A 53,651-nucleotide genomic window follows, 5' to 3' on the forward strand; every position below is an offset into this window, starting at 1 on the left:
TCTATTCCCGCGCGTTCCTTGAGGGCCGCATCTCCGAAGACCAGATGCTGAACTTCCGCCAGGAAGTAGACGGCAAGGGCCTGTCTTCGTACCCCCACCCGCACCTGATGCCCGACTTCTGGCAGTTCCCGACCGTGTCCATGGGCTTGGGCCCGATCACGGCGATCTACCAGGCGCGCTTCATGAAGTACCTGGAAAACCGCGGTTTCATCAAAGGCGGTCAAAAGGTCTGGTGCTTCATCGGCGACGGCGAGTGCGACGAGCCGGAAACCCTGGGCGCAATCTCACTGGCTGGCCGTGAGAACCTGGACAACCTGATCTTCGTCATCAACTGCAACCTGCAGCGCCTCGACGGCCCGGTTCGCGGCAACGGCAAGATCATCCAGGAGCTCGAAGGCGTCTTCGGTGGTGCCAACTGGAATGTCACCAAGGTCCTCTGGGGCCGCATGTGGGATCCGCTGTTCGCAGAAGACGAAGACGGTCGCATGCAGCGTCGCATGGACGAAGTCATCGACGGTGAATACCAGAACTACAAGGCCAAGAACGGCGCGTACGTCCGTAAGCACTTCTTCGGCGCCGACCCTGAGCTGCTCAAGCGTGTCGAGAAGCTGTCCGACGACGAGATCTTCAATCTCAACCGCGGCGGCCACGATCCGTACAAGGTCTATGCCGCGTACCACCAGGCGGTCAACCACAAGGGCCAGCCCACCGTCATCCTCGCCAAGACCATCAAGGGTTACGGCACGGGTGCGGGCGAAGCCAAGAACACCGCGCACAACACCAAGAAGGTCGATGTCGAGTCGCTGAAGAAATTCCGCGATCGTTTCGACATTCCGTTGAACGACTCGCAGCTCAGCGAACTGCCGTTCTACCGCCCTGCCGAAGACAGCGCGGAAATGAAGTACCTGAACAAGTGCCGCGATGCACTCGGCGGTCACCTGCCACAGCGCCGCGCCACCAGTGTCAGCATTCCGACCCCACCGCTGGAAACCCTCAAAGCCGTTCTGGATGGTTCGGGTGATCGCGAGATCTCCACGACCATGGCGTTCGGCCGCATCCTGTCCCAGATGGTCAAGGACAAGGAACTGGGCAAGCGCATCGTCCCGATCCTCGCCGACGAAGCCCGTACCTTCGGTATGGAAGGCATGTTCCGCCAGCTCGGTATCTACTCCCCGCACGGCCAGCTCTACGAGCCGGTCGACCGTGATCAGGTGATGTACTACCGCGAAGAGAAAGACGGCCAGATCCTGCAGGAAGGCCTGAACGAAGCGGGCGCGTTCTCCTCGTTCATCGCCGCCGGTACCGCTTACAGCCAGTACAACCAGCCCATGCTGCCGGTCTACATCTTCTATTCGATGTTCGGCTTCCAGCGTATTGGCGACTTGGCCTGGGCGGCGGGCGATGCCCAGACCCGTGGCTTCCTGCTGGGCGGCACCTCCGGCCGCACCACACTGAACGGCGAAGGCTTGCAGCACGAGGACGGCCATAGCCACATCCTCGCCAGCACCATCCCGAACTGCCGCAGCTACGATCCGACCTACGCGTACGAGCTGGCTGTGATCATGGACCACGGCACCCGTCAGATGATGGAGAAGCAGGAAAGCGTCTACTACTACATCACCGTGATGAACGAGAACTACCAGCAGCCGGCCATGCCGGAAGGCGTGGAAGACGGCATCATTAAGGGCATGTACCTGCTGGAAGAAGCCAAGGGCGACTTCAAGCACAAGGTCCAGCTGATGGGTTGCGGCACCATCCTGCGTGAAGTCCGCGCTGCGGTCGAACTGCTGGCAGAGTTTGGCGTTGGTGCGGACATCTGGAGCGTCACCAGCTTCAACGAACTGCGCCGCGAAGGTCTGGCCGTAGATCGCTGGAACCGCTTGCACCCCGCAGACGAGCCGCGCAAGACGTACGTCCAGCAGTGCCTGGAAGGTCGCGACGGTCCGGTCATCGCCTCTACCGACTACATGAAGCTGTTCGCGGATCAGATTCGTCAGTGGGTTCCAACCGAGTACCAGGTTCTGGGCACCGACGGCTTCGGCCGCAGCGACAGCCGCAAGAAACTGCGTGACTTCTTCGAAGTCGATCGTCGCTGGGTCGCCCTGGCCGCGCTGCAAGCTCTGGCCAACCAGGGCAAGCTCGAGCGCAAGGTGCTGGCCGAGGCTATCGCCAAGTTCGGTATCGACCCTGAGAAACGCAATCCGCTGGATTGCTGAGCGCGGACTGCGAAGGAGAATTTATTGTGAGTGAGACCATTCACGTACCGGACATTGGCAGCGAAGGCGAAGTCATCGAAGTCCTGGTCAAGGTCGGTGACACCATCGAAGCCGAGCAGAGCCTGGTAACGCTGGAATCCGACAAGGCGAGCATGGAGATCCCTGCGCCGAAGGCCGGCAAGATCACCAAGCTCCACGTCAAGATCGGCGATACGCTGAAAACCGGCGATCTGCTGCTCGACCTCGAAGTCGAGGGCGGTGCGGACGAAGGTGATGCCAAGGCGGAAAAAACCGAGGCGTCGGACAGCAAAGCCTCCGAAGCGCCGGAAGAAGCCGAGGCGCCTAGCGCTGATGGCGGAGACTCCGACAGCGATGCGTCCGACGGTGATGACGCCAGCGGCGAGCCGCAGGAAGTCAAAGTCCCGGACATCGGCACTAGCGGCAAGGCCAGCATTATCGAGATCGCGGTGAAAGCCGGCGACACGATCGAAGCCGAGCAGACGCTGATCACGCTTGAGTCCGACAAGGCCAGCATGGAGATTCCTTCACCTGCTGCTGGCGTAGTCGAGAGCGTGTCGGTGAACATCGGTGACGAAGTCGGCACCGGCGACCTGATTCTTGTGCTCAAGGGCGCAGGCGCGGGCAAATCCAAGCCGAAGCAGTCCGCCAGTGCGCCTGCCAAGCAGGAGCAGCCCAAGGAACGCCTGGAAGAAACCGCTGCTGAAGAGCCGGCAGGCGAATCCAGCGAAGAGGTGAAGGTCCCGGACATCGGCACCACTGGCGGCGCCAACGTCATCGAGGTTTCGGTGAAAGTCGGCGATACCGTCGAGGCGGAACAGTCGCTGATCACGCTGGAGTCGGATAAAGCCAGCATGGAAATCCCGTCGCCAAAAGCCGGCGTTGTGGAAAGCATTTCCATCAAAGTTGGCGACGAAGCCAAGACGGGCGACCTGATCCTCGTGCTCAAGGTTGCCGGCAGCAAGCCTGCGGCGAAGCAAGCCGCTTCCAAGCCTGCTGAATCGTCGTCGAAAGCCGATACCGCGACGCCTGAGCAGAACAAAGCCGCGAATGTCCAGGGCACCGGCCAAGCGTCGGCCAAGGAAGCACCTGCCGCTGGCGCTCCGAGCCGTGATGGCAAGAAGGTCCATGCCGGCCCAGCCGTGCGCATGACCGCGCGTGAGTTTGGCGTCGACCTGGCAGATATCGCTGGCACGGGCCCGAAAGGACGGATTCTCAAGGAAGACGTGCAGGCCTATGTGAAGTCGATGATGCAGAAGGCCAAGCAGGCTCCGGCCGGCGCAGCTGGCGCGACGGGTGGCGCGGGCATTCCGCCGATCCCAACGATCGACTTCAGCAAGTTCGGTGAAGTCGAAGAAGTGCCGATGACGCGCCTCATGCAGGTCGGCGCTGCCAACTTGCATCGCAGCTGGCTGAACGTGCCTCACGTGACCCAGTTCGAATCGGCGGACATCACCGACCTCGAAGCCTTCCGCGTTGCGCAGAAAGCCGTTGCCGAGAAGGCGGGCGTCAAGCTGACCGTGCTGCCGCTGCTGCTCAAAGCGTCGGCGCACATGCTCAAAGAGCTGCCGGACTTCAACAGTTCGCTGGCGCCGAGCGGCAAGGCGATCATCCGCAAGAAGTACGTGAACATCGGCTTCGCCGTGGACACGCCGGATGGCCTGCTGGTCCCTGTGATCAAGAACGTCGACCAGAAGAACTTGCTTCAACTTGCAGCCGAAGCGGCGGAACTCGCCGACAAGGCGCGCAAGAAGAAGCTGTCTTCAGACGACATGCAGGGTGCCTGCTTCACGATCTCCAGCCTCGGTCACATTGGCGGCACCGGCTTCACGCCGATCGTCAACGCGCCGGAAGTGGCGATCCTGGGTGTATCCAAGGCCAGCATGCAGCCGGTGTGGGATGGCAAGGCCTTCCAGCCGCGCCTGATGCTGCCGCTGTCGCTGTCCTACGATCACCGAGTGATCAACGGCGCCGCCGCCGCGCGCTTCACCAAGCGCCTGTCGGAGCTGCTAGCGGACATCCGCACGATCCTGCTGTAAGGCAACGAGCGATGAGAAATGCCCGCTTCGGCGGGCATTTTTTATGGGCGGGATTTATCGGAAAAATTAGCTCCCTGTCGGAGCCCACCGGGCTGCGGTCAGCTTGTGGGCGATCGTGTCCGCTCAGTCTAAACCGTGCTTTCGGTTAGATCTGGATCGCCCACAAGTGGGCTCCTACAGCTATCCGCCGGACCTGCGAGCATCGCCTCCAATGTTGTAGGAGCCAGCCGCCGTCACGATCACAACCTGACCTAGCCCCGCTGAACATTGCGTATCAGCAGGCTCAATGCCTTGGCGAGCTGATCAGCGCCGTCCTGGTCGCGGAGAATGACGAGGATCGGCTCGCGGCCGCCGGGCTCGGAGAAGGTGCAGGATATCCCGGACGACGGGCATTCATAGTGAACGAAAGGATCGACGCCAAATAGCGAGATACGGCGGTTACGGACGGAAAGATCCACGCCACCCTCGGAGCGCGTCTCCTCACGCACGAGCAATTCGCCAGGAGCGCCTAGTGTCACCTCGTAACGAAAGTCGCGCGGCGTTGGCTGGCCGACCTGATACCCCGCCTTGAGCATGTACGCCGCGAGTAGCGCATTGGTATGCGCCAGCAGCGCCGCACGCTCATCGTTTACCAGGTACAGCGTTTTCAATCCGTCTAGGTACCGCGCTTGCTCAGGGCTACTCAACGCTTGTTCTTGCGCGCGGCAAAGCCCGCTTAGTGCCATGGCCGCAACGCATGCTAGGGGCATTGCAAGACGATTCCGATCACTGAATTTCAACATGCGCCATCTCCATAAGCGGCCAGTGGAAAGCGCGAGCATACGTCAGGCCACGCGCAGATCAGCGAGACCGTACTACTCTTTTTGTGATGCAGCGCTCAGCGTTCGAATGGCTCTTCACGCATTTTCGGTTTTTGCACCACACAGAGCTCGGACCTGCAAATGCACCAGCCAAACGCACGGCGCCGGGACGAAAATAGGCGTGCGTTTCCGATTAGTGGAAACATTTGTAAGGCAAACTGCCATCCTTCTGCTTGTCAGTGTCTATCGCAATGATGCAACCTGCGGTGGAAGGCTTGGCGAACCGCCGTAATTGGCTTTGAACAATGGTGCAATGTGTCCGATGAAAACCCATCTTGATACCGCGCAACGCGCGGCAGCCGAGGTGCTGCAGCTTCCTGTGCCCTCGCGGCTCGGGATGCTGCGTTTCGAACGCATTAACGAGCCGGCTTGGGCACTGCTGTTCATCGATCCCGCGAGCGAGCGCCTTCTAGGCGTTCCGGCCGCCGATCTTTGCTCTTTGTTGGACGCGCCCTTCGCCAGCTTGATGGCGCCGCAGACGCGCTATCGACTGCACGACGAAATTCAACAGCAGTTGGCCGAACACAACCGCTACACCGTTCAGTACCTTTGCCACACCCCCTGTGGGACGCGCCGCTTGATCGAAACGGGCGAAGTGACTCAACAGCATGGCCGCGCCCTGCTGCACGGCTACATGGTGGTATCGCCCGAGCCTGACGTGAGTCGGGATAGCGTCGACCTGCACAGCTGTACATCGCCGCCGCCGAGCCAGCGGACCGAAACGCATCAAAAGCTCATCCTCACCCTGGCGCGACAGCGCTACGAATCCGAAGACCCGTCGCTGGAAGCGGCCGAGCTAATCGCTCGCTCCGCAGCCGATATCTATGAGACGAGCCGCTCCAGCATCTGGCGCCTCGTGGGCGATACGCTCGTACCGGTCTACTGCTACAACCGCGAGCAAAATGCGGCAGAGCAGCTCGACCCGATCGACCTGAAGCATTTTCCAGCCTATCTCCAGACGCTCAACAGCGACCGCGCCATCGCTGCTTCGGCGGCGCACCTCGACGCGCGCACCGCGGAGCTCGTGAAGCTTTGGGCACCCGAGGGCACGCCCTCCGCCCTACTCGACGCGGGCATCCGAATCGATGGGCAGATCGTCGGGGTACTGTGCCTTGAGGAGTCCAACCGAACCCGCGATTGGCAGCCAGACGAAATCGCGTTCGCAGGCGAACTTGCAGACCAATACGCCCAGGTGATGGCGAACCAGGAACGGCGCAGTGCCACGAATGCGCTCTTTCTATTCCAGCGCGCGGTAGAACAGAGCGTCAGCGCCTTCCTGCTGGTGGATCGCGACGGGTACATCGAGTACGTCAACCCCAGCTTCATGCACATCACGCAATATGCAGCAGAGGATGTGAAGGGCCGCCGCCTGTCCGAATTGCCGGCCCTAGAAAACCTCAGCGAACTCATCAGCGACGCGCAATCGGTACTGGTGGACCATAACGGGTGGCAAGGGGAATTTCGCAGCCGCCGCAAGAATCTGGAGCCTTATTGGGGGCAGCTGTCGCTGTCGAAGGTCTTCGGCGAAAGCGGTGAGCTGACGCATTACATCGGCATCTACGAAGACATCACCGAAGCCAAACTGGCCCAACAGCGGATCGAAAAGCTGGCCTATACGGACAACCTCACAGGTATCGGCAACCGACCCTTTTTCATCCGTAGCCTCGAAGAGCGATTCGAGCAGGGCGATAGCCAACCGCGAAGCCTGCTGCTCGTGGATATCGATAACTTCAAACGCATCAACGACAGTCTCGGGCACCAGACTGGCGACAAGCTGCTGTTCAGCCTCGCGCGGCGTCTGCGCGACGTCTTGAACACCGGCGACATCTTGGCGCGCTTCGCCAGTAACGAGTTCGCCCTGCTAATCGACAACGCCGACCTCGAAAGCGGTCGCCTGCTCGCGCAAAAGGTCCTGTACACGCTCGACAAGCCATTGTTCGTTGACGGCCAGCTCATCAACATCACGGGGTCGGTGGGCGTTGCCTGTACCCCCGACCACGGAACCGACCCGCAAACCGTGTTGAAACACGCGGGTCTTGCGCTGCACAAAGCCAAAGCCAATGGCAAACATCAGTTGCAGGTCTTCACCGAAGCATTGAATGCCGAAGCGAGTTACAAGCTGTTCCTGGAGAACAATCTGCGGCGTGCGCTGGACCAGAACGAGCTCGAAGTGTTCTACCAACCCAAGCTTTGCCTACGCAGCGGCCGTTTGTTGGGACTGGAGGCCCTGCTACGGTGGAATCACCCAGAGCGCGGCATGATCCGTCCGGACCAGTTCATCAGCGTCGCCGAAGAGACCGGCTTGATCGTCCCTATCGGCAAATGGGTCATCCGTGAGGCCTGCCGCATGAGCCGCCAAATGCAGGCAGCCGGCCTTGGGCGTATTCAGGTCGCGATCAACCTGTCACCGAAGCAATTTTCCGACGCGGATTTGGTGGATTCGATTTCCAGCATCCTCGACGAGGAGCAGCACGAAGCCGAGCTGCTGGAACTGGAGCTGACCGAAAGCCTGCTGCTCGATGCCACCGATGACACCCGCCAACAGCTCAACCGCTTGAAGAGTCTCGGCTTGACCCTGGCCATGGATGACTTCGGCACGGGTTACTCGTCGCTGAGCTATTTGAAGAAATTTCCCATCGACGTGATCAAGATCGATCGCACCTTCGTCAAGGACATCCCTGACAACCAGGACGACATGGAGATCACCTCCGCTGTGATTGCCATGGCCCACAATCTCAAGCTGCGCGTCGTGGCCGAAGGCATCGAGACCAGCGAACAGCTCGCCTTCCTACGGCGGCAACATTGCGACATCGGCCAGGGTTACCTGTTCGACAAACCGATTTCGCCGCTCGAGCTGCTCACCAGCCTGCGCCGCTACCCCCGCCGCGGTTGAGGCAAGCCTTTCTCACCGCATGACCGTACACCGCCTGCGGTGTACCCTCTGCCCTGGAGGGTGTCTTACCTGTTAGGGTCGGCTACATGCACCCGCAACGTTGCACACCTGCGCGTCTTCGCGCCCTTATCGACGGAGCTCCTATGGTCTTGCGCTCGCAAATTCTCGCTCACAAGCTCGAACTGCCTACAGCTGAACAGGCCCTACCGGGACGCGCTATCCCACTCGCGATACCGGATGCCCATTACGTCAACGGCAACCCGCTCAAGCCGCCGTTTCCGGAGCACTTGCAGGTCGCAATCTTCGCGATGGGCTGTTTCTGGGGCGCCGAGCGCCGCTTCTGGCAGCAGCTCGGTGTGTGGACGACCGCAGTGGGCTATGCAGGTGGCTTCACGCCGAATCCGACCTACGAAGAAACCTGCTCCGGCCTGACCGGGCACACCGAAGCGGTGCTCGTGGTGTTCGATCCACAGGTCACGTCCTACGAGGCGTTGTTGAAGGTGTTCTGGGAAGCGCATAACCCGACCCAAGGTATGCGCCAGGGCAATGACACCGGCACCCAATACCGGTCGGCAATCTACTGGCTGGATGAGAGCCAGCGCGATGCGGTCATTGCTAGCCAGCAAGCGTTTCAGTCCGAGCTGAACAGGGCCGGGCTTGGCGAGATCACGACCGAGATTGCCGAAGCGCCGACGTTTTATTACGCCGAGGCTTATCACCAGCAGTATTTGGCGAAGAATCCCAATGGGTATTGTGGGCTGGGTGGAACGGGAGTTTGTTTACCGGGGTGAATTCCCCTTACCTATTTCAGCGCGCCAAACAACAAACTGTGTGGAAGAGACAACGGTCTTGTAGGAGCGGGCTTGCCCGCGAAAGCGATGAAGAATTCAGCAGAAATTTTCGGAAGAACCCTGTTCTCCCGCGTGTCGTAGGCGGTGTGATAACTCCGCATTGGAGGGGCGTGATCTCGAGACCACCTCCAAAGAATTAACGAGTCGCCTATTCGCTGAGGTTTCGCCCCTCACGGGCGACTCACTTTTGCCAGTCGCGGCTACGCGCCCCGGACAAAAGTAAGCAAAAACGCTTGCCCCCTCATCCGGCCCTGCGCTGCGCTACGGGTTCGTTCATTCCATCGTCGTTTCAGAGGCACGTCGCGAAGGGCCATCCATGGCCCATCGCGCCTCTCGCTGCATCCATGCCGCTCAACCTCTGAAACGACGATTCCATTCACCCTTCTCAAGGGGCAGGCAGCGTCACCTCTAGACCGCGAGCATTCTGTAGCTACTGCTGTTCCCACCCTCCTCCTAACGCCAAAAACAAATTCACCTGACTCACCGCCACCTGCGTTTCCGCCGCAGCCAGCTGCGCATGAATATCCGTCAACGCGCGCGTCGCTTCCAAATCCGCGACGAACGATTCACGCCCAGCCTGATAAAACTCCCGAGTTTGCTGAGCAGCCTTTTCCGCTGACTGAGCCGCATCCGCCAGCGCATCACGGCGCTGCAGGGAGGCGTCGTATTGCGACAAACTCGTTTGCGCTTCGCGTACGGCATTGAGCACAACACCGTCGAAGTGAGCGAGGGCCGCCTGGCTCGACGCCTCGGCTTGGGCGATTCGTGCACGAGCGCCGTTGGCGGGTACGGTCCAGCTGATAAGTGGGCCAAATCCCCAGCGCCGAGTGGCTGGCTTGCCGATGTTGTCGACGATACCCACCGCGCCCACGGTCGCGCCGATACTGATGTCCGGATACAACTCACCCGTGGCAACACCGATCCGGGCGGTCGCGGCCGCGAGCTGGCGCTCAGCCTGGCGAATATCGGGCCGACGCTTGAGTAGTTCGGCTCCGTCACCCACCGGCAGCGGTTGTGTGATTTTTGGCAGCGTCGAGCATTGGTCGATGCCCGCAGGCAACTGATCGACAGGGACCGCCAACAGCATCGCCAGGCGATAAAGGCCGGTCTGACGCTCGGCCTCGTAACGCGGAAGGTCGGCGCGCAGCGATTTGAATTGCGTCTGTGAGCGGATGACCGCCGTCTCATTGCCCCGCCCGGCTTCCCGTAATCGACGAGTCAGATCAAGACTCTGCTGCTGAAGGTCCAGCGCATTCTCAGCGATGTGTAGCTCCTCGTTCGCCGCACACACCTGCACGTAAGACCGCGCAACGTCAGCCGCGATGGTAATGCGTGAGAGATCTGCCGCCGCCTGGGCCGCATCAGCCGTCGCCTCGGCCGACTCAACACCCCGTTCCAGTACGCCGAACAGATCGAACTGATACGAAGTGCTGACGCTGAGATCCGCAACATTCGCCACTGGCACCTTGTCAGTCAGCAAGAAGGCTTCCCCGGACTCCTGGAGACGCTGCCCCCCGGCCTTCGCACTATGAGTGAAGCCACCGGCATCGCGCGCTTCGTCGACTCCAGCGCGAGATCTAGCGAGATTCGCTGCCGCCACCCGCAGATCGGCGTTGGAAGCCAAAGCACGTGCGATCAGGTCATCCAGCTGAGGATCGCGGTACAGCTGCCACCAATTGGACGGCATAGGCGCAGAGACCACATTTCCGCTCCCACCCGAAAGATTGCCCTGCAAATCGGCACGCTGCACGGCCGCCCCTTCAGGCAGATGGTAATCAGGACCGACCGTCTGGCAGGCCGTGAGGAATAACGACAGGGATACCGCCAACAAGCCTTGGCTGCGACGACTCAAATGCGATCGTCGCGTCATTGCGCGTCCTCATGCTGCGCGTCGATTAGCGAAACCGTCGCCGTACGACCGGCGATCATGCGGAAGTCCTCGGGAACCTCGTCGAAGGCGATACGTACCGGGATCCGCTGCGCCAGACGCACCCAGCTGAAAGCGGGGTTCACGTTCGGTAGCAGGTTCGAGCTGCTGCTGCGATCCCGATCTTCGATGGCAGCGACGATGCTTTCGACATGACCGCGCAATTGCGCGTCGTCCCCCATCACGCGGATATCGACGGCTTGGCCCAGGCTGATGCCTGGTAACCGGGTCTCCTCGAAATAGCCATCGATGTGAAATGACTCGCCATCCACCACCGACAAGATAGGTCGCCCAGCCGTTACGAACTCGCCGGCTCGCGGCGCCCTATCGTTCACATAACCGTCTACCGGACTACGCACGACCGAACGTTCCAGGTTCAATTTCGCCGTATCGACCGCCACCTTCGCTTCGGCCAATGCCGATTGCGCACGTGCCTCGCGAGACACGCTTTCCTCGAGGATTTCCGCTGCCACCAGATTGCCGAGCTTGCGATTCCGCTGCGCTTCACGATGTGCCTGGGCATAGGTTTCCTGACGATCCGCCTGGCTTGCTTCCGCCTGGCGCAAGGCAAGCGCGAAACGCGCCTGGTCGATGGTGAACAGCACATCGCCACGGTGGACGGTCGCGTTGTCGTGAACATCGACTTTCTCGATCAGGCCGGACACATCCGGTGCGATCTGGATCACGTCCGCCCGGATATGCCCGTCCCGCGTCCAGGGCGCGAACATGTAGTAGACGACCATCCGCCAGATGAATACGACAGCGAATGCCACCATCAAGCACGTCAGGATGACGCGCCCCAGGGTCAGTACAGGTTTTTTCATTGCATCAGACTTCGGCAGAGAAAATCGACAGCGCAGAGCAGTACGGCATACAGCGCCACATTGAACAGCGCCCGGTGCCACACCAGGCGGTAAAAATGCAGATGGATCAGCAAACGGTTGAGTGGCAGGTAAAGCACGTACGTCGCGATCATCAGCACCAACAGCATCGGGAGGTAAACGCCCGCAATATCCACATCACCCATCACAACGGTGCTCCATCGATACCATAGGGGACCTCTTCAGCGTCTTCGCGGGGCGAGACCGCCTCGGTGCCAGGCATCAAGGCCAGGCGCAAGCCACTCAGCGCATGCAGGACATGCAGCGCGGCGTCTTCACCGGGCTCGCCCTGCTCCACAGCAAGACCGCGCCCGGCGCGACCCAGCGTGTTCAACAACGCGTCGGGCGGTACCAATCGCTCACCTGCGGCAACGCAACGGCGGAAATGCGCGCCGACCGCTTCGATCACCTCACGGATCTCATGCTGTGTGCCCGGCGAAAGCCGTGGCAGATAGGCCAAAAGATCGAGTAGGTTCAGCGCCACCCGCAGCTCGCGTAACGCCACGCTGCCGTCTTGCCCGGTCTGCGCAAGGCGCGGCAAGAGCTGCATTAGGCGATCGAGCATGCGGACCCCCATGCGGCGGTGCGCTGCCAACGTCGAGCGCTCACCCAAACTGGCAATGTCGCGCCAGGTCGAATGGGTCAAGCGCTTGGCGGCGAGCTCAGCGCCAAAGGGTCGCGCGATGAGCGTCCAGATGAACGCGAAGAGCAGGCCGACAGGCCCGGCCAGGTTGGCATTCGCAAAGCCTATGAAGTCGGCGTCATACGTCTGCTGGACACTGATGAATGAGGCCGTATTCACCAAGGTGAGCAATGTCGGAAGAAAGAACTTGGGCTGAGCGGTGAGCGTGCCGATGCAGATCCAAGGGACAGCGAACGCTAGCACCAGCATCGGGAAGTCGCTCAGCATCGGCAGCACCCAGAACAGGTAGACGCCCGCCAGAATCACCGACACCGCGGTCCAGAAAAAGAACCGGTAGATCTGCGGCGCGGGGTCATCCATGGCGGCGAAGAAGCTGCAGGCAACGGCCGCGAGAATCACTGCACTGGCGCCATCCGTCCACCCCAGCAGGATCCAGCCCGCGGAAGCGATGCATATCGCAACGCTCGTGGACGCGGCGGAATACAGCATCAGCCCACGGTCGAAATACGGCGACAAGCGCCGCAGTCGCCAATGCCGATACACCGCTCTCCACGGCAACGTACCACCGGCTAATAGGGAAGCGCGCAGACTCAAGCAGTCCTGCCAGAGATCGATCCATTCGCCCAGGCGATAAAGCGCATTGGCCCGTAACGCCAAGCGTGAATCCGACAGCGCGGCTGGACCTGGTTCGACACGTTTTACCGCCAGCCATAACGCATCCCACGAACCATCCGCCTCATCGAGCGGCGCATTCACCCACGCGCGGGCCTGATCCAATACGGGCTGAATGAGACGGAGCTGTTCCGGCGCCCGGCGTTCGAGCGCGGTCAATGCATCATCCAGAGCGTCAGCCGTTGGCATCAGGTGGATCATCCGCCCACGTAATTCCTGCGCGTAACGCACCGAGTGGGTGTGCGCGCCTTCATGAGGAAGCTGCCCGACCATCGGCTCAAGCGATGCGAACGTGCCGACCATCGATCCGCGCAGCGCGCCGATGGAGGCCGGGTCCGCTTCGCGCGCCAGACATCCATCGAGGTAACGGCTGGCGTCCTTGAACCAGGTGTCCGCCGCATTGATAAGAGCCGGCTCCAACCGACGCGGCCAGAAAAGGCTCCCGACCACGGCGGCGCAGACGATGCCCAGGAGGATTTCCAAGGTTCGCGAATACGCGACATCGAACACGGTTTCGGGGTGGTTCACCGTGGGTAGCGCGATCAGAGGCAGGGTGTATCCCGCCAGCATCAGCACATAGCTGTTCGCGGTGCGCAGTTGCAGTGACATGAACAGCATTGTGCCCGTCCAAAGCGCGACCGCGATGCTGAGCAGTTCGGGCGTCTGGCTGAACAGGGGCACGAGAAACACCGCGGCCGACGCGCCGAGCAGCGTACCGATGGCCCGATAAAGCGCCTTCGAACTGGTCGGTCCCACAAAGGGGCTGGCCACGATATAGACCGTCGCCATCGCCCAATACGGTCGTGGTAACTGCATCAGCAATGCGATGTACAGCGCGAGCATGGACGCGGCGAACGTACGCACGCCGAAGAACCAGTCACGTCCAGGCGGAAAGCCGTCGAGAAATCCTTTCAAGCCGGCTACCCCTGCGTCCCCGGCTCGAACAGCCGCAGCACACGCAGCGTGGCTTCCAGATCCGCCTTGGAGACGCCCGCCAGCACCTGGCGGCGCAATTCCACAAGACGCAGCTCAAGCGTGTCGGCCAGCGCTCGTCCGGTGTCGGTCAGGCTCAACGACTTGGCGCGTCGATCCAATGGATCTTCGCTACGACACACGTAGCCATTGGCGCAAAGCTGATCCAGCAAACGGACGAGTGACGGTCCTTCGATGCCAGCGGCTTGGGCCACGGTGACCTGACGCACACCATCGCCAAGCCGTCCAATGACCAACAAGGGAGCGGCGCAGGCTTCGGAGATGCCGTGATTCATCAAGGCGGATTGGCACAGGCGCTTCCAGTTGCGGCTCGAGGACAACAGCAAGCCGGTAATCTGAAACTGCACTTGCGCCAGCTCATCCAATTGCAAGGACATAAATAGTTCGCTAGCTATTGATTAATGCACGTTAGTTTATGTCCATATGTTTCGGCGTCAAGGTGGTTGCGACGACCGTCGTTCGGAATCGGCGCATTGGTGATCGATTTCCGGCCAGCGAGATCAGACCGTAAGGTGGGTTAGCCCGTTAAGGCGACGCAACTGCATTCGCTTACGCCTCGGCAATCAGCCAATCGAGTTGCCAGCTGCCTTCGCCCTGCGCAAAAGTCTGCGCCAACCACGGCAACAGGCGCCGCAGCTCGTCTTCCAGCCCCCACGGGGGATTACTGATTGCCAGGCCCGAGCCGTTGAGGCCTTCCGGGTTATCAGGCGAACGCACCATTAACTCGGCGCGCAGCAGCTTCGGTGCATTGCTTCGCGACAAGCCTTGGTAGAACCGCTTCAGTTGCCGTGGATTCTTGATCGGATACCACACAACCACGACCGCCTGGCGCATCCGGCCGATGCTTTCCTCGAGCGCGGTGACACACCGCTCCAGCTCATCGACCTGCTCGAAGGGCGGATCGATGAGCATCAGCAGCCGTTTCTCACGCGTCGGTAGCAGCGCCCGTGGCACCTGCCAGCCCTCGCCGAGATGAACGGCCACGCGGTCGTCGTGCCCCATGTTGTCTTTCAAGGCCGGCCCATCCGCCGGATGTTTCTCGTTCAGTTGCAACCGATCCTGAGGGCGCGTCAGGCACCTCGCGATCTCAGGCGAGCCGGGATAGAACCGCAACGCGCCGTCTGGATTCATTTCACGTACGGCCTCGAGATAGCCCGACAGCTCCGCGGGCGCCTGCTCTGCTTGCCACAGCCGCCCGATACCCTCACGCCACTCATCCGTGCGGCTGGCCTCGCTCCCTAGCAGGTCATACAGCCCAATGCCCGCATGCGTGTCGACATAGGCCAAGGGCGATTCCTTTCGCGACATCAACGCAATTAGCCGAGACAGCACCAGGTGCTTGAGCACATCGGCGTGGTTGCCTGCGTGAAAGGCGTGGCGGTAATTCATGAAGGCTCCGGAAAATCGGTGATCGGATGGATGAGGGGCGGCACATGCTCTGCCCGCGCGCGGGGGGAATGGCTTAGTACGCAGGGTGCGCAGTTTAGCGAGTTTCGCCCTCTGGACGCAGGGTGAAATGCAACCGTGCCACCGCATCATCCGCCGGTACCGCTTTTGTAGGCGCGGTCTTTTAGCCACCGCCGTCGCAACAGATGACGCACCGCTCGCAGGGATTCTGCTCTGTGGCTTTTAATCTCAAACCGGCGACCGACTGTTCCATCGCTATCGCGAGCATGGCTCGCTCCCACAGGAGAGTCGGCGAGTGGTGGTAGGTCACCGCGAGATTGCCCAGCACGCTAGAGAATCTTGTATGCATGCTCATCTTCGGACCCGGCCACGCTATGATCCTCACTCGCAACGCCTTGAAAACTCTCGGCAAGCGGTCATTCCAAGTCATGCGGAGCGATGCGTGGACGCCACGACTATCAACAGCCTGTTCCTGATTGCTGCCATTCTCGTTGGCGCGAGCATTCTGGTGAGTTCGGTCTCATCCCGGCTGGGCATTCCGATTCTGGTGATCATCTTGATGGTGGGCATGGTCGCGGGTATCGACGGGCCGGGCCATATCGCGTTCACCAACTACCCCCTCGCCTACCTGGTCGGCAACCTTGCACTCGCCATCATCCTACTCGACGGCGGGATGCGCACGCGGGTGTCGAGCTTCCGTGTCGCGCTGGGGCCGGCGCTGTCCATGGCCACGGTGGGTGTACTGATCACTACGGGGCTGACTGGCATTGCCGCCGCCTGGCTGTTCGACCTCAGCCTGATGCAGGGGCTACTGATCGGCGCGATTGTCGGCTCAACCGATGCCGCCGCGGTGTTCTCGCTGCTCGGCGGGAAAGGTTTGAACGAGCGGGTGAATGCCACGCTAGAGATCGAATCCGGCAGCAACGATCCCATGGCGGTGTTCCTGACGGTGACGCTGATCGACATGATCGCCACCGACCGCGGCGATTTCAGTCTTTCCTTCGTCTGGCACCTGCTTAGCGAATTTGGCATCGGCGCGCTCCTGGGCCTGGGCGCGGGTTACCTGATGCTGCGACTGGTGAATGGCATCAAGCTCGCGACCGGCCTTTATCCGCTGCTGGTCGTCAGCGGCGGACTGCTTACGTTCGCCCTTACCAACGCGGTCCACGGCAGCGGCATCCTCGCGGTCTATCTGTGTGGACTGGTAATGGGCAACAAGCCCATTCGATCCAAGCACGGCATTCTGCACATGCTGGACGGCATGGCGTGGCTGGCACAGATCGGCATGTTCCTCGTGCTTGGCTTGCTGGTCACCCCACACGACCTGCTGCCGATCGCGTTGCCGGCACTCGCGTTGGCCTTGTGGATGATCCTGTTCGCGCGACCGCTTTCGGTGTTCGTCGGCTTGCTGCCCTTCCGCGCGTTCCACGACCGGGAAAAAATCTTCATCGCCTGGGTCGGCCTGCGCGGGGCCGTTCCGATCATCTTGGCGGTGTTCCCGATGATGGCCGGGCTCGAACATTCACAGCTGTTCTTCAACGTCGCGTTCTTCATCGTGCTGGTGTCGCTATTGCTGCAAGGCACCAGCTTGCCGATCGCCGCGCGACTGCTGAAGGTCACAGTACCTCCCGATCCTGCGCCCTTCTCCCGAGCCGGGCTCGAAGTTCACCCGACCAGCGAGTGGGAGCTGTTCACCTACCGACTCGGCGAGGAAAAGTGGTGCATCGGTGCGCCGCTCCGCGATCTCAACATGCCCGCAGGTACGCGTATCGCGGCGATGTTCAGAGGCCACGAGCTGCTTCATCCGTCGGGCAGCACACGCCTCGCGGCGGGGGACATTCTGTGCGTCATCGGCCACGAACACGACCTTCCCGCGCTCGGCAAACTGTTTAGCCAAGCACCAAAACGGGGGCAGGATTTGCGCTTCTTCGGTGATTTCGTTCTGGAAGCGGATGCGGAACTGAGTGCGATCGCCGCACTCTATGGGCTCAAGCTTGGCGACGTCGATGGCACCCAGCAGCTCGGACGCTTCATCGTGCAGCGCGTCGGTGGCCAACCGGTTGTCGGTGATCAGGTCGAATGGAACGGCCTCACCTGGACGGTCGCCCTGATGGAAGCGGATCAGGTTCGCAAGATTGGGGTGAAATTCCCGGAAGGCGAACGCCCGCTCGGCTTTTTCCACTGACCCGTAGCCCGCTGATAGCGTCGCTGCGCCCACTCCTTAATCCAGAATCCCAACACCATGCGCTTGCTGTATGCCTTTTCTGCCATCCTGTTGCTCAACCTGCTGCCCATTGGCGGGGTGAATGCCGCCGCCTCCGATGCGCCCACCACCGAGCAGGTCCAGTCGAGCCTGGACAAAATCGCCGAGCGCAAGCTGCCGGAGGCGGAACAAGCCGCCGTGCAACAGACGCTTGAAGGCACGCTGGGCTTCCTGAAAAGCCAGGCGGATGCGCAGCAAGGCCTGGAAGCGCTAAAAACGCAGATTGACCAAGCCCCTCAGGAAACGGAACAAGCACACAAGGAGCTGCTGGCACTCAAAGATCAGCCGCCCACCGACATCCAGCAGCGCTACGCTAATGCATCGGTACAGGAGCTGGAAAAGCAATTGGCCGAACGCAATGCCAAGCTCGAGGCCTGGCAGAAAGCGCTCACCGAAGCCAACAGCCTGATCATCACCGGGCAGACCAGACCCGAACGCGCGCAAGCCGAAATCGGCTCCAGCCAGGCCCGCGCCCAGCAGATCAGCCAACAACTCAAAGGCGGCAAGGACGGCACGTCGAAGTCGCTGACGAGTGATCAGATCGATCAACTCAATGCCGAGCTGGCCGCTATCGACGCCCAAAATGCGTTGCGTCGCGCGCAATTGGCCGGCAACAGTGCCTTGCAGGACCTGGGCAATGCCCGACGAGAGCTGCTGAACGAACAGATCGCACGCGCCGAGAAGCAGGTGCTCGATCTTCAGGCGTTGATCAACGCACGGCGCCGCGCGCTCTCCGCAGAGACCTTCGCCGAACTCTCCAAGGAAGCGGACCAGACCGCGAGTGACGGCCTGCTCAGCGGCCAGCGCGCCATCAATCTGCGCTTCTCCGATTACCTACTGCGCGCCACTGACCGATTGAACGAGGTCACCCAAGAGAACCTTCAGGCGCAGCAGCAGCTCGACAATATCAAGCAAATCGACCAGACGCTGGATGAACAGATTTCGGTGCTCAGCGGCAGCCTGCTGCTGTCCAAAGTGCTCTACCAGCAGAAGCAGGCGCTTCCCAACGTCAAGTTCGATACCAATCTTGCCGAGCAGATCGCGGATATTCGTCTATATCAGTTCGAGCTGAATCAGGAGCGCGACCAACTCAGCGATCCGGTGGCCTTCGTCGACCAGTTGATAACGCAAAGCAGCGAGGAGCCCACCAGCGAATTGCGCGCCTCGCTGCTGGACCTGGTGAAACAGCGAATCGATTTGATGGAGCGCATGAATCGGGAGCTGAATACGCTGCTCAGCGAATCGATCACCCTGCAGCTCAACCAGACGCAACTGTCGCAGACGGTCCAACAGCTCAGCGCGACCCTCGAAGAGCAGATGTTCTGGATCCCCAGCAATTCGCCGCTCGACAGCAGCTGGTTCGCGGCCCTACCCGTGCGGCTATGGCAACAACTGCAATCGCTCCCTTGGACGGCTACCCTTGCGGAGTTGGGCCGGGGCCTGTCGGAGCGCCCACTGGTGTTTTTGCCGCTGCTGTTGGTGATCGGGGTGCTAACGCTGCGCCGCAAAGCAATTTCCAACCGCCTGACCGTCACTCACCGCGACATCGGCAACGTTAAGCGTGACAGCCAGTGGCACACGCCCCGCGCGCTGCTGTTCAACACCCTGCTGGCGATGCCAATGACCCTGTTCCTGGGGCTCTGCGGCTATGCGCTGCTGCTCGACGGTCGCGGCCAGAATGCCAATGTGGGCATGGCGCTCATCCAGATGGCCAAAGCCTGGCTGGTGTTCTACACCGCGTATCGCATCCTCAAGCATGAAGGTGTCGCCGAGCTCCATTTCCGCTGGGATGCGAAACAGGTGGCGTTCCTGCATCGCGAAATCCGCAAACTTGGCCTGGTCGTAATGGCGCTGGTGGCCGTCGTCGTGCTGGCCGAGCGTCAACCCTCGCTGCTGGCGAACGATGTTCTCGGGATTCTCGTCGTGGTCACCTGCTACGGCCTGATGAGCTGGCTACTGGTAAAAACGCTGGTACGTGGGCCGTCGAGCGAAAACGCGCCGCCGTTCCGCATCATGCTGGCGCTGCTCTTCAGCATGTTGCCGGTGGCGCTGATCATCGCCGTCGGCTTCGGCTACTACTACACCGCGCTGAAACTGACCGATCGCCTGATCGGTACGCTGTACCTGTTCATGCTATGGACCATTCTGGAAGCTGCCGTAGTTCGGGGTCTTGCGGTTGCCGCACGACGCCTGGCGTACAAACGTGCGTTGGCGAAGCGAGAGGCGCAACTCAACGAAGGCATCGACGACAAAGAGCCGATCGAAGAGCCCGTACTGGACATGGAGCAGATCAACCAGCAATCCCTTCGTTTGCTGCGGCTGGGCCTGTTCGGCCTGTTCATTGCGGGGCTCTATTGGGTGTGGTCCGACCTGCTTGGCGTGCTGACCTACCTGGATAACGTCACCTTGTACGAATACACCAGCGGCACCGGCACGACAGCGGTGCAGGTACCGATCACCTTGCTGAACGTGGTGGGCGCGCTCACGCTTCTAGGCATCACGGTCATGCTTGCCGGTAACTTGCCCGGCCTCTTGCAGGTGCTCGTGCTCTCGCGCATGCGGCTCGCGCAGGGCAGCGCCTATGCGACGACGACCCTGCTCTCCTACACCATCACCGGGGTGGGGTTGGTGTCAACGTTATCCACGCTGGGCGTGAGCTGGGACAAGCTCCAGTGGTTGGTCGCAGCGCTTTCGGTAGGCCTCGGCTTCGGCTTGCAGGAAATCTTCGCGAACTTCATTTCCGGCCTGATCATCCTGTTCGAACGTCCGGTGCGCATTGGCGACCTCGTCACCATTGGCAACTTGACGGGCACGGTCAGCAAGATCCGCATTCGTGCAACGACCATCACAGATCCGGACAACAAGGAAATCATCGTTCCGAACAAGACCTTCATCACCAGCCAGCTGATCAACTGGACACTGACGGATACGATGACCCGGGTCGTGGTGAAAGTCGGGGTCGCTCATGGTTCCGACCTGGACAAAGTGCACCAGCTGCTGCTGGATGCGGCGCATCAGAACCCCCGTGTGCTGAAAGACCCCGAGCCTGCGGTGTTCTTTACCCTTTTCGGGGAAAGCACGCTCGACCACGAACTCCGGGTTCACGTCCGCGAGCTCGTCGACCGGCTTACCGTGGCCGACGAGCTCGGCCGCTGGATCAGCCGGGAATTTCCCAAACACGACGTCAAGATCGCGTTCCGCCAAGTCGACGTGTACATCAAGAACTACCAGGGCGACGAGCGTCAAATACAGAAAGGCGTGGTGGAAGCTGCCGCAGCAGCTGCCTCAGATCAGCGTAATCCACCGCTGCCGCCTGCCACTTGATACGTAACCGGTCCTGGAGATGCTTTTGAAAACCTTGGACGACCTGGTGTTCGACAACCGCTTCGCGCGACTTGGCGATACGTTTTCCACCGAAGTGCTTCCCGATCCCCTCAATGCGCCGCGTCTGGTCGTTGTCAGCGAGTCGGCCATGGCGCTGCTGGATTTACCTGCGAGCGAACACGCGCGACCGGAGTTCATCGAGTTGTTCGCAGGACACACCTTATGGAACGACGCCGCCCCACGCGCGATGGTGTATTCCGGACATCAATTCGGCGGCTACAGCCCGCGCCTGGGTGACGGTCGCGGCCTGTTGCTGGGTGAGGTCGTGAATAGCCGTGGCGAACATTGGGATCTGCATCTCAAAGGCGCCGGGCTCACGCCCTACTCGCGCATGGGTGACGGACGCGCGGTCCTGCGCAGTTCCATTCGCGAATTCCTCGCTAGCGAACACCTTCACGCGCTGGGCATACCTACTTCGCGCGCGCTCTGCGTGACCGGCTCGGATACGCCGGTCTATCGGGAAACCCGCGAAACCGGCGCAATGCTGCTGCGCATGGCGCCCAGCCACGTTCGCTTCGGCCACTTCGAGTACTTCTATTACACGCGCCAGCACGACGCACTAAAGACTCTGGCCGATCACGTCATCGCCGAACATTTCCCCGCCTGCCGCGAGCAGTCAGCGCCATACGCGGCCCTCTTTCGTGAAGTGTTGGAGCGCACCGCAGAAATGATCGCGTATTGGCAGGCCTACGGCTTCTGTCACGGCGTGATGAACACGGACAACATGTCGATCCTCGGGATTACCTTCGACTTCGGGCCCTACGCGTTCCTGGACGACTTCGACGCCAACCATATCTGCAACCACTCGGACGACACGGGTCGCTATAGCTTCAGCAATCAGGTACCGATCGCCCACTGGAACCTAGCTGCGCTCGGCCAAGCCCTGACGCCATTGGCCGAAGCCGATGAGCTGCGCGCGACGCTAGAGCTCTTCTTACCGCTGTACCAAGCGCACTATCTCGCGTTGATGCGCCGTCGGCTGGGTTGGATAGGCGAAGAGGAGGACGATGCGGAACTCGTGCAGCGGCTGTTGCAGTTGATGCAGGGCAGCGCGATCGACTTCACCGCGTTCTTTCGCGAACTAGGTGAACGCGCGCCAGCGGATGCGGTTGCGCGTCTACGTGACGACTTCATCGACCTGACCGGCTTCGATGACTGGGCCGAGGCGTACCTGGCGCGATGCACCGAAGAAGCGCCGTCCACACGCCGAGCCCGCATGCACGCGGTCAATCCCAAGTACATCTTGCGTAATTATCTGGCCCAGGAAGTGATTACGGCAGCAGAGCGTGGCGATTACGAACCGGTTCGCACGCTGCAAGAGGTGCTGTCGCGGCCATTCGACGAACAGCCCGGACGCGAGCATTACGCGCAACGCCCACCGGACTGGGGCAAACACCTGGAGATCAGCTGCTCGTCGTGAGGCGTTCAGCAGCGCTCCATTGTCGCCGACTCGGATCGCCGGCTTCGATCCTGTAGGGGGGAACCCCTCGTTGCTGGCGGGTGGGGTATATGTGGGAGCGGGCCATGCCCGCGATGCGCTTTCCACCCACCAAGGCCTTCCCCGAGCGCACCCAATCGCGGGCACGGCCCGCTCCCACAATGTTCAAAGCCTGCTTGAGCAGCACCGTAGGGTGGAATCCCGAAGGGCTTCCACCGTTCACCGCGGGCACCCGACTCAGCTGTCGACCCAGTGATACACGTGCACGTCGGGCCCACTTTCCAAGCGCACATTCGGACTGTGCCGCAGCCGCACCAACAGTCGCTTGGTGGTCGTCGCACTGCCGGTGAGCGTATCGAGCAGCCCGGACAACGCCGGGCCATCGAGATGACCTGCTTGCCGCAGTAGATCTTGTGCGGCTTCCCAATGAGGATCATGCGCCTGTGCCGAGACGGTTGCGGGGGTTGCCGCGGCCGTGTGATCCACCTCGCTTGGCGCCGTATTCAGGGCCCTCAAGCGGCCCAACTCGTCATCGTCCAGATCCAGCGTAAGATCTACCGGCCATTGCCCGATCGTGCCGCGTATCCTCAATGGAAAGTCCTCTTGCCTCGAACGAAAGCTGCATCATGCCTGAACGAATGACTCGACGTACTGGCACCCCTCCAAAACTTGTTATAACGTAACCGCCCATCTCTAGATTTGGATGCCTGTCCATGCCACGCCTCTCTCGCACCCTTCCTTTCGCGGCCCTTACCTTGGTTATCTCCATGGCCCATGCGCACGACCATGATCACGATCATGAGCACGGTAGCCTGGGTAAACATGAGCATGGCGTGGCGACGCTCAACGTCGCATTGGAAGGCAGTGCACTGGAGATCGCGCTCGAGAGCCCGGCCATGAACATCGTGGGTTTCGAACACGCAGCATCCAGCGATGCGGACAAACAAACAGTTGCAGCGGCGCAAAAGCAGCTGGGTCAGTCCGCTGACCTGTTCGGATTGCCGGCCGGCGCGGGTTGCAAGGCCGGAGCGGTAAATCTCTCCAGCCCCTTGTTCGGCTCGTCCGAAGCCGCTCATTCCGAACACGATCACGATCACGATCACGATCACGATCACGATCACGATCACGATCACGATGAGCATGACCATGAGCACGAACATGTCCACAGCGACGTGGATGCTGAATACAGCTTCACCTGCGAAAACCCAGCCGAGCTGGAAGCGATCGACCTCAGCGGATTCTTCAAACAGTTTCCCGCCACTCAGAAAGTGAACGTTCAGGCCATCACCCCCAACGGCCAGAAAGGCGATACCTTGACCGCTCAACAGCCGAAGCTGACCTTCTGATACGTTCATGACTGTCTCTCTGATCAAACTGACTGCGCTGGGCTTCGCCTGGCCCGGTCAGCCGGAACTGCTCAATATCCCGACCTTCACGCTGGACCGCGGCGAACGGCTCTTTCTCAAAGGGCCCAGCGGCAGCGGAAAGACCACGCTACTGGGCTTGCTGGGTGGCGTGCAGACCGTCAAACGCGGCAACGTCCATCTCTTGGGTACCGATCTGGCGAAACTATCGGCCAGCAAGCGTGATCGTTTTCGCGTAGACCACACCGGCTATATCTTCCAGCAATTCAATCTACTGCCTTTCCTGTCCGTCGAAGAAAACGTGCAGCTGCCCTGCCGCTTTTCGAAAGAACGCGCACACCGGGCAGAAGCGCGGCATGGCAGCGTCGTCGAGGCGTCTCGGCACCTGCTCGCCCAACTAGGCCTTGCCCCCGACCTTGGCACGCGCCGGGCGGACAGCTTGTCCATTGGCCAGCAGCAACGCGTCGCCGCAGCGCGCGCACTGATCGGCAGCCCTGAACTGGTCATCGCCGATGAGCCCACCTCAGCGCTGGATGCCGACGCACGCGAAGGTTTTCTGAAACTGCTCTTCGCCGAATGCAGTGCGTCTGGCGCGGGGCTGTTGTTCGTCAGCCATGACCAAAGCCTGGCGCCGCTGTTCGACCGCACCTTGTCCTTGAGCGAGCTGAACCGGGCCGCACGACCGCTGGAGAATTGAGATGTATCTGCTGCGTCTGGCACTCGCCAGCCTGTCCAACCGCCGCTTCACGGCGCTCTTGACCGTATTCGCCATCGGCCTTTCCGTCTGCTTGCTGCTCGCGGTCGAGCGTGTCCGCACAGAGGCACGTGCAAGTTTCGCCAGCACCATCAGTGGTACGGACCTTATTGTCGGTGCCCGCTCCGGCTCGGTGAACTTGCTGCTCTATTCCGTATTCCGCATTGGCAACGCGACCAACAACATTCGTTGGGACAGCTTCGAAACCCTCGCTAATCACCCGCAGGTGGACTGGGCGATTCCGTTGTCACTGGGTGATTCGCACAAGGGATACCGAGTCCTTGGGACCAATGGCGACTACTTCGAGCATTATCACTACGGGCGCGGCCTGTCGCTGGAGCTGGCCGAAGGGAAACCCTTCCAGGACCTCTTCGACGTGGTGCTCGGCGCGGAAGTCGCCCAGGCGCTTGGCTACCACCTCGGCGATCACATCGTTCTCGCACACGGCGTGTCCACCGTCAGCCTGCAACAGCATGACGACAAACCCTTCGTCGTCACCGGCATTCTCGAGCGCACCGGCACACCGGTCGACCGTACGCTGCACATTTCCCTGGAGGGCATGGAAGCGCTGCACGTCGATTGGAAAAACGGTGTTCCTGCCCGCGGTGCCGGCAAGGTCTCGGCGGAACAGGCACGCGAGATGCACCTGCAACCCACGGCGATCACCGCCGTGATGCTCGGACTGAAGAGTAAGATCGCGACCTTCGCGCTGCAGCGGCAAATCAATGAATACCGCGGCGAACCATTGCTTGCCGTGTTGCCCGGCGTCGCCCTGCAGGAGCTGTGGAGTCTGATGAGCACGGCTGAAAAAGCCTTGCTCGTGGTGTCGGTGTTCGTCGTGCTCGTCGGGCTGATCGGTATGCTCACGGCCATCTTGGCCAGCCTTAACGAGCGACGCCGCGAAATGGCCATCCTCCGCTCCGTCGGCGCACGCCCGTGGCACGTGGCGGGATTGCTCGTCATGGAGGCGTTCGCGCTCGCCACTGCCGGCGTCGGGCTTGGCTTGGGTCTGCTGTATGTCGGCATCGCGGTGTCACGCGGTTTCCTGCAAGCGAATTACGGGCTGGACCTACCGCTAGCCTTGCCAAGCGCGTACGAATGGAGTCTGCTTGGCGGCATTCTCGGTACAGCGATACTGATGGGAAGCGTGCCAGCCTGGCGCGCGTACCGGCAATCACTGGCCGATGGTATGTCCGTCCGATTGTGAGCCCTTGAGACCCTTATGCTGCGTGCTTTGCTCTGTGCCGTTCTGATGTCTGTCAGCACCCTCGTGCTGGCAGACGTCCGTGAGCTTCAATGGGAAGAAATGATTCCAGCCGGCGCCCCACCCGCGCCGGAGCCCATTCCCCTTCATGAGCTGGCCGGGCAATTGTCCGAAGCAGGCCCCGCTGCCGCGCAGTCCGCGCCCGACGCCCCGGTGGAAAAGTCGCTCGATGGGCAGCAGATCAAGCTGCCGGGATATGTCGTGCCACTGGAGATCAGTGAAGAAGGATTCGTCAAAAGCTTCCTGTTCGTTCCGTACTACGGCGCCTGCATCCACGTACCGCCCCCGCCGTCGAATCAAATCGTTTACGTCACTTCGCAGACCGGCATCCGCCTGGACGCCCTTTACCAGCCGTTCTGGATCGAGGGACCAATGACCGTTGAGTCCACTTCCAGCGACCTGGCGTCGGCTGGCTACCGGATGGCCGCAGACAAGATCTATCCCTACGAACTGGAAAACTGACAAGATCGCGCCGCGCTTTTTCAAGCGTAAGTTGAGTTAAGTCAAAACCGTGAAGTACTTAGCTCGCTAACTTATAGGGAAGATCTTTCAACGTAGATGGAGCTTGTGATGCGCAAGTCGTTGTTTACCCTGTCCGCTCTCGTCCTCGCCGCCGTTGCCCCTCTGGCAAGCGCTCACCAAGCTGGCGACATTCTCATTCGAGCAGGTGCGGTAACGGTTGATCCACACGAAGACAGCAGTGATATCTGGGTTGGCGCACTGGGTACGGATGTCGCGGAAACGAAAGCCACATTGGACAGCGATACCCAGCTGGGCCTGAACTTCGCTTACATGCTCACCGACCACATTGGCGTGGAATTGCTGGCAGCGACGCCTTTCAATCACGACGTCGGTGTCAGTGGGATGCCGGGAGACTTTGCTGGCCTGAACGGCAAACTCGGTAGCCTCAAGCACCTGCCTCCAACCCTGAGCGTGCTTTATTACCCTATGAGCGGGGTGTCCAACTTTCAGCCCTATGTCGGTGCTGGTATCAACTACACCTGGTTTTTCGACACCAAGCTGAGCAGCGAAGCGGAAGCGAAGGGCTTCGACGGCCTGGATATGAAGGATTCTTGGGGGCTCGCCGGGCAAATTGGTTTGGATTACATGCTGAGCGATAACCTAATGCTCAATGCTCAGGTGCGCTACATCGATATCGACACCACCGGCACGACGAATTTCGGCGGCGAAAAAGTAAAAGTCGACGTAGATGTCGATCCGTTCGTCTACATGGTGGGCTTGGGTTATAAGTTTTAACCCTGTTTTAGAATGCGCGCGTGACCTGAGGCAATCAGCCCAGCCTGCCTCAGGTCATCCTCGAGTCGCGCGTAAAGGTACTCTACAGCGCCATAACGGCGCTTAGCCGTTCAGCAATCTGGCCAAGCCATCACGCAACGATGTCGGCTCAGCCATTCGGTAACGTGCCAATAGGCGCGAGTTATTCGCCCGCGAATGGCGGATATCGCCAGCGCGCGCTGCCGCATTAGAGATGGGCGGCAACCCACCGACCAAACTACCGATCGTTTCGAGCAACTGATTGAGGCTGGTCGAACGGCTCAATCCCACATTGACGGCACCCGCCTCGACGCGTGGCATTTCCAATGCCTGAATCAGCAGATCGATCAAATCACCGACATAGACGAAATCCCGGGTTTGCTCGCCATCGCCAAACAGCGTGATGGGCTTCGCGTCACGGGCATAGGTCGTGAAGATGCTGATCACGCCGGAGTAAGGCGAGGATGGGTCCTGGCGGGGGCCGAAAATGTTGAAGAATCGGAAGATCGCCGGTTCCAGGTCATGCTGATGCCGATAGAAGTCGAGGTATTGTTCCCCGGCGAGCTTATCTACGGCGTACGGCGTCATGGGTGCCTTGGGCGTGTCTTCGTCAATGGCCTGCCCTTCCCCGTTCGGCCCGTAGACAGCGGCACTGGAGGCATAGAGGACGCGCTTGATGCCCGCGCGGCGCATGGCCTCGCAGATATTCAAGGTGCCGATGAAATTGCTCCGGTGCGTGCTGACAGGGTCTTCCACCGACGCTTGTACGGAGGCGACCGCCGCCAAGTGCGCCACCGCGCTACATCCTTGCATGCTGCTCTCGACGACATCGACATCAGCGATATCGCCTTCGATCAGCTCTAGCCGGTCGCGTCCGGCAGGCAGGTTGCTCCACTTTCCAGTGGAGAGATTATCCAGTACGCGCACGGCATAGCCCTTCGCCAAGAGTCCATCGACCAGATGAGAACCGATGAATCCGGCGCCACCGGTGACGAGAATGGGTCCTGCTTTGCGCATGGGGATACGTCCTTAAAATTGCCGATAGTAGCGGTCGAGCAAATTGGGCAAACCCGCCCGCCATGCTCTGGGTTTGATGCCAAAGGCATGCAGAATTTTCTTGCAGGCAAGCACGCCGTTTTGCGGCTCGTAACGCGCGTCTGGAGTCGCGCCGTGGGGTTGCGGCGCCAGGTCGCCAACCGCGAGGTCCCGTCGCAGACGCGCTTCGGTCAACACCGCCTGCCCCAAGGCCAATGGCGTGGTCGCCTCGTGCCCACCGTAGTGGTAGACCCCCCACAATGGCGCCGAGCAATCCAGCTGTTTGAGTATCGCCAAAAGCACACGCGCCGCATCGTCGATCGGCGTCGGGTTGCCGCGGCGATCATCGGCCAGAAATAGCTGCTCTTGATGTTGCGCATGCTTGAGAAAACGATCGAGCACGCCGCCTACGCTGTCGTCGAGCAACCAGCCGAAACGGGTGATCACATGGCGCGGGCAAATTGCTTTGACGCTTTGCTCCATACGCCGCAAGGCTTGACCGCGCGCCTCCAAAGGGTTGGGCTCATCGGTTTCCCCGTAGGCCATCGCCCGCGCCCCATCGAAGACGCGGTAACTGGAGGGTTGCAACAAAATCGTGTCGTGATGCTGACAAAGCTCGGCGAGCCGTTCGACCGCACGCTCCTGCAAATCCAGATTGGCAGCGTCCACGTCAGCGTTCTGAAACCAGTCGAAGTAGTAGGACAGATTGATGACGACATCAGGACGCGTGTCGTCCAGCAGTTGCGTAAGTGTCGCTGCATCCCAACCAAACTCGGGGGGTTTGGGCGCGAGGAAGCCGATGTCCTCTTCTGCGCCCAAACGGATCAATGCCTGCCCAAGGGCGCTACCGCCACCCAGCAATATCAGGCGCATACGCATCGAATGATTATTCCCCGCTTTGATCAAGTGGCACGTGCCGTGCCGATAGTGTCGTCGAAACAAGCATTCTGAGGTTTTTGCCGGCGACAGTCACGCTGCCCTGCATATAAGACGGCCTTCGCAATACCCTGTATGAGTTCAGCCTGCGTCTCGAGACCTTTGATCGAACGGCAACGGGCGCTCATGGTTCGCGCGCTGACCGAAAGGAACGTCTAGCCAGGGAATTCTACGCCAAAGCTACCGCTCATCGGATTAATCCACAATAAACCGCCTTTACATATGAAAAGCGAAGCGAGCAGAGAACCTAATCGGGTTTTATTGATCCAGAGCTAGGTTTCGAATGGGGTATGCCAGACTTACCCTATCTCACTCGAAAGCGTGTCTGTCATGGTGGTTTCCTGACGATGTTGGGGTATCACGAACGCGCGCGCCCGTTCGCAGAAACGGCGCAATAACAAGAAAGGCTCAAGGTTGAGCGTGCTGATTAGCGTGTCCGTCGAATTTCAATCCAGGAAGCACCGTAAATGCCCGAATTTTTGAAAGCTGATACGAAGCTGGTACCTCGTATTGTCGAGGAGATGGAGAGCAAGGGGTACGCTGTCATTGAGGGTTTTCTATCCGAAGAACAGCTCCAGGCCGCCTGCCAACACGTCGATTTCGAAGTGAAGCGTCACGATCACGAGTATTTCGCCATGCAAGGCGTGGACGCCGTGAAGGACAGCATCTTCGAACGCATGACACTTTCCCCTCGTATCGGCGAGCTGATGCGAGACCTTTATAAAGCCGGCGTGGGTGCAGAGCCTCGCTCGACCGATATCTTTCCGGCGCTGCGTTGCCTGCAGGGCACCACAGGCAAACGCGAGTCCTACTACTTCCACTACGACGCTGCTGCGCTGACCGCACTTATTCCCTTGGTGACGCCCACTGAGGGCCGCTACTGCGGGGACTTCATTTTCTTCCCCAACCTGCGAAAAATTCGCGGCAACCTATACTTCAACATCATCGAAAAAGCGGTCATGCAAAACACGCTGACCCAAAAGATGGTGACATTCGCCGTGAAACGCGGCTGGCTCAAGCCCGTCACCATCAAGATCGTGCCAGGTAATGCCTATTTCTTTTGGGGCTACCGTTCGCTGCACGCCAACGAGCCCTGCGATCCGAAGCTGCTGCGCTCGACCGTGCTGTTGCACTACGGCGAACCCCACAGCCGCGAGAATCTGGTTTCACGACTATTCCTGGGCTGGAACTTCCGCCGAGCCCGCATCATCAACGAGCGCACGATGCGCAAAGACGTCGGATGAACCGCTGACGCGACGGACCACGCGCCACCCACAAAACAAGGCTGGCGCCCGTTCTCCCCAGCAGACGTTGCCTTGATCCGCTTTCTAAAACACCGCCGGGTTGCAGGCGTTGCCGTTACAATCGGGCCCCTTTGGCGAGCCTCCTCGCCCACGTCCGGAGATTGTCATGCCGAACCCGAGCGTCGACGCGGTGTACCGTAAGGTGACGTTGCGCCTCATCCCGTTTCTCTGTTTCTGCTATCTCGCGGCTTATCTCGACCGCATCAACATAGGCTTCGCCAAGCTGCAAATGCTCGACCAGCTGCAATTCAGCGAAGCAGCTTACGGCTTGGGCGCTGGGCTATTCTTCGTCGGTTACATCCTCTTCGAAGTACCGAGCAATCTCGTGCTCGAACGTGTCGGCGCACGGATCTGGATCGCTCGCATCATGATCACCTGGGGCCTGCTATCAGGGGCGACTCTTCTGGTCACGGAAGCCTGGCACTTCTATCTTCTGCGGTTCTTGCTGGGGGCGGCCGAAGCCGGCTTTTTGCCGGGCGTGCTCTATTACCTCACGCAATGGTTCCCCTCCCATCGGCGAGGTCGGATCATTGCGCTGTTCATGATTGGGCTCCCCCTTTCTAGCCTCATCGGCGGGCCGCTCTCGGGCTGGATCATGCGCACCTTCGACATGACCGCCGGCATGCATGGCTGGCAATGGTTGTTCCTGCTGGAAGCCATTCCAACCGTACTGCTCGGCATCGCCTGCCTGTGGTGCCTGCCCAACCGCCCTGGCGAAGCACGCTGGCTCTCCCCAGCCGAACAGGCCGTCCTGGCTGAAAGGCTCGACGCTGACGAGCGCGAAAATCCCAGTACCCAGCGCTCGTTCAAAGAGGGATTCTTCAATCTGAAGGTCTGGATGCTGGGCGGAATTGATTTCGCGATCCTATTGAGTGCCTACGTCATCGGCTTCTGGCTGCCGACGTTCATTCGTAACACCGGCGTAACGGATACATTCGAGATCGGCCTGCTCACGGCCATTCCCAGCCTGGCAGCCTTGATCAGCATGCTCGTGATCGGCGCCAGCTCAGACCGAATGCGCGAACGCCGCTGGCACATCATCGTGCCGTTCCTGATCGGTGCTGCTGCCATGTTCGCCAGCACGTTCGTCAGCCAAAGCCTGGTCGGCACTGTCGTCTGCTTTTCGATCGCGTTCGCCGCCGTCATTGGCGCAGTGCCCGTGTTTTTCAGCCTGCCAGCGACGTTCCTCAAGGGCACGGCTGCTGCGACAGGATTCGCCTTGGCCTGCTCGCTGGCCAACATCGCAGGGCTGGTGGGCAATTCGCTAATGGGTCTGGTGATGGACCTCTTTCACAGCGCCGAAATCGCGTTATGGATCTTCGGCGCCTGCCTATTGCTGAGCTCACTGCTGGTCATCGCGTTGCCGGCCAAAATCGTCAACCGCTGACCCAGAAATGCAAAAGGCCCCGCCAGGTTCTCTGTCGGGGCCTTTTGCAATGCAGCATTCCTTAGAACGGAATGTCGTCGTCGAAGCTGTCGTAGTCAGGCGCGGGCTGCTGAGCGGGTTGCTGCTGCGGACGCTCCTGTTGGCGCGGGGCGGCGGCAGGTTGCGGACGCTGCTGGCGGGGCGCGCTGTCGTTGCCGCCTTCGTTGCTATTACGGCCACCGAGCAACTGCATGGTGCCTTGCATGTCCACGACGATCTCGGTGCTGTAGCGCTTGACGCCGTCCTTTTCCCACTCCCGGGTTTGCAGCTTGCCTTCGATATAGACCTGCGAACCCTTGCGCAGGTATTCCCCGGCAATCTCGGCTACCTTGCCGAACAATACGACGCGGTGCCATTCGGTCTTTTCGACACGCTGCCCGGTCTGCTTGTCAGTCCATTGTTCGCTGGTCGCCAGACTCAGGTTCGTGACTGCGTTGCCACTTGGCAAATAGCGTGTTTCAGGATCCTGTCCGCAGGTCCCGACCAGAATGACTTTGTTAACCCCACGGGCCATGATGTTCTCCTAATCTCTCAACATGCCGCCTGGATAAGACGTTCCAGCGACATGCGATCCAGTTGTTTGGTGTCCATCTTGATATAGAGGGCAGCTTCTTCCGCTACCACGATGGCATCCGCCACTCCAGGCTCCGCCTTTAAACGCTCGGCCAGCCCGTTCACGGCAAGCGCCGCAGCAGATAGCGGCACGCGCAGGCTGGTCACGTACGGAGGTTCGCGCATAGTAACAGCAAAGCAGAACCATAAGAGCGCGAGCGCAGCACATCCGAGGTACACGCCCGACAGTCCGTTGTGTTGGTACAACCAGCCCCCCATGATGCCCCCGGCGGCGGAGCCGAGAAACTGGCTGGTGGAGTAGACACCCATGGCCGTGCCTTTACCGCCAGCCGGTGAGACTTTGCTGACCAGCGAGGGCAAGGACGCTTCCAGGAGGTTGAAGGCTGTGAAGAACACCAAGACCCCCAGGACCAGTGCGCGCAACGTGTTGCCGAACCAGAAGAAGTAGAGCTCGCAGAGCAACAACAGCACGATCGCTCCGAGCAGGACGTGCTTCATGCGCCGCTTCTTTTCGCCATAGATGATGAACGGCACCATCGCGAAAAAGCTCAGCAGCAGCGCGCCGAGATACACCCACCAATGCTCGTCCTTGGGCAGATGCCCCCGTTCGACGAGCGCCAACGGGAGTGCCAGGAAACTCGCCATCAGAATGCCGTGCAGGGCGAAGATGCCGACGTCCAGGCGCAGCAAGTCCGGATGGCGCAAGGTCCGACCGAGCGCCTGTTTGGCCACCCCGGATTCACGATGCTGCAGCATTCGGTCAGGACGTGGCACGATGAACAGGACAACGAGTATCCCTACGACCGCCATGCCTGCCGTGCTGAAGAACAGTCCGGAAAGACCAAAGGCGCCGGTCAACAGAGGGCCGATCACCATCGCCACGGCAAACGACAGGCCGATGCTCATGCCGATCATGGCCATGGCCTTGGTCCGGTGCTGTTCACGGGTGAGATCAGAAAGCAGCGCCATCACCGCCGCAGATATAGCACCAGCGCCTTGCAATACACGGCCAAAGATCACGCCCCAGATGGTGTCCGCTTGCGCCGCGACGATGCTGCCCAGCGCGAACACGAGCAACCCCACCAGGATGACGGGCAACCTGCCGATGCGATCGGAAACGACCCCCAGCGGAATTTGCAGGAACGCCTGCGTTAAACCATAGGCGCCGATCGCCAGTCCTATGAGAGCGGGCGTTGCACCGACAAGGTCTAGGCCGTAGGTCGACAGGACCGGCAAGACCATGAACATGCCCAGCATGCGAAAAGCGAAGACAAGGGCCAGCCCTCCGGCGGCGCGGGTTTCACGGGCGTCCATGCGCTCACCGTGTGGATCGTGCATCAATTAACCTCAGAAGACGGATGCCGCGAAAAAAGGCGTTTGAAGGCGGACGGAAAGACATGACAGACGGGCTAGAAACACGCTGTTTACCCCTGGCAAACGAACGCCTCGAAGCCCGCGCGAACACGGCATGAGCTCACGCAATCGTTCGCAGCCTTCAGAATGCGGCGCAATTCTACCAGCACAATTGGGGGCATTTGGTGATTCATCGCAGTGTTGACCCGCGCACGATTGTCGCAGCACGGACCAAAAAGCAGCTGAACGTCTCCCGCATGTCCCGCCGCGACCACATCGATCACGCCTCGTCGCTCGCCATCGCTGGACCGTGCGTCAGCTCGCCGGTCAGTCCACTTGGAAACAGCGATATCGACCCTCATCAAGAGAGCTACGGCGAAGGTTTCTTGTTGAAGGCAGGGCTGGCGACGCGTCTGTCAGTCAACAGTCCATCAGAGCCGGCACGCGCGAGTCTTCGCGCGTCGCACCCAAGAATATCGCCCCCAACATTTCATTTGCCCCCATGCTGCCTCATGAGCAGCCAATCCGTGCCGCCCTCTTCCACAGGAAAAGCAGGCACCGCTTTGCCCTGTACTTTCGCGCAACCTTATACTCGCGGGTTTCCCGCCAGCCACACGAGGCCGTTTTGGACAAGATCCTGATCCGTGGGGCACGCACCCACAACCTGAAGAATATCGACCTGACCCTGCCGCGCGACCAGCTGATCGTGATCACGGGCTTGTCAGGGTCGGGAAAGTCGTCGCTGGCTTTCGACACCCTCTATGCAGAGGGACAGCGCCGTTACGTGGAATCACTTTCGGCCTACGCCCGCCAATTCCTGTCGATGATGGAAAAGCCTGACGTCGACACGATCGAAGGGCTTTCCCCGGCAATCTCCATCGAGCAGAAATCCACGTCACACAACCCCCGCTCGACTGTCGGGACCATCACCGAGATCTACGACTATCTGCGCTTGCTCTACGCGCGGGTGGGCACGCCCCGCTGCCCGGATCACGACATTCCGCTGGAAGCCCAGACCGTTAGCCAGATGGTGGACCAGGTACTGGCCATGCCGGAAGGCAGCCGTCTCATGCTGCTCGCGCCGATTGTCCGCGAGCGCAAGGGCGAACACGTGTCGGTGTTCGAGGAAATGCGCGCGCAGGGTTATGTCCGGGCGCGCGTGAACGGCAAGCTCTATGAACTCGATGAGCTGCCCAAGCTGGATAAGCAGAAGAAGCACTCGATCGACGTCGTGGTAGACCGCTTCAAGGTACGCGCCGACCTGCAACAGCGTCTGGCAGAGTCCTTCGAAACTGCCCTGGGGCTGGCCGACGGCATCGCCATCGTCGTGCCCATGGAAGGCAATGATGCCGAGGAAACCATTTTCTCGGCGCGCTTCGCGTGCCCGATTTGCGGCCACTCGATTAGTGAGCTCGAGCCCAAACTCTTTTCCTTCAATAATCCAGCAGGCGCATGCCCCACTTGCGACGGACTGGGTGTGAAGCAGTTCTTCGACGCTCGACGCGTCGTCAATGGCGAACTCACGCTGGCGGAAGGCGCCATTCGTGGCTGGGACCGGCGCAATGTCTATTACTTCCAGATGCTCGGCTCGCTCGCGGCCCATTATGGTTTCAGCCTGGAAGAGCCGTTCAACACGTTGGCAGCCGATCACCAGAAGGTCATCCTCTCGGGCTCGGGCCGTGACAGCGTCGATTTCCGCTACCTGAACGACCGTGGCGATATCGTCAAACGCGCGCACCCGTTCGAAGGCATTCTGCCCAACCTGGAGCGCCGCTATCGGGAGACCGAATCGCAAAGCGTTCGTGAAGACCTTGCCAAACTGCTCAGCACGCAACCGTGCCCCGACTGCCGCGGCACCCGTTTGCGGCGTGAAGCGCGGCACGTCTGGGTCGGCGAGAAAACGCTGCCTGCCGTGACCGGCCTACCTGTGGGCGATGCCTGCGGCTATTTCGAGTCACTCAGCTTGACCGGTCGCCGAGGCGAGATCGCGGCGAAGATCCTCAAGGAAATCCGCGAGCGGTTGCAGTTCCTGGTGAACGTCGGCCTCGATTACCTGACCCTGGATCGCAGCGCAGACACCCTTTCCGGGGGCGAAGCACAACGTATTCGCTTAGCGAGCCAGATCGGTGCCGGCTTGGTGGGCGTCATGTACATCCTCGACGAGCCCAGTATCGGGCTTCACCAGCGGGACAACGAACGTCTGCTCGGTACGCTGACGCACCTGCGTAACCTGGGTAATACCGTGATCGTGGTGGAACACGACGAGGATGCAATCCGCCTTGCCGACTACGTGGTCGATATTGGCCCCGGCGCCGGCGTTCATGGCGGCCAGATCGTGGCGGAAGGTACGCCTGATCAAGTCATGAAGCATCCGGACTCGCTGACGGGAAAATACCTTTCAGGGCGCGAAAAGATTCGCTATCCGGCCGAGCGTACGCCGCGCGACAAGAAGCGTTTGTTGAAACTCAAAGGCGCGCGCGGCAATAACCTGCGCAAGGTCGACCTGGAGATTCCGGTTGGGCTACTGACCTGCATTACCGGCGTTTCGGGGTCGGGCAAGTCCACGCTCATCAACAACACGCTGTTCCCCATCACCGCGACCGCGTTGAACGGCGCCACGACGCTGGAGATCGCGCCACACGACAGCTTCGACGGGATGCAGCATCTCGACAAGGTCGTGGACATCGACCAAAGCCCCATTGGCCGCACGCCACGCTCGAACCCGGCCACCTACACCGGGCTGTTCACGCCGATCCGCGAGCTATTTTCCGGGGTGCCTGAAGCCCGCTCACGCGGTTACGGTCCTGGCCGTTTTTCCTTCAACGTCAAAGGCGGTCGCTGCGAGGCCTGCCAGGGCGATGGTGTCATCAAGGTGGAAATGCACTTCCTGCCTGACATCTACGTGCCCTGCGACGTGTGCAAAGGCAAACGCTACAACCGCGAAACCCTCGAGGTGAAATACAAAGGCAAGAGCATCACCGAAGTCCTGGACATGACCATCGAGGAAGCCCGCGAATTCTTCGATGCCGTGCCGGCAATCGCGCGCAAGCTGCAAACGTTGATGGACGTGGGACTCTCGTATATCAAGCTCGGCCAGAGCGCGACGACCCTCTCGGGCGGCGAAGCGCAGCGGGTCAAGCTGTCTCGCGAGCTTTCCAAACGGGATACGGGCAAGACCCTGTACATACTCGATGAGCCGACCACGGGCCTGCATTTCGCGGACATCCAACAGCTGCTCGACGTACTACACCGCTTGCGGGACCACGGTAATACCGTGGTAGTCATTGAACACAATCTGGACGTAATCAAGACCGCGGACTGGATCGTCGACCTCGGCCCGGAAGGTGGCTCCAAAGGTGGCCAGATCATTGCCAACGGTACTCCCGAAGAGGTTGCTGCCAACAAGAAATCCCATACCGGCCACTTCCTCAAACCGTTGCTAGAGCGAGATCGCGCTTAAAACGAACAGGCCCTGCACGAAGCAGGGCCTGTCTTTCTTCCAATGCGGATCAGCGAAGGTCGAAGCGGTCCAGATCCATCACCTTGCTCCAAGCGGCGACGAAATCGCTCAAGAACTTCTCGCCCGCATCTGCGCCGGCATACACCTCTGCATTAGCACGCAATATCGCGTTCGAGCCGAACACCAAATCTACCCGCGTACCCGTCCACCTCAAGTCACCGGTTTTCCTGTCACGTCCTTCGAACAGCTCACGTGTGTCCGAGGTCGCTTTCCAGACTGTCCCCATGTCCAGCAGGTTGACGAAGAAATCGTTGGTCAGTGCGCCGGGTCGGGACGTAAGTACGCCATGGGGTACGCCGTCGACATTGATATTGATTCCACGCAGCCCGCCTATCAACACAGTCAGCTCAGGCGCTGTAAGCGTGAGCAACTGCGCCTTGTCGATCAATAACGCCTCCCCCGGGACGTCGTAACGCGCCCGCGTGTAGTTACGGAAGCCATCCGCGACAGGCTCCAGTACGTCGAACGACGACACATCGGTCTGCGCCTGCGAAGCGTCCATTCGGCCTGGCGAAAAGGGGACCTCAACCGAATGCCCACCATTTCGCGCGGCCTGCTCGATCCCCGCTGCGCCCGCGAGTACGATCAGATCCGCTAGCGAAATCCGCTTCGCGCCAACCTGAGCACTGTTGAACGCTGCTTGAATGGCTTCAAGTACTTCAAGGACCCCAGCCAATTGCTGAGGCTGATTGACCGCCCACCCCTTCTGCGGCGCTAGGCGAACGCGCGCGCCGTTGGCTCCACCGCGCATGTCGGAGCCTCGAAACGTCGATGCAGACGCCCAGGCGGTACCGACCAGCGCTGAAACTGACAAGCCAGACGCCAAGATTTTTTCTTTGAGCACGGTGACGTCTTGCGAGTCGACCAGCACGTGATCCACCGCCGGGATCGGATCCTGCCAAAGCAATTCTTCAGTCGGCACCTCCGAACCTAAGTAACGTGCACGCGGCCCCATGTCCCGGTGCGTCAGCTTGAACCAGGCACGCGCGAACGCATCGGCGAATTCCTCGGGATACGCCAGGAAACGGCGTGATATCTGCTCGTATGACGGGTCGTGGCGTAGCGAAAGGTCCGTGGTCAACATCGTCGGGCGATGAGTCCTTGCGGGATCGTGCGCATCGGGGATGACCGCTTCGGCGTCTTTCGCGATCCACTGGTGCGCGCCGGCCGGGCTCTTGGTCGCCTCCCATTCGTATTTGAACAGGTTCTCGAAGAAGTAATGGCTCCACTGCGCAGGCGTCTGCGTCCAAGTGACTTCCAAACCGCTGGTGATGGTGTCGCCACCCTTGCCGCTACCGAAGGTACTGGCCCAGCCGAGACCTTGATGTTCGAGGTCGGACGCCTCGGGATCAGCGCCAACGTGCTCGGCGGCACCTGCCCCATGGGTTTTACCGAACGTATGGCCACCTGCAATTAGCGCGACCGTTTCTTCATCGTTCATGGCCATGCGGGCGAACGTCTCGCGAATATCATGCGCGGCGGCAACAGGGTCGGGGTGTCCTTCCGGGCCTTCGGGGTTCACGTAGATCAAACCCATCTGCACGGCCGCAAGGGGGCGTTCCAAGTCACGACCAGAAAGGCCGGTCCGATCGTGTTCATGACCATGCTGAGAGGCATCCGCCGTGACCGCGCCACGATCGCCAGGCGTTTTGCCGTATCGCTCATCGCCACCTAGCCAAGTTTTCTCGGCGCCCCAATAGACGTCCTGATCCGGTTCCCAGGTGTCCACGCGGCCGCCCGCAAAACCATAGGTTTTGAAGCCCATGGACTCGAGTGCAACGTTGCCGGTCAAAATCAGCAGGTCCGCCCAAGAAATGCGTTGACCGTACTTTTGCTTGATTGGCCAAAGAAGGCGGCGAGCCTTGTCGAGGCTCACGTTGTCGGGCCAGCTATTGAGCGGAGCGAAGCGTTGCTGGCCACGACCCGCGCCCCCACGGCCATCACCGGTACGGTAGGTCCCGGCGCTATGCCAGGCCATCCGGACGAACAACGGGCCATAGTGGCCAAAGTCCGCAGGCCACCATCCCTGTGAATCTGTCATCAACGCATGCAGATCACGCTTGAGCGACGCTAGGTCCAGCTCACGGAACGCCTTGGCATAGTCGAAATCAGTGCCAAGCGGGTTGGACTGAGCAGCATGTTGATGGAGCAGATCGACACGTAATTGGTTGGGCCACCAATCCTTGTTGGTCGTCCCTCCGGTAACCTGGCGCTTGATCGCACCGCTGGCAAACGGACATTTACTCGGAGCACTCTCGCTCATGTTCAAACTCCTCTTTTGACACATAACCGCCATTAACTGGCCATGTCGAGAAGTCTAAGCAGCACTACTTACTAGAGATAATTTATTAAACGAACGAAGCTAATAGTTTTTAGCATCTTTATGGCAATAAAAAACCGGGCTAATGCCCGGTTTTTTACTGCTAAGCAGGCTTATTCAGCCGCTTCAACCTGACCCGAAACAGGACGGTCGACAAGCTCGACAAACGCCATAGGCGCGTTGTCGCCGGCGCGGAAACCGCACTTCAGGATACGGAGATAACCGCCCTGACGGTTGGCGTAACGCTTACCGAGATCGTTGAACAGCTTGCCTACGGCAGACTTGGAGCGAGTGCGGTCGAACGCCAAACGACGGTTCGCAACACTATCTTCCTTGGCCAGAGTGATCAGCGGCTCAGCAACGCGACGCAGTTCCTTGGCTTTCGGCAGAGTAGTTTTGATCAACTCATGCTCGAACAGCGACACAGCCATGTTTTGGAACATGGCCTTGCGGTGAGCGCTGGTGCGGCTGAGATGACGGCCACTTTTACGATGACGCATGGTTCATTTCCTTACCAAACTTTCTCGTTCGGTGATGATGACGATTAGGCCGTGGCCTTATCGTCTTTCTTCAGACTTGCCGGAGGCCAGTTGTCCAGACGCATACCGAGGGACAGACCACGCGAGGCAAGAACGTCCTTGATTTCAGTCAGGGATTTCTTGCCCAGGTTCGGCGTTTTCAACAGTTCTACTTCGGTGCGCTGAATCAGGTCGCCGATGTAGTAAATGTTTTCTGCCTTGAGGCAGTTTGCCGAACGAACGGTCAGCTCCAGATCATCTACCGGACGGAGCAGGATCGGATCGATCTCGTCTTCCTGCTCGACGACTACTGGCTCGCTATCACCCTTGAGGTCGACGAACGCGGCCAACTGCTGCTGCAGAATGGTCGCGGCGCGGCGAATGGCCTCTTCCGGATCGAGTGTGCCGTTGGTTTCCAGGTCAATGACCAGCTTGTCCAGGTTGGTACGCTGCTCTACACGAGCATTCTCAACAACGTAGGCCACGCGGCGTACGGGGCTGAAGGATGCGTCCAATTGCAGGCGGCCAATGCTACGGCTTTCGTCTTCGTCGTTCTGGCGCGCATCAGCTGGCTCGTAACCACGACCACGGGCAACGGTAAGCTTCATGTTGAGCGAACCGTTGTCGGACAGGTTAGCGATGACGTGGTCGCCGTTGACGATCTCGACATCGTGATCCAGCTGAATGTCTGCTGCAGTGACAAGGCCCGGGCCTTTTTTGCTCAGGTTAAGTGTCACTTCATCACGGCCGTGAAGCTTGACCGCCAGACCTTTCATGTTGAGCAGGATTTCGATCACATCTTCCTGCACACCTTCGATCGCACTGTACTCATGAAGCACACCGTCGATCTCGACCTCGACTACAGCGCAGCCAGGCATGGAGGACAACAGGATGCGGCGCAGCGCGTTGCCCAGGGTATGGCCGAAACCACGCTCGAGCGGCTCGAGCGTGATCTTGGCGCGGGTTTGACTGACCGCTTGCACATCGATGTGGCGAGGGGTCAGGAACTCATTTACCGAACTCTGCATGGATTGCACCTATTTCTAGCCCTTACTTGGAGTAGAGCTCGACAATCAGGTTTTCGTTGATGTCGGCCGAAAGATCGCCACGAGCCGGCACGCTCTTGAACACACCGGACTTCTTCTCAGCGTCTACTTCGACCCACTCAACGCGACCGCGCTGGGCGCAAAGCTCAAGGGCCTGAGCGATACGCAGCTGGTTCTTCGACTTCTCACGAACGGCCACTACGTCGCCAGGCTGAACCCGGTACGAAGGAACGTTCACGGTCTTGCCGTTGACGCTGATGGTCTTGTGGGAAACGAGCTGACGGGATTCTGCGCGAGTCGCGCCAAAGCCCATGCGATAGACGACGTTGTCCAGACGCACTTCGAGCAGCTGCAGAAGGTTCTCGCCGGTAGCACCCTTACGACGGGCTGCTTCCTTGTAGTAACCGCTGAACTGACGCTCGAGCACACCGTACATACGACGTACTTTTTGCTTTTCACGCAACTGCGTGCCGTATTCGGACAGACGGCCACGGCGAGCGCCGTGTTGGCCAGGAGCCTGTTCGATGTTGCACTTCGATTCGAGCGCGCGCGCACCACTCTTCAGGAAGAGGTCGGTACCTTCACGACGAGACAGTTTGCACTTGGGACCAATGTAACGAGCCATTTCTCACTGTCTCCTATTACACGCGACGCTTCTTCGAAGGACGGCACCCGTTATGCGGGATAGGCGTCACATCGGTGATGCTGGCGATCTTGTAACCACATCCATTCAATGCACGTACTGCGGACTCACGACCTGGACCTGGACCCTTGACGTTGACGTCGAGGTTCTTGAGGCCGTATTCGAGTGCCGCCTGACCTGCACGCTCGGCTGCAACCTGGGCAGCGAACGGAGTGCTCTTACGGGAACCACGGAAACCAGAACCGCCGGAGGTAGCCCAGGAAAGCGCGTTGCCCTGACGGTCAGTGATGGTGACGATGGTGTTATTGAAAGACGCATGGATGTGGGCAATCCCATCAACCACTGTCTTTTTGACTTTCTTACGAGGACGAGCTGCTGGCTTAGCCATGACTTAATTCCTGTCGATTCGCGGGCGCAATTACTTGCGGATCGGCTTACGCGGGCCCTTACGGGTACGCGCGTTGGTCTTGGTACGCTGGCCATGAACAGGCAAGCCACGGCGATGACGCAGACCGCGGTAGCAGCCCAGGTCCATCAAACGCTTGATGTTCATGTTGATTTCACGACGCAGATCACCTTCGGTGGTCAGCTTCGCAACTTCGCCACGCAGTTGCTCGATCTGCTCGTCAGAGAGATCTTTGATTTTCGCAGCCGGGTTAACGCCGGTAGCGGCGCAAATGCTCTGCGCAGTTGTGCGACCAACACCATAGATGTAGGTCAGCGAGATAACAGTGTGTTTGTTATCCGGAATGTTTACGCCTGCAATACGGGCCATTCAGTGTAACTCCAAGTGACAGCTACCTACGCCCCGGAAGCCAAGAAAAGGGCGCGAGATTCTAGCGCTGTAATAAAAGACAATCAACCCGGTAGCACACTAGCTACCGGGCTCAAGTCGCGTTGACTCACACTCAGCCTTGGCGCTGCTTGTGACGCGGTTCCGCGCTGCAGATCACTCGTACGACACCGTCGCGACGGATGATTTTGCAGTTACGGCACAGCTTTTTAACCGATGCACGAACTTTCATCACCAACTCCTCGAACCTTACGGGCGGTCAGCGCAGCATGCCGCTGCCATAACCCTTCAGGTTTGCCTTCTTCATCAGGGAATCGTACTGATGCGATACGAGGTGAGATTGCACTTGGGACATAAAGTCCATGACAACCACAACCACGATCAACAACGAAGTCCCGCCAAGATAGAACGGCACATTGGCTGCGACCACCAGGAACTGGGGTAGCAGGCAAACGGCCGCCATGTACAGAGCACCGAACATAGTCAAGCGGGTCAGGACACCATCGATGTAGCGTGCCGACTGCTCGCCGGGACGGATACCCGGAATGAACGCACCGGACTTCTTCAAGTTTTCGGCTACATCTTTCGGATTGAACATCAATGCCGTGTAGAAGAAACAGAAGAAGATGATCCCTGCGCTGAACAACAAGATGTTCAGTGGCTGACCGGGTGCAATCGCCTGAGAAACATCCTGCAGCCACCCCATGCTTTCGGACTGACCGAACCACTGTCCGAGAGATGCGGGGAAAAGCAGAATGCTACTGGCGAAGATCGCCGGAATCACGCCCGCCATGTTCACCTTGAGCGGCAGATGGCTGGTCTGCGCGGCAAACACCTTGCGACCTTGCTGACGCTTCGCGTAGTGAACGGCGATACGACGCTGGCCACGCTCGATGAAGACAACGAATGCGATTATCGCTACAGCCAACACGCCGATGACGACAAGGGCGAAAATATTGATATCGCCCTGCCGCGCCGACTCGAATGACTGACCGATGGCAGCAGGAAGCCCTGCCACGATGCCGGCGAAGATCAGCATCGAAATGCCGTTCCCCACGCCCCGCTCGGTGATTTGCTCACCAAGCCACATCATGAACATCGCCCCTGCAACGAACGTCGTTACAGCAACAAAGTAGAAGCCGAAGTCCGACGCAAACGCCACACCCTGACTGGCAAGCCCAACGGACATGCCAATCGCTTGCACGAATGCGAGCGCGAGCGTCAGGTATCGGGTGTACTGGCTGATCTTGCGACGACCCGATTCACCCTCTTTCTTCAGCTGCTCCAATTGCGGACTGACAGCAGTCATGAGCTGCATGATGATCGATGCCGAAATGTACGGCATGATCCCCAGCGCAAAGATGCTCATGCGCTCCAACGCACCACCGGAGAACATGTTGAACAGGCTAAGGATGGTCCCTTCGTTCTGCCGGAACAGTTCAGCGAGACGATCGGGGTTGATTCCTGGCACCGGGATATGCGCACCAATTCGATAGACGATGATCGCCATGAACAGGAAACGCAATCGAGCCCAGAGCTCGGACAACCCGCCACCGCTCAATGCGGAGAGAGCACCTTGTTTAGCCATTTATTCCTCGAACTTGCCGCCGGCTGTTTCGATGGCCGCACGCGCACCTTTGGTGGCGGCGATGCCCTTCAACGTAACAGCACGTGCAACGTCGCCCGAAAGAACGACTTTGACACGTTGAACGTTACGGCCGATCACGTTTGCATCCTTGAGGGATTGCAGCGTGACGACGTCACCATCGACCTTGGCGAGCTCAGAGGTGCGAACCTCGGCACGATCCATGGCCTTCAGGGAAACGAAGCCAAACTTAGGCAGACGACGATGAAGGGGCTGTTGACCACCCTCGAAGCCTGGAGCAACCTTGCCGCCGGAACGGGAGGTCAGACCTTTGTGACCACGGCCACCGGTCTTGCCCAGACCGCTACCGATGCCACGGCCCGGACGCAGCTTTTCGCGACGGGCTCCCGGCGCGGAACGCAGATCGTTCAGTTGCATGGATTAACCCTCCACACGCAGCAGATAGTAAGCCTTGTTGATCATGCCGCGATTTTCAGGAGTGTCCTGAACTTCGACGCTATGACCAATACGACGCAGGCCGAGGCCTTTGACGCAGGCTTTGTGGTTGGCCAAGCGGCCATTCACACTCTTGATGAGCGTGACTTTGACGGTGTTAGCCATGATTAGAGAATCTCCTCGACGCTCTTGCCACGCTTGGCCGCAACAGAATCTGGAGACTGCATGTTCTTCAAACCCTTGAAAGTGGCGTAAACCACGTTCACAGGATTGGTAGACCCATAGCACTTAGCCAGAACGTTCTGTACGCCCGCAACTTCGAGAACGGCACGCATCGCGCCGCCGGCGATGATGCCGGTACCCTCGGAGGCAGGTTGCATGTATACCTTGGAGGCGCCGTGCGCAGACTTCACCGGGTACTGTAGCGTCGTGCCATTCAGGTCGACCTGGATCATGTTACGGCGAGCCGCTTCCATGGCCTTCTGAATAGCAGCAGGCACTTCGCGGGACTTGCCGCGACCGAAACCTACGCGGCCCTTGCCATCACCCACCACGGTCAACGCAGTGAAGGTAAAGATGCGACCACCCTTGACGGTCTTGGCAACACGATTAACTTGAACCAGTTTCTCGATGTAGCCTTCGTCGCGCTTCTGATCGTTGTTTGCCATAACTTAGAACTCCAGCCCGCCTTCACGAGCAGCGTCGGCCAGTGCCTTGACACGACCGTGGTACTTGAAGCCGGAACGGTCGAATGCCACTTGAGTGACGCCAGCCGCTTTCGCACGCTCAGCCACCAGCAGACCAACCTTCTTGGCGGACTCTACATTGCCGGAGGCGCCTTCGCGCAGCTCCTTGTCCAAGGTCGACGCACTGGCCAGAACCTTGCTGCCGTCGGCCGAAATGACCTGGGCATAAATGTGCTGGGAAGAGCGATACACGCAGAGGCGTACGGTTTCCAGCTCCCGCATCTTCAGACGTGCCTTGCGAGCACGACGCAGACGAGTTTCTTTCTTTGCGCTCATTTGCTATGCCCTACTTCTTCTTAGCTTCTTTACGGCGGACGACTTCGTCGGAGTACCGTACGCCTTTGCCCTTGTAAGGCTCCGGACGACGGAAATCACGAATTTCCGCTGCAACCTGGCCAACCAACTGCTTGTCGATACCCTTGATCAGGATGTCGGTCTGGCTGGGTGTTTCTGCCGTAATGCCTTGCGGCAATTCGTAGTCCACAGGGTGCGAGAAGCCAAGCGCGAGGGACAGAACCTGGCCTTTGGCCTGAGCCTTGTAACCGACGCCCACGAGCTGGAGCTTGCGCTCAAAGCCCTGACTGACGCCAATCACCATATTATTGACCAGCGCACGCGTCGTGCCGGCCATGGCCTTGTTCTGCTGATCGCCATTACGGGCCGCGAACCGAAGCTCGCCAGAATCCTGGGTGATTTCGACAGAAGAATGAACCTTCAGGTCGAGCGCACCTTTGGCACCTTTGATGGACAACTGCTGACCTGCCAGCTTCACTTCGACGCCAGCGGGCAACTTCACGGGGTTATTAGCTACGCGAGACATGGCTACTCCCCTTAGAAAACAGTGCAGAGCACTTCGCCACCCACGCCAGCGGCGCGTGCAGCGCGATCGGTCATCACACCTTTATTGGTGGAAACGATCGAAACACCGAGACCGCCACGAACCTTTGGCAGTTGATCGGCGGACTTGTACTGGCGCAGACCAGGACGACTGCTGCGCTTGAGCTCCTCGATGACCGGACGGCCTTCGAAGTACTTGAGCTCGATGGAAAGCTGCGGCTTGGCGTCGCTGCTAACCTGGTATCCCGAAATGTAACCTTCGTTCTTGAGAACGCTGGCAACTGCCACCTTCAGCTTGGAAGACGGCATGTTAACCACGGTCTTCTCAGCCATCTGGGCATTACGGATACGAGTTAGCATGTCCGCTAACGGGTCCTGCATACTCATGGGCTTGATGCTCCTAACTACATAAAGAACGGCCTGACGGCCTCATTTCTCGAGCCACCAGCAAAACACGGGCTCAGAAGAGCCGGTCATTCTAGTGACGCGCTATAAATGAATCAAGCCCCATAAGGGGCTTGATTCATTCAACCGACTAACGTCGCGGCGTTACCAGCTGGCCTTGACCAGACCTGGAACGTCACCACGCATAGCCGCCTGACGCAGCATGTTACGCGCCAGACCGAACTTGCGATAAACGCCGTGCGGACGACCCGTGATACGGCAGCGATTACGCAGGCGAGCGGCGCTCGCATCGCGTGGCTGCTTCTGCAGTGCAACCTGAGCTTCCCAGCGCGCTTCGGCTGTGGAGTTCGGGTTGGCGATAGTAGCTTTCAGCTCAGCACGCTTCTTGGCGTACTTCGCGACCGTTTGCTGACGCTTCAGCTCGCGGTTCTTCATGCTCTGCTTGGCCATTACCTACTCCAATCAGTTACGGAACGGGAATTTGAAAGCACGCAGCAATGCGCGACCTTCATCATCGTTACGGGCGGTCGTCGTCAACGTGATGTCCAATCCACGCAGCGCATCGATCTTGTCGTAATCGATTTCCGGGAAAATGATCTGCTCTTTGACGCCCATGCTGTAGTTACCACGACCGTCGAACGACTTAGCGTTCAGGCCACGGAAATCACGAACGCGCGGCAACGAAATTGCCAGCAGACGATCAAGGAATTCGTACATACGATCGCGACGCAGCGTCACCTTGACGCCAATCGGCCAACCTTCACGAATTTTGAAACCTGCGATCGACTTGCGAGCGTAGGTGACAATAGGCTTCTGGCCGGTGATCTTCTCAAGATCAGCAACTGCGCTTTCGATGACTTTCTTGTCGCCGACAGCTTCGCCCAACCCCATGTTCAGGGTGATTTTAGTAACGCGCGGAACTTCCATCACGTTCGCAAGCTTCAGTTCTTCCTTCAGCTTGGGCGCGAGGTCCTTCCGGTAAATCTCTTTGAGTCGTGCCATGGTCATTTACCTAGGGATGCTCAAGCATCGACCGCTTTTTGGGTCGACTTGAAGACACGAATTTTCTTGCCATCTTCAACTTTAAAGCCGACGCGATCAGCTTTGCTGGTCTCGGCGTTGAAAATAGCCACGTTGGAGACGTGCAATGGCGCCTCTTTCTCGACGATACCGCCCTGGATACCAGCCATAGGATTGGGCTTGGTGTGGCGCTTCACGAGGTTGACCCCACCGACGACCAAACGGTCGTCAGCGAGAACCTTGAGCACCTTGCCACGCTTGCCCTTATCTTTGCCGGCGATGACGATGATCTCGTCGTCACGACGAATCTTTTGCATGACGGCTTCTCCTTACAGCACTTCAGGCGCGAGCGAGACGATTTTCATGAACTTCTCAGAACGAAGTTCACGCGTCACTGGCCCGAAGATACGGGTACCGATGGGCTCCTGCTTGTTGTTCAGGAGTACGGCGGCGTTGCCGTCGAAACGAATGATGGAACCATCCGGACGACGAACGCCGTGACGGGTACGGACCACGACCGCAGTCATGACCTGACCCTTTTTCACTTTACCGCGCGGAATCGCTTCCTTGACGGTCACCTTGATGATGTCACCGATACCAGCGTAACGACGATGCGAACCACCAAGGACCTTGATGCACATAACGCGACGAGCACCGCTGTTATCAGCGACGTCGAGCATGGATTGAGTCTGAATCATATCTTTCTCCGACCCTTAGTCCTTAGACTTCCACGGCACGTTCGAGGACTTCCACCAGCGCCCAAGTTTTGGTCTTGGCCAGCGGACGGGTCTCACGAATGGTGACCTTGTCGCCGATCTTGCACTGGTTGGTTTCGTCGTGAGCATGCAGCTTGGTCGAACGCTTCACGTATTTGCCGTAGATCGGGTGCTTAACGCGACGCTCGATCAGTACGGTGATGGTCTTGTCCATCTTGTCGCTGACGACACGGCCGGTCAGCGTACGGACGGTTTTCTGGGCTTCAGCCATGATTACTTACCTGCTTGCTGGTTAAGCACAGTTTTCACGCGAGCGATGTCACGCTTAACTTGCGAGAGCAGGTGAGACTGCCCCAACTGGCCAGTTGCTTTCTGCATACGCAGATTGAACTGGTCGCGCAGCAGGCCGAGCAATTGCTCGTTCAGCTGCTCGACGGACTTTTCACGAAGTTCGTTCGCTTTCATCACATCACCGTCCGCTTAACAAAGGAGGTGGCGAGTGGCAGCTTCGCAGCTGCAAGGGCGAATGCCTCACGCGCCAACTCTTCGGATACACCCTCGATCTCGTAGAGCACCTTGCCCGGTTGAATCTGGGCTACCCAGTACTCGACGTTACCCTTACCTTTACCCATCCGGACTTCCAGAGGCTTCTTGGTAACAGGCTTGTCGGGGAAAACACGGATCCAGATCTTACCGCCACGCTTAACGTGACGAGTCAGCGCACGACGTGCCGCTTCGATCTGACGCGCAGTCAAACGACCGCGACTGGTCGACTTCAGCGCGAACTCACCGAAGCTAACCTTGCTACCGCGAGCCAGACCACGGTTGTGACCGGTCATCTGCTTGCGGAATTTTGTACGCTTTGGTTGCAACATTTGGCGTACCCCTTATTTAGCAGCTTTTTTACGAGGCGCTGGCGCTTGCGGCTTGAGCTCTTCGTGGCGGCCACCGATGACCTCGCCCTTGAAGATCCAAACCTTGACGCCGATCACACCGTAAGTGGTGTGCGCTTCGTAGGTGGCGTAATCGATATCAGCGCGCAACGTGTGCAGCGGCACACGGCCTTCGCGATACCACTCGGTCCGTGCGATTTCCGCACCACCAAGACGACCACTCACCTGGATCTTGATGCCCTTGGCACCAATACGCATAGCGTTCTGAACCGCGCGCTTCATTGCGCGGCGGAACATCACACGACGCTCCAGCTGCTGGGCAACGCTCTGAGCAACCAACATACCGTCGAGCTCCGGCTTGCGGATTTCTTCGATGTTGATGTGAACAGGCACACCCATTTTCTTGGTCAGGTCCTGACGCAGCTTCTCGACATCCTCACCTTTCTTCCCGATCACGATGCCAGGACGAGCAGTGTGGATGGTGATGCGTGCGGTTTGAGCCGGACGATGGATATCGATACGGCTAACGGACGCGCTTTTTAGTTTGTCTTGGAGATACTCACGAACCTGCAGATCTGCCAGCAGATAATCAGCGTAGTTACGCTTGTCTGCGTACCAGACGGAGGTGTGCTCCTTGACGATTCCCAGGCGAATGCCAACGGGATGTACTTTCTGACCCATCTGAGACTCCGTTACTTGTCCGCAACCTTGACAGTGATATGGCAAGACCGCTTGACGATGCGATCAGCACGGCCTTTGGCACGCGGCATGATGCGCTTCAGCGAACGCCCTTCGTTGACGAAAACAGTGGAGACCTTCAGATCATCCACGTCTGCGCCTTCGTTGTGCTCGGCGTTGGCCACGGCCGACTCCAGCACTTTCTTCATGATCTCGGCGGCCTTCTTACTGCTGAAGGCCAGGAGGTTGAGCGCTTCGCCCACCTTCTTCCCGCGGATCTGGTCGGCGACCAAGCGGGCTTTCTGAGCGGAAATTCGAGCGCCCGACAGCTTAGCGGCTACTTCCATCTTTCCTTACCCCTTAGCGCTTGGCTTTTTTGTCCGCTACGTGCCCGCGATAGGTACGGGTAGCAGCGAACTCGCCGAGTTTGTGGCCGACCATATCCTCGTTGATGAGAACAGGGACATGCTGGCGACCGTTGTGCACAGCGATGGTCAAACCGACCATCTGCGGCAGGATCATCGAACGACGCGACCAGGTTTTAACTGGCTTGCGATCATTCTTCTCCACCGCGACCTCGACCTTCTTCAACAGGTGAAGATCGATAAAAGGACCTTTTTTCAGAGAACGTGGCACAGTCGTATCCTCGATTGATTACTTGCCGCGGCGGACGATCATCTTGTCGGTACGCTTGTTGGAGCGTGTCTTCAGACCCTTGGTCTTCACACCCCACGGCGATACCGGATGACGACCACCCGAGGTACGACCCTCACCACCACCGTGCGGGTGGTCGACCGGGTTCATGGCAACACCACGAACTGTCGGACGAACGCCACGCCAGCGCGATGCACCAGCCTTACCCAGCGAGCGCAAGCTGTGCTCGCCATTGGATACTTCACCCAGCGTTGCGCGGCACTCGGAGAGCACTTTACGCATCTCGCCGGAACGCAGACGCAAGGTCACATAGGCACCTTCACGCGCAACGAGCTGAGCAGACGCACCCGCGGAGCGAGCGATTTGCGCGCCCTTGCCAGGCTTGAGCTCGATGCCATGCACAGTGCTACCAACTGGCACGTTACGCAGCGGCAGAGAATTGCCCGCCTTGATAGGAGCGCCAGCGCCGGAGATCAGCTGATCACCTGCAGACACGCCCTTCGGGGCGATGATGTAACGGCGTTCACCGTCTGCGTACTTGAGCAGCGCGATGTGGGCAGTACGGTTCGGGTCGTATTCGATACGCTCAACGACAGCAGGAATGCCATCCTTGTTACGACGAAAATCGACCAGACGGTAGTGCTGCTTGTGACCACCACCAACGTGACGAGTCGTGATGCGACCGTTGTTGTTACGGCCGCCCGACTTGGACTTCTTCTCGACCAGCGGTGCATAGGGAGCGCCTTTGTGCAGCTCCGAATTCACCACCTTCACCACGAATCGGCGGCCGGCAGAAGTCGGTTTGCATTTAACGATTGCCATGATGCTCCCCTTTACTCTGCGCTGTTAGCGAAATCGAGATCTTGGCCAGGCTGGAGTGCGATGTACGCCTTTTTCCAGTCGTTGCGCTTGCCCAAACCGCGAGCGGTGCGCTTGGTCTTGCCCTGCACGTTCAACGTAGTGACCTTAGCCACTTTCACTTCGAACAAGGACTCGACAGCCTTCTTGATTTCCAGCTTGGTTGCATCAGTGGCAACCTTGAATACGAACTGCTTATTGCTGTCCGCCAGCATGGTTGCCTTCTCGGAGACATGCGGACCAAGCAGCACTTTAAATACGCGTTCCTGGTTCATCCCAGCAGCTCCTCGAATTTCTTCACGGCGGACACGGTGACCAGCACCTTGTCGTAAGCGATCAAGCTAACCGGATCCGAACCCTGGACATCACGCACATCGACGTGTGGCAGGTTGCGAGCAGCGAGATACAGGTTCTGATCGACAGCATCGGAAACGATGAGCACGTCAGTTAGGCCCAAGCCGCTCAGCTTACCCAGCAGTGTCTTGGTTTTAGGGGCGTCGACAGCGAAATCTTCGACGACAACCAGACGCTCCTGACGTACCAGCTCAGCAAGAATCGACCGCAGCGCAGCGCGATACATCTTCTTGTTCAGCTTCTGGGAGTGATCCTGAGGCTTGGCAGCGAACGTCGTACCACCGGAACGCCAGATAGGGCTACGGATGGTGCCCGCACGCGCGCGACCAGTACCCTTTTGACGCCATGGCTTCTTACCACCGCCAGAAACTTCGGAACGAGTCTTCTGCGCACGCGTACCCTGACGACCGCCAGCCATGTAGGCGACGACTGCCTGGTGAACCAGCGTCTCGTTGAACTCGCCGCCAAATGTGTGCTCGGAGACCTCGATGGCCTGAGCGCCATTTACATTCAATTGCATCTCAGCCTCTCCTTAACCACGAGCCTTGGCAGCTGGACGAACGATAACGTCCGAACCAGTAGCACCAGGAACGGCGCCCTTGACCAGCAGCAAGTTACGCTCGGCATCAACGCGCACGACTTCCAGCGACTGAACAGTCACGCGCTCAGCACCCATGTGACCGGACATCTTCTTGCCTTTGAAGACACGACCAGGAGTCTGGCACTGGCCGATGGAGCCAGGCACACGGTGAGATACGGAGTTACCGTGGGTATTGTCCTGACCACGGAAATTCCAGCGCTTGATGGTACCGGCGTAGCCTTTACCCTTGGACTGACCGGTGACGTCCACCAGCTGACCATTCTGGAACAGCTCGACGCTCAGCTGATCGCCGGCCTTGTACTCGCCTTCTTCAAGACGAAACTCAAGAACCGCACGACCTGCAGCGACGCTGGCTTTGGAGAAGTGACCGGCCTGGGCCTTGGTCACACGAGAAGCACGACGCTCGCCGACGGTAACCTGTACCGCGCGATAGCCATCGCTTTCTTCGTTTTTGAACTGAGTAACACGGTTAGGCTCGATCTCAATAACCGTTACCGGGATAGAGACGCCTTCTTCGGTGAAAACGCGGGTCATGCCGCACTTTCGACCGACTACACCAATTTTCATGTTGTAAACCTCATGAGTGTACGGGGCTTTCACCCGCTATGGCCGCCCATTTCAGAGCGTTACACGACTAAAACCAGCAGGTTTTAGCCGAGGCTGATCTGCACTTCCACGCCCGCCGCAAGATCAAGCTTCATCAGAGCATCGACGGTTTTATCCGTCGGCTGAACGATGTCCAGCACGCGCTTATGAGTGCGGATCTCGTACTGGTCACGCGCATCCTTGTTGACATGCGGAGAAACCAGAACGGTATACCGCTCTTTACGGGTAGGGAGAGGAATCGGACCACGCACCTGAGCACCAGTACGTTTCGCGGTTTCCACGATTTCCTGGGTGGATTGATCAATCAGGCGATGGTCAAAAGCCTTCAACCGAATACGGATTTGTTGGTTTTGCATTTTGACCTCAGACTCGACGTTACCATCTTCACCAGACGCAATACGCCTGTGAAAAGGAGGCGCAATTGTACGGACGCACCCCAAGCATGTCAAACACCCGGATGCAAACAAAAAGGGCTCCCGAAGGAGCCCTTTTCACCAATCGTCGGAATTAAGCGACGATCTTGGCAACCACGCCAGCGCCGACGGTACGGCCGCCTTCGCGAATTGCGAAACGCAGACCTTCTTCCATCGCGATCGGAGCGATCAGGGTGACAACCATTTTGATGTTATCGCC

The 53,651-nt window shown here is 59.3% G+C and carries 57 protein-coding genes (1 of these 57 only partly in view); 15 read left to right on the forward strand and 42 right to left on the reverse strand.

What is annotated here, in order from left to right:
* Together aceE and aceF are read left to right on the forward strand one after the other, a co-directional pair.
* Positions 1-2,216, forward strand: the 3' portion of a protein-coding gene (gene aceE / locus IEY47_RS19645; RefSeq protein WP_188985995.1) for a pyruvate dehydrogenase (acetyl-transferring), homodimeric type. 424 nt of this gene lie to the left of the window's left edge; the window shows 2,216 of its 2,640 coding nt (coding positions 425-2,640); its start codon lies beyond the left edge, outside the window; it ends in the stop codon at positions 2,214-2,216.
* Between the two features lie 26 nt (positions 2,217-2,242).
* Positions 2,243-4,273, forward strand: coding sequence for a dihydrolipoyllysine-residue acetyltransferase (gene aceF / locus IEY47_RS19650; RefSeq protein WP_188985897.1), 2,031 nt, complete (start codon positions 2,243-2,245; stop codon positions 4,271-4,273).
* Between the two features lie 251 nt (positions 4,274-4,524).
* Here the strand turns inward: aceF and IEY47_RS19655 are convergent, their stop codons facing one another.
* A complete protein-coding gene (locus IEY47_RS19655) occupies positions 4,525-4,998 on the reverse strand; it encodes a hypothetical protein (protein WP_188985996.1) in 474 nt (157 codons plus the stop codon).
* A gap of 397 nt (positions 4,999-5,395) precedes the next feature.
* On the opposite strand from IEY47_RS19655, the gene IEY47_RS19660 reads away from it, so the two are divergent.
* Together IEY47_RS19660 and msrA are read left to right on the forward strand one after the other, a co-directional pair.
* A complete protein-coding gene (locus tag IEY47_RS19660; protein ID WP_188985899.1) occupies positions 5,396-8,026 on the forward strand; it encodes a putative bifunctional diguanylate cyclase/phosphodiesterase in 2,631 nt (876 codons plus the stop codon).
* A 143-nt stretch (positions 8,027-8,169) separates the two neighbouring features.
* Positions 8,170-8,817 (forward strand): peptide-methionine (S)-S-oxide reductase MsrA, encoded by a 648-nt coding sequence (gene msrA, locus IEY47_RS19665; RefSeq protein ID WP_188985901.1) that lies wholly within the window; start codon positions 8,170-8,172, stop codon positions 8,815-8,817.
* Positions 8,818-9,307: 490 nt separating this feature from the next.
* Here the strand turns inward: msrA and IEY47_RS19670 are convergent, their stop codons facing one another.
* From IEY47_RS19670 to IEY47_RS19695, 6 genes are all read right to left on the reverse strand, one after another.
* Complete coding sequence (locus IEY47_RS19670; RefSeq protein WP_188985904.1) at positions 9,308-10,747, reverse strand: efflux transporter outer membrane subunit; 1,440 nt, start codon at positions 10,745-10,747, stop codon at positions 9,308-9,310.
* On the reverse strand, positions 10,744-11,628 hold the full coding sequence (locus IEY47_RS19675; protein WP_188985905.1) for an efflux RND transporter periplasmic adaptor subunit: 885 nt from the start codon (positions 11,626-11,628) through the stop codon (positions 10,744-10,746). Before IEY47_RS19675 ends, IEY47_RS19670 begins: the two co-directional genes overlap by 4 nt.
* A complete protein-coding gene (locus IEY47_RS19680; protein ID WP_188985907.1) occupies positions 11,625-11,834 on the reverse strand; it encodes a DUF1656 domain-containing protein in 210 nt (69 codons plus the stop codon). Before IEY47_RS19680 ends, IEY47_RS19675 begins: the two co-directional genes overlap by 4 nt.
* Positions 11,831-13,915, reverse strand: coding sequence for an FUSC family protein (locus IEY47_RS19685; RefSeq protein WP_188985909.1), 2,085 nt, complete (start codon positions 13,913-13,915; stop codon positions 11,831-11,833). The genes IEY47_RS19680 and IEY47_RS19685 overlap by 4 nt, the downstream gene beginning before the upstream one ends.
* Positions 13,916-13,920: 5 nt before the next feature.
* Positions 13,921-14,370: a MarR family winged helix-turn-helix transcriptional regulator gene (locus tag IEY47_RS19690; protein WP_188985911.1), complete on the reverse strand. Its 450-nt coding sequence runs from the start codon at positions 14,368-14,370 to the stop codon at positions 13,921-13,923.
* Positions 14,371-14,542: 172 nt separating this feature from the next.
* Positions 14,543-15,382: a 23S rRNA (adenine(2030)-N(6))-methyltransferase RlmJ gene (locus tag IEY47_RS19695; protein ID WP_188985913.1), complete on the reverse strand. Its 840-nt coding sequence runs from the start codon at positions 15,380-15,382 to the stop codon at positions 14,543-14,545.
* A 460-nt stretch (positions 15,383-15,842) separates the two neighbouring features.
* Here IEY47_RS19695 and IEY47_RS19700 point away from each other — a divergent pair, with 460 nt between their 5' ends.
* From IEY47_RS19700 to selO, 3 genes are read left to right on the forward strand one after another with little or no spacing between them, the layout of a single operon-like run.
* Complete coding sequence (locus IEY47_RS19700) at positions 15,843-17,585, forward strand: potassium/proton antiporter (protein ID WP_188985915.1); 1,743 nt, start codon at positions 15,843-15,845, stop codon at positions 17,583-17,585.
* Between the two features lie 57 nt (positions 17,586-17,642).
* Positions 17,643-20,987 (forward strand): mechanosensitive channel MscK, encoded by a 3,345-nt coding sequence (gene mscK, locus IEY47_RS19705; protein WP_188985917.1) that lies wholly within the window; start codon positions 17,643-17,645, stop codon positions 20,985-20,987.
* Between the two features lie 25 nt (positions 20,988-21,012).
* A complete protein-coding gene (gene selO, locus IEY47_RS19710; RefSeq protein WP_188985919.1) occupies positions 21,013-22,467 on the forward strand; it encodes a protein adenylyltransferase SelO in 1,455 nt (484 codons plus the stop codon).
* Between the two features lie 255 nt (positions 22,468-22,722).
* On the opposite strand, the gene IEY47_RS19715 is transcribed toward selO, so the two are convergent.
* Positions 22,723-23,076, reverse strand: a complete 354-nt coding sequence (locus tag IEY47_RS19715; RefSeq protein ID WP_188985921.1) for a hypothetical protein — start codon at positions 23,074-23,076, stop codon at positions 22,723-22,725.
* Between the two features lie 122 nt (positions 23,077-23,198).
* Between IEY47_RS19715 and IEY47_RS19720 the strand changes: the two genes are divergently transcribed.
* From IEY47_RS19720 to IEY47_RS19740, 5 genes are all read left to right on the forward strand, one after another.
* Entirely contained in the window at positions 23,199-23,831 is a 633-nt protein-coding gene (locus IEY47_RS19720) for a DUF2796 domain-containing protein (protein ID WP_188985923.1), read from the forward strand.
* A 7-nt stretch (positions 23,832-23,838) separates the two neighbouring features.
* Complete coding sequence (locus IEY47_RS19725; RefSeq protein ID WP_188985925.1) at positions 23,839-24,546, forward strand: ABC transporter ATP-binding protein; 708 nt, start codon at positions 23,839-23,841, stop codon at positions 24,544-24,546.
* 1 nt (position 24,547) lies between these two features.
* Complete coding sequence (locus tag IEY47_RS19730; protein WP_188985927.1) at positions 24,548-25,810, forward strand: ABC transporter permease; 1,263 nt, start codon at positions 24,548-24,550, stop codon at positions 25,808-25,810.
* Positions 25,811-25,825: 15 nt separating this feature from the next.
* The gene (locus tag IEY47_RS19735) at positions 25,826-26,329 is read left to right on the forward strand and encodes a DUF3299 domain-containing protein (RefSeq protein ID WP_188985929.1); all 504 of its coding nucleotides are present in this window, start codon (positions 25,826-25,828) and stop codon (positions 26,327-26,329) included.
* A 108-nt stretch (positions 26,330-26,437) separates the two neighbouring features.
* Complete coding sequence (locus IEY47_RS19740; protein WP_188985931.1) at positions 26,438-27,124, forward strand: OmpW/AlkL family protein; 687 nt, start codon at positions 26,438-26,440, stop codon at positions 27,122-27,124.
* Between the two features lie 102 nt (positions 27,125-27,226).
* Here IEY47_RS19740 and IEY47_RS19745 read toward each other — a convergent pair whose 3' ends face one another.
* Both IEY47_RS19745 and IEY47_RS19750 read right to left on the reverse strand, forming a co-directional pair.
* Positions 27,227-28,159 carry an NAD-dependent epimerase/dehydratase family protein gene (locus tag IEY47_RS19745; protein ID WP_188985933.1) on the reverse strand — a complete coding sequence of 311 codons (933 nt, stop codon included), beginning with the start codon at positions 28,157-28,159 and terminating at the stop codon, positions 27,227-27,229.
* Positions 28,160-28,171: 12 nt separating this feature from the next.
* On the reverse strand, positions 28,172-29,056 hold the full coding sequence (locus IEY47_RS19750) for a sugar nucleotide-binding protein (RefSeq protein WP_188985935.1): 885 nt from the start codon (positions 29,054-29,056) through the stop codon (positions 28,172-28,174).
* Positions 29,057-29,580: 524 nt separating this feature from the next.
* On the opposite strand from IEY47_RS19750, the gene IEY47_RS19755 reads away from it, so the two are divergent.
* Together IEY47_RS19755 and IEY47_RS19760 are read left to right on the forward strand one after the other, a co-directional pair.
* Positions 29,581-30,357 carry a hypothetical protein gene (locus IEY47_RS19755; protein WP_188985937.1) on the forward strand — a complete coding sequence of 259 codons (777 nt, stop codon included), beginning with the start codon at positions 29,581-29,583 and terminating at the stop codon, positions 30,355-30,357.
* 166 nt (positions 30,358-30,523) lie between these two features.
* Complete coding sequence (locus IEY47_RS19760) at positions 30,524-31,804, forward strand: MFS transporter (protein WP_188985939.1); 1,281 nt, start codon at positions 30,524-30,526, stop codon at positions 31,802-31,804.
* Positions 31,805-31,865: 61 nt separating this feature from the next.
* Here IEY47_RS19760 and IEY47_RS19765 read toward each other — a convergent pair whose 3' ends face one another.
* Positions 31,866-32,357: a single-stranded DNA-binding protein gene (locus IEY47_RS19765; RefSeq protein WP_308426311.1), complete on the reverse strand. Its 492-nt coding sequence runs from the start codon at positions 32,355-32,357 to the stop codon at positions 31,866-31,868.
* A gap of 17 nt (positions 32,358-32,374) precedes the next feature.
* Positions 32,375-33,754: an MFS transporter gene (locus tag IEY47_RS19770; protein WP_188985942.1), complete on the reverse strand. Its 1,380-nt coding sequence runs from the start codon at positions 33,752-33,754 to the stop codon at positions 32,375-32,377.
* Positions 33,755-34,394: 640 nt separating this feature from the next.
* Here IEY47_RS19770 and uvrA point away from each other — a divergent pair.
* The gene (gene uvrA, locus IEY47_RS19775) at positions 34,395-37,229 is read left to right on the forward strand and encodes an excinuclease ABC subunit UvrA (RefSeq protein ID WP_188985944.1); all 2,835 of its coding nucleotides are present in this window, start codon (positions 34,395-34,397) and stop codon (positions 37,227-37,229) included.
* A gap of 49 nt (positions 37,230-37,278) precedes the next feature.
* Here uvrA and katG read toward each other — a convergent pair whose 3' ends face one another.
* The 30 genes from katG to IEY47_RS19925 form a co-directional block, all read right to left on the reverse strand.
* Entirely contained in the window at positions 37,279-39,552 is a 2,274-nt protein-coding gene (gene katG, locus IEY47_RS19780; RefSeq protein ID WP_188985947.1) for a catalase/peroxidase HPI, read from the reverse strand.
* A 170-nt stretch (positions 39,553-39,722) separates the two neighbouring features.
* Positions 39,723-40,109, reverse strand: coding sequence for a 50S ribosomal protein L17 (gene rplQ / locus IEY47_RS19785; protein ID WP_188985949.1), 387 nt, complete (start codon positions 40,107-40,109; stop codon positions 39,723-39,725).
* Between the two features lie 44 nt (positions 40,110-40,153).
* Positions 40,154-41,155: a DNA-directed RNA polymerase subunit alpha gene (locus IEY47_RS19790; RefSeq protein ID WP_188985951.1), complete on the reverse strand. Its 1,002-nt coding sequence runs from the start codon at positions 41,153-41,155 to the stop codon at positions 40,154-40,156.
* A 22-nt stretch (positions 41,156-41,177) separates the two neighbouring features.
* Positions 41,178-41,798 carry a 30S ribosomal protein S4 gene (rpsD, locus tag IEY47_RS19795; RefSeq protein ID WP_188985958.1) on the reverse strand — a complete coding sequence of 207 codons (621 nt, stop codon included), beginning with the start codon at positions 41,796-41,798 and terminating at the stop codon, positions 41,178-41,180.
* Between the two features lie 16 nt (positions 41,799-41,814).
* On the reverse strand, positions 41,815-42,204 hold the full coding sequence (gene rpsK, locus IEY47_RS19800) for a 30S ribosomal protein S11 (protein ID WP_188985960.1): 390 nt from the start codon (positions 42,202-42,204) through the stop codon (positions 41,815-41,817).
* A gap of 30 nt (positions 42,205-42,234) precedes the next feature.
* The gene (gene rpsM / locus IEY47_RS19805) at positions 42,235-42,591 is read right to left on the reverse strand and encodes a 30S ribosomal protein S13 (RefSeq protein ID WP_090213056.1); all 357 of its coding nucleotides are present in this window, start codon (positions 42,589-42,591) and stop codon (positions 42,235-42,237) included.
* A gap of 133 nt (positions 42,592-42,724) precedes the next feature.
* A complete protein-coding gene (gene rpmJ / locus IEY47_RS19810; protein ID WP_003281814.1) occupies positions 42,725-42,841 on the reverse strand; it encodes a 50S ribosomal protein L36 in 117 nt (38 codons plus the stop codon).
* Positions 42,842-42,868: 27 nt separating this feature from the next.
* The gene (gene secY, locus IEY47_RS19815) at positions 42,869-44,197 is read right to left on the reverse strand and encodes a preprotein translocase subunit SecY (protein WP_188985962.1); all 1,329 of its coding nucleotides are present in this window, start codon (positions 44,195-44,197) and stop codon (positions 42,869-42,871) included.
* A complete protein-coding gene (rplO, locus tag IEY47_RS19820; protein ID WP_188985964.1) occupies positions 44,198-44,632 on the reverse strand; it encodes a 50S ribosomal protein L15 in 435 nt (144 codons plus the stop codon). It abuts the gene before it with no gap.
* Positions 44,633-44,635: 3 nt separating this feature from the next.
* Positions 44,636-44,815 (reverse strand): 50S ribosomal protein L30, encoded by a 180-nt coding sequence (gene rpmD / locus IEY47_RS19825; protein WP_188985966.1) that lies wholly within the window; start codon positions 44,813-44,815, stop codon positions 44,636-44,638.
* Positions 44,816-44,817: 2 nt separating this feature from the next.
* A complete protein-coding gene (gene rpsE, locus IEY47_RS19830; protein ID WP_188985968.1) occupies positions 44,818-45,318 on the reverse strand; it encodes a 30S ribosomal protein S5 in 501 nt (166 codons plus the stop codon).
* Between the two features lie 3 nt (positions 45,319-45,321).
* Positions 45,322-45,672: a 50S ribosomal protein L18 gene (gene rplR / locus IEY47_RS19835; RefSeq protein ID WP_188985970.1), complete on the reverse strand. Its 351-nt coding sequence runs from the start codon at positions 45,670-45,672 to the stop codon at positions 45,322-45,324.
* Between the two features lie 10 nt (positions 45,673-45,682).
* Positions 45,683-46,216: a 50S ribosomal protein L6 gene (gene rplF / locus IEY47_RS19840; protein ID WP_188985972.1), complete on the reverse strand. Its 534-nt coding sequence runs from the start codon at positions 46,214-46,216 to the stop codon at positions 45,683-45,685.
* Between the two features lie 11 nt (positions 46,217-46,227).
* Positions 46,228-46,620, reverse strand: a complete 393-nt coding sequence (gene rpsH / locus IEY47_RS19845; RefSeq protein WP_188985974.1) for a 30S ribosomal protein S8 — start codon at positions 46,618-46,620, stop codon at positions 46,228-46,230.
* Positions 46,621-46,782: 162 nt separating this feature from the next.
* Positions 46,783-47,088 (reverse strand): 30S ribosomal protein S14, encoded by a 306-nt coding sequence (rpsN, locus tag IEY47_RS19850; RefSeq protein ID WP_188985976.1) that lies wholly within the window; start codon positions 47,086-47,088, stop codon positions 46,783-46,785.
* A gap of 12 nt (positions 47,089-47,100) precedes the next feature.
* Complete coding sequence (gene rplE, locus IEY47_RS19855; RefSeq protein WP_188985978.1) at positions 47,101-47,640, reverse strand: 50S ribosomal protein L5; 540 nt, start codon at positions 47,638-47,640, stop codon at positions 47,101-47,103.
* A gap of 20 nt (positions 47,641-47,660) precedes the next feature.
* Complete coding sequence (rplX, locus tag IEY47_RS19860; protein ID WP_188985980.1) at positions 47,661-47,975, reverse strand: 50S ribosomal protein L24; 315 nt, start codon at positions 47,973-47,975, stop codon at positions 47,661-47,663.
* A gap of 12 nt (positions 47,976-47,987) precedes the next feature.
* Complete coding sequence (rplN, locus tag IEY47_RS19865; RefSeq protein WP_003289207.1) at positions 47,988-48,356, reverse strand: 50S ribosomal protein L14; 369 nt, start codon at positions 48,354-48,356, stop codon at positions 47,988-47,990.
* A gap of 22 nt (positions 48,357-48,378) precedes the next feature.
* The gene (gene rpsQ, locus IEY47_RS19870; protein ID WP_188985983.1) at positions 48,379-48,645 is read right to left on the reverse strand and encodes a 30S ribosomal protein S17; all 267 of its coding nucleotides are present in this window, start codon (positions 48,643-48,645) and stop codon (positions 48,379-48,381) included.
* A gap of 2 nt (positions 48,646-48,647) precedes the next feature.
* Positions 48,648-48,839, reverse strand: coding sequence for a 50S ribosomal protein L29 (gene rpmC, locus IEY47_RS19875; RefSeq protein ID WP_003093720.1), 192 nt, complete (start codon positions 48,837-48,839; stop codon positions 48,648-48,650).
* A complete protein-coding gene (rplP, locus tag IEY47_RS19880) occupies positions 48,839-49,249 on the reverse strand; it encodes a 50S ribosomal protein L16 (RefSeq protein ID WP_188985985.1) in 411 nt (136 codons plus the stop codon). The genes rpmC and rplP overlap by 1 nt, the downstream gene beginning before the upstream one ends.
* 12 nt (positions 49,250-49,261) lie before the next feature.
* Positions 49,262-49,948, reverse strand: coding sequence for a 30S ribosomal protein S3 (rpsC, locus tag IEY47_RS19885; protein ID WP_188985987.1), 687 nt, complete (start codon positions 49,946-49,948; stop codon positions 49,262-49,264).
* A gap of 11 nt (positions 49,949-49,959) precedes the next feature.
* Complete coding sequence (rplV, locus tag IEY47_RS19890) at positions 49,960-50,292, reverse strand: 50S ribosomal protein L22 (protein WP_003103908.1); 333 nt, start codon at positions 50,290-50,292, stop codon at positions 49,960-49,962.
* Positions 50,293-50,305: 13 nt separating this feature from the next.
* Positions 50,306-50,581 (reverse strand): 30S ribosomal protein S19, encoded by a 276-nt coding sequence (gene rpsS / locus IEY47_RS19895; RefSeq protein ID WP_188985988.1) that lies wholly within the window; start codon positions 50,579-50,581, stop codon positions 50,306-50,308.
* An 18-nt stretch (positions 50,582-50,599) separates the two neighbouring features.
* A complete protein-coding gene (rplB, locus tag IEY47_RS19900) occupies positions 50,600-51,421 on the reverse strand; it encodes a 50S ribosomal protein L2 (protein ID WP_188985989.1) in 822 nt (273 codons plus the stop codon).
* A gap of 11 nt (positions 51,422-51,432) precedes the next feature.
* Positions 51,433-51,732 carry a 50S ribosomal protein L23 gene (gene rplW, locus IEY47_RS19905; protein ID WP_188985990.1) on the reverse strand — a complete coding sequence of 100 codons (300 nt, stop codon included), beginning with the start codon at positions 51,730-51,732 and terminating at the stop codon, positions 51,433-51,435.
* Complete coding sequence (gene rplD, locus IEY47_RS19910; protein ID WP_188985991.1) at positions 51,729-52,331, reverse strand: 50S ribosomal protein L4; 603 nt, start codon at positions 52,329-52,331, stop codon at positions 51,729-51,731. Before rplD ends, rplW begins: the two co-directional genes overlap by 4 nt.
* A gap of 12 nt (positions 52,332-52,343) precedes the next feature.
* Entirely contained in the window at positions 52,344-52,979 is a 636-nt protein-coding gene (gene rplC / locus IEY47_RS19915) for a 50S ribosomal protein L3 (protein ID WP_188985992.1), read from the reverse strand.
* Positions 52,980-53,062: 83 nt separating this feature from the next.
* Positions 53,063-53,374, reverse strand: coding sequence for a 30S ribosomal protein S10 (rpsJ, locus tag IEY47_RS19920; protein WP_003463313.1), 312 nt, complete (start codon positions 53,372-53,374; stop codon positions 53,063-53,065).
* A gap of 151 nt (positions 53,375-53,525) precedes the next feature.
* Positions 53,526-53,651 (reverse strand): EF-Tu C-terminal domain-related protein (locus tag IEY47_RS19925; RefSeq protein WP_505909240.1); only part of this gene is annotated, 126 nt, incomplete at its 5' end.

The organism is Pseudomonas matsuisoli, assembly GCF_014647635.1.
Classification (GTDB): domain Bacteria; phylum Pseudomonadota; class Gammaproteobacteria; order Pseudomonadales; family Pseudomonadaceae; genus Pseudomonas_P; species Pseudomonas_P matsuisoli.

Bases quoted from the DNA above. Each gene is read 5' to 3' on its own strand.
- rplX (WP_188985980.1), bottom strand. From the start codon at position 47,975: ATGCAAAAGATTCGTCGTGACGACGAGATCATCGTCATCGCCGGCAAA.
- IEY47_RS19750 (WP_188985935.1), bottom strand. From the start codon at position 29,056: ATGCGTATGCGCCTGATATTGCTGGGTGGCGGTAGCGCCCTTGGGCAG.
- rpsQ (WP_188985983.1), bottom strand. From the start codon at position 48,645: ATGGCTGAAGCCCAGAAAACCGTCCGTACGCTGACCGGCCGTGTCGTC.
- katG (WP_188985947.1), bottom strand. From the start codon at position 39,552: ATGAGCGAGAGTGCTCCGAGTAAATGTCCGTTTGCCAGCGGTGCGATC.
- IEY47_RS19770 (WP_188985942.1), bottom strand. From the start codon at position 33,754: ATGCACGATCCACACGGTGAGCGCATGGACGCCCGTGAAACCCGCGCC.
- mscK (WP_188985917.1), top strand. From the start codon at position 17,643: ATGCGCTTGCTGTATGCCTTTTCTGCCATCCTGTTGCTCAACCTGCTG.
- rplB (WP_188985989.1), bottom strand. From the start codon at position 51,421: ATGGCAATCGTTAAATGCAAACCGACTTCTGCCGGCCGCCGATTCGTG.
- rpsK (WP_188985960.1), bottom strand. From the start codon at position 42,204: ATGGCTAAGCCAGCAGCTCGTCCTCGTAAGAAAGTCAAAAAGACAGTG.
- rpsH (WP_188985974.1), bottom strand. From the start codon at position 46,620: ATGAGTATGCAGGACCCGTTAGCGGACATGCTAACTCGTATCCGTAAT.
- rpsM (WP_090213056.1), bottom strand. From the start codon at position 42,591: ATGGCCCGTATTGCAGGCGTAAACATTCCGGATAACAAACACACTGTT.
- IEY47_RS19760 (WP_188985939.1), top strand. From the start codon at position 30,524: ATGCCGAACCCGAGCGTCGACGCGGTGTACCGTAAGGTGACGTTGCGC.
- rplV (WP_003103908.1), bottom strand. From the start codon at position 50,292: ATGGAAGTAGCCGCTAAGCTGTCGGGCGCTCGAATTTCCGCTCAGAAA.
- rpsE (WP_188985968.1), bottom strand. From the start codon at position 45,318: ATGGCAAACAACGATCAGAAGCGCGACGAAGGCTACATCGAGAAACTG.
- rpsC (WP_188985987.1), bottom strand. From the start codon at position 49,948: ATGGGTCAGAAAGTACATCCCGTTGGCATTCGCCTGGGAATCGTCAAG.
- rplO (WP_188985964.1), bottom strand. From the start codon at position 44,632: ATGCAACTGAACGATCTGCGTTCCGCGCCGGGAGCCCGTCGCGAAAAG.
- IEY47_RS19695 (WP_188985913.1), bottom strand. From the start codon at position 15,382: ATGAATTACCGCCACGCCTTTCACGCAGGCAACCACGCCGATGTGCTC.
- IEY47_RS19790 (WP_188985951.1), bottom strand. From the start codon at position 41,155: ATGCAGAGTTCGGTAAATGAGTTCCTGACCCCTCGCCACATCGATGTG.
- rplD (WP_188985991.1), bottom strand. From the start codon at position 52,331: ATGCAATTGAATGTAAATGGCGCTCAGGCCATCGAGGTCTCCGAGCAC.
- IEY47_RS19675 (WP_188985905.1), bottom strand. From the start codon at position 11,628: ATGAAAAAACCTGTACTGACCCTGGGGCGCGTCATCCTGACGTGCTTG.
- rplW (WP_188985990.1), bottom strand. From the start codon at position 51,732: ATGAACCAGGAACGCGTATTTAAAGTGCTGCTTGGTCCGCATGTCTCC.
- rplQ (WP_188985949.1), bottom strand. From the start codon at position 40,109: ATGCGTCATCGTAAAAGTGGCCGTCATCTCAGCCGCACCAGCGCTCAC.
- IEY47_RS19755 (WP_188985937.1), top strand. From the start codon at position 29,581: ATGCCCGAATTTTTGAAAGCTGATACGAAGCTGGTACCTCGTATTGTC.
- IEY47_RS19730 (WP_188985927.1), top strand. From the start codon at position 24,548: ATGTATCTGCTGCGTCTGGCACTCGCCAGCCTGTCCAACCGCCGCTTC.
- rplR (WP_188985970.1), bottom strand. From the start codon at position 45,672: ATGAGCGCAAAGAAAGAAACTCGTCTGCGTCGTGCTCGCAAGGCACGT.
- msrA (WP_188985901.1), top strand. From the start codon at position 8,170: ATGGTCTTGCGCTCGCAAATTCTCGCTCACAAGCTCGAACTGCCTACA.
- rplP (WP_188985985.1), bottom strand. From the start codon at position 49,249: ATGTTGCAACCAAAGCGTACAAAATTCCGCAAGCAGATGACCGGTCAC.
- IEY47_RS19690 (WP_188985911.1), bottom strand. From the start codon at position 14,370: ATGTCCTTGCAATTGGATGAGCTGGCGCAAGTGCAGTTTCAGATTACC.
- IEY47_RS19735 (WP_188985929.1), top strand. From the start codon at position 25,826: ATGCTGCGTGCTTTGCTCTGTGCCGTTCTGATGTCTGTCAGCACCCTC.
- rpmJ (WP_003281814.1), bottom strand. From the start codon at position 42,841: ATGAAAGTTCGTGCATCGGTTAAAAAGCTGTGCCGTAACTGCAAAATC.
- rplN (WP_003289207.1), bottom strand. From the start codon at position 48,356: ATGATTCAGACTCAATCCATGCTCGACGTCGCTGATAACAGCGGTGCT.
- rplE (WP_188985978.1), bottom strand. From the start codon at position 47,640: ATGGCACGACTCAAAGAGATTTACCGGAAGGACCTCGCGCCCAAGCTG.
- rpmD (WP_188985966.1), bottom strand. From the start codon at position 44,815: ATGGCTAACACCGTCAAAGTCACGCTCATCAAGAGTGTGAATGGCCGC.
- IEY47_RS19670 (WP_188985904.1), bottom strand. From the start codon at position 10,747: ATGACGCGACGATCGCATTTGAGTCGTCGCAGCCAAGGCTTGTTGGCG.
- rplC (WP_188985992.1), bottom strand. From the start codon at position 52,979: ATGAAAATTGGTGTAGTCGGTCGAAAGTGCGGCATGACCCGCGTTTTC.
- IEY47_RS19720 (WP_188985923.1), top strand. From the start codon at position 23,199: ATGCCACGCCTCTCTCGCACCCTTCCTTTCGCGGCCCTTACCTTGGTT.
- rpmC (WP_003093720.1), bottom strand. From the start codon at position 48,839: ATGAAAGCGAACGAACTTCGTGAAAAGTCCGTCGAGCAGCTGAACGAG.
- IEY47_RS19745 (WP_188985933.1), bottom strand. From the start codon at position 28,159: ATGCGCAAAGCAGGACCCATTCTCGTCACCGGTGGCGCCGGATTCATC.
- rplF (WP_188985972.1), bottom strand. From the start codon at position 46,216: ATGTCTCGCGTAGCTAATAACCCCGTGAAGTTGCCCGCTGGCGTCGAA.
- rpsD (WP_188985958.1), bottom strand. From the start codon at position 41,798: ATGGCTCGTTACATTGGTCCCAAGTGCAAACTGTCTCGTCGTGAAGGT.
- IEY47_RS19655 (WP_188985996.1), bottom strand. From the start codon at position 4,998: ATGGCACTAAGCGGGCTTTGCCGCGCGCAAGAACAAGCGTTGAGTAGC.
- IEY47_RS19660 (WP_188985899.1), top strand. From the start codon at position 5,396: ATGAAAACCCATCTTGATACCGCGCAACGCGCGGCAGCCGAGGTGCTG.
- IEY47_RS19740 (WP_188985931.1), top strand. From the start codon at position 26,438: ATGCGCAAGTCGTTGTTTACCCTGTCCGCTCTCGTCCTCGCCGCCGTT.
- IEY47_RS19765 (WP_308426311.1), bottom strand. From the start codon at position 32,357: ATGGCCCGTGGGGTTAACAAAGTCATTCTGGTCGGGACCTGCGGACAG.
- IEY47_RS19725 (WP_188985925.1), top strand. From the start codon at position 23,839: ATGACTGTCTCTCTGATCAAACTGACTGCGCTGGGCTTCGCCTGGCCC.
- secY (WP_188985962.1), bottom strand. From the start codon at position 44,197: ATGGCTAAACAAGGTGCTCTCTCCGCATTGAGCGGTGGCGGGTTGTCC.
- rpsN (WP_188985976.1), bottom strand. From the start codon at position 47,088: ATGGCCAAGCAGAGCATGAAGAACCGCGAGCTGAAGCGTCAGCAAACG.
- rpsJ (WP_003463313.1), bottom strand. From the start codon at position 53,374: ATGCAAAACCAACAAATCCGTATTCGGTTGAAGGCTTTTGACCATCGC.